49 protein-coding genes and 18 pseudogenes (1 of these 67 running past the window's edge) are annotated in these 56720 nt (G+C 59.4%); 40 read left to right on the top strand and 27 right to left on the bottom strand.

Translation table 11 applies throughout. The annotated features are described in order from the left end of the window. From B0G82_RS39170 to B0G82_RS39145, 6 genes and pseudogenes are all read right to left on the bottom strand, one after another. A pseudogene (locus tag B0G82_RS39170) lies at window positions 1–160 on the bottom strand (DNA polymerase Y family protein) (its annotated part extends 998 nt beyond the left edge of the window); the annotation flags it as partial. Beyond that, window positions 90–796: pseudogene (imuA, locus tag B0G82_RS39165) on the bottom strand (translesion DNA synthesis-associated protein ImuA). The pseudogenes imuA and B0G82_RS39170, both read right to left, overlap by 71 nt. A gap of 470 nt (window positions 797–1266) precedes the next feature. Continuing rightward, complete coding sequence (locus B0G82_RS39160) at window positions 1267–1569, bottom strand: hypothetical protein (RefSeq protein WP_147439665.1); 303 nt, start codon at window positions 1567–1569, stop codon at window positions 1267–1269. 92 nt (window positions 1570–1661) lie between these two features. Next, window positions 1662–1937, bottom strand: a complete 276-nt coding sequence (locus B0G82_RS39645; RefSeq protein WP_206751633.1) for a hypothetical protein — start codon at window positions 1935–1937, stop codon at window positions 1662–1664. Window positions 1938–1999: 62 nt separating this feature from the next. Further along, the gene (locus tag B0G82_RS39150) at window positions 2000–2455 is read right to left on the bottom strand and encodes a hypothetical protein (protein ID WP_121311507.1); all 456 of its coding nucleotides are present in this window, start codon (window positions 2453–2455) and stop codon (window positions 2000–2002) included. Window positions 2456–2554: 99 nt separating this feature from the next. After that, on the bottom strand, window positions 2555–3346 hold the full coding sequence (locus tag B0G82_RS39145) for a site-specific integrase (RefSeq protein WP_347237592.1): 792 nt from the start codon (window positions 3344–3346) through the stop codon (window positions 2555–2557). Between the two features lie 389 nt (window positions 3347–3735). Here B0G82_RS39145 and B0G82_RS39140 point away from each other — a divergent pair, with 389 nt between their 5' ends. Further along, entirely contained in the window at window positions 3736–4137 is a 402-nt protein-coding gene (locus B0G82_RS39140) for a hypothetical protein (RefSeq protein WP_241975145.1), read from the top strand. A 15-nt stretch (window positions 4138–4152) separates the two neighbouring features. Here B0G82_RS39140 and B0G82_RS39135 read toward each other — a convergent pair whose 3' ends face one another. From B0G82_RS39135 to B0G82_RS39125, 3 genes are read right to left on the bottom strand one after another with little or no spacing between them, the layout of a single operon-like run. Continuing rightward, window positions 4153–4404, bottom strand: coding sequence for a hypothetical protein (locus B0G82_RS39135; RefSeq protein WP_121311505.1), 252 nt, complete (start codon window positions 4402–4404; stop codon window positions 4153–4155). A 43-nt stretch (window positions 4405–4447) separates the two neighbouring features. Continuing rightward, window positions 4448–5053 (bottom strand): hypothetical protein, encoded by a 606-nt coding sequence (locus B0G82_RS39130; protein ID WP_121311504.1) that lies wholly within the window; start codon window positions 5051–5053, stop codon window positions 4448–4450. 51 nt (window positions 5054–5104) lie between these two features. Continuing rightward, window positions 5105–5653, bottom strand: coding sequence for a hypothetical protein (locus tag B0G82_RS39125; RefSeq protein ID WP_147439661.1), 549 nt, complete (start codon window positions 5651–5653; stop codon window positions 5105–5107). Window positions 5654–5731: 78 nt separating this feature from the next. Here B0G82_RS39125 and B0G82_RS41005 point away from each other — a divergent pair. The 19 genes and pseudogenes from B0G82_RS41005 to B0G82_RS39640 form a co-directional block, all read left to right on the top strand. Beyond that, a pseudogene (locus B0G82_RS41005) lies at window positions 5732–5989 on the top strand (tyrosine-type recombinase/integrase); the annotation flags it as partial. A gap of 188 nt (window positions 5990–6177) precedes the next feature. Beyond that, entirely contained in the window at window positions 6178–6402 is a 225-nt protein-coding gene (locus B0G82_RS41000; protein WP_241975144.1) for a tyrosine-type recombinase/integrase, read from the top strand. Window positions 6403–6457: 55 nt separating this feature from the next. After that, a complete protein-coding gene (locus B0G82_RS39115; RefSeq protein ID WP_121311502.1) occupies window positions 6458–6661 on the top strand; it encodes a helix-turn-helix transcriptional regulator in 204 nt (67 codons plus the stop codon). A gap of 81 nt (window positions 6662–6742) precedes the next feature. After that, window positions 6743–7081, top strand: a complete 339-nt coding sequence (locus B0G82_RS39110; RefSeq protein WP_121311501.1) for a hypothetical protein — start codon at window positions 6743–6745, stop codon at window positions 7079–7081. Then, complete coding sequence (locus tag B0G82_RS39105; protein WP_121311500.1) at window positions 7078–7290, top strand: hypothetical protein; 213 nt, start codon at window positions 7078–7080, stop codon at window positions 7288–7290. Before B0G82_RS39110 ends, B0G82_RS39105 begins: the two co-directional genes overlap by 4 nt. A 181-nt stretch (window positions 7291–7471) precedes the next feature. Then, the gene (locus tag B0G82_RS39930; protein WP_158608241.1) at window positions 7472–7609 is read left to right on the top strand and encodes a hypothetical protein; all 138 of its coding nucleotides are present in this window, start codon (window positions 7472–7474) and stop codon (window positions 7607–7609) included. 27 nt (window positions 7610–7636) lie between these two features. After that, the gene (locus B0G82_RS39100) at window positions 7637–8149 is read left to right on the top strand and encodes a hypothetical protein (RefSeq protein WP_121311499.1); all 513 of its coding nucleotides are present in this window, start codon (window positions 7637–7639) and stop codon (window positions 8147–8149) included. 49 nt (window positions 8150–8198) lie between these two features. Beyond that, window positions 8199–8672, top strand: a complete 474-nt coding sequence (locus tag B0G82_RS39095) for a hypothetical protein (RefSeq protein WP_121311498.1) — start codon at window positions 8199–8201, stop codon at window positions 8670–8672. A gap of 31 nt (window positions 8673–8703) precedes the next feature. Next, a complete protein-coding gene (locus tag B0G82_RS39090; protein WP_121311497.1) occupies window positions 8704–9012 on the top strand; it encodes a hypothetical protein in 309 nt (102 codons plus the stop codon). After that, on the top strand, window positions 9005–10177 hold the full coding sequence (locus tag B0G82_RS39085; protein WP_121311496.1) for an ATP-binding protein: 1173 nt from the start codon (window positions 9005–9007) through the stop codon (window positions 10175–10177). Before B0G82_RS39090 ends, B0G82_RS39085 begins: the two co-directional genes overlap by 8 nt. A gap of 268 nt (window positions 10178–10445) precedes the next feature. Continuing rightward, a complete protein-coding gene (locus B0G82_RS39075; RefSeq protein ID WP_121311494.1) occupies window positions 10446–10829 on the top strand; it encodes a hypothetical protein in 384 nt (127 codons plus the stop codon). A 227-nt stretch (window positions 10830–11056) separates the two neighbouring features. Beyond that, complete coding sequence (locus B0G82_RS39925) at window positions 11057–11224, top strand: hypothetical protein (RefSeq protein WP_158608240.1); 168 nt, start codon at window positions 11057–11059, stop codon at window positions 11222–11224. Between the two features lie 67 nt (window positions 11225–11291). Beyond that, on the top strand, window positions 11292–11717 hold the full coding sequence (locus tag B0G82_RS39070; protein WP_121311493.1) for a hypothetical protein: 426 nt from the start codon (window positions 11292–11294) through the stop codon (window positions 11715–11717). 30 nt (window positions 11718–11747) lie between these two features. Then, entirely contained in the window at window positions 11748–12446 is a 699-nt protein-coding gene (locus B0G82_RS39065) for a competence protein CoiA family protein (RefSeq protein ID WP_121311492.1), read from the top strand. A gap of 105 nt (window positions 12447–12551) precedes the next feature. After that, on the top strand, window positions 12552–12896 hold the full coding sequence (locus tag B0G82_RS39060) for a hypothetical protein (protein WP_121311491.1): 345 nt from the start codon (window positions 12552–12554) through the stop codon (window positions 12894–12896). Window positions 12897–12924: 28 nt separating this feature from the next. Further along, window positions 12925–13155 carry a hypothetical protein gene (locus B0G82_RS39055; RefSeq protein WP_121311490.1) on the top strand — a complete coding sequence of 77 codons (231 nt, stop codon included), beginning with the start codon at window positions 12925–12927 and terminating at the stop codon, window positions 13153–13155. A 261-nt stretch (window positions 13156–13416) separates the two neighbouring features. Next, window positions 13417–14175, top strand: a complete 759-nt coding sequence (locus B0G82_RS39050) for an Abi-alpha family protein (protein ID WP_121311489.1) — start codon at window positions 13417–13419, stop codon at window positions 14173–14175. A gap of 9 nt (window positions 14176–14184) precedes the next feature. Continuing rightward, a complete protein-coding gene (locus B0G82_RS39045) occupies window positions 14185–14418 on the top strand; it encodes a hypothetical protein (RefSeq protein WP_121311488.1) in 234 nt (77 codons plus the stop codon). A gap of 33 nt (window positions 14419–14451) precedes the next feature. Next, on the top strand, window positions 14452–14994 hold the full coding sequence (locus B0G82_RS39640) for a hypothetical protein (RefSeq protein WP_147439659.1): 543 nt from the start codon (window positions 14452–14454) through the stop codon (window positions 14992–14994). 346 nt (window positions 14995–15340) lie between these two features. Here the strand turns inward: B0G82_RS39640 and B0G82_RS39040 are convergent. Then, window positions 15341–15745: pseudogene (locus B0G82_RS39040) on the bottom strand (ATP-binding protein); the annotation flags it as partial. 82 nt (window positions 15746–15827) lie between these two features. Here B0G82_RS39040 and B0G82_RS41300 point away from each other — a divergent pair. From B0G82_RS41300 to B0G82_RS39025, 3 genes and pseudogenes are all read left to right on the top strand, one after another. Further along, a pseudogene (locus tag B0G82_RS41300) lies at window positions 15828–16004 on the top strand (transposase); the annotation flags it as partial. 230 nt (window positions 16005–16234) lie between these two features. Then, window positions 16235–16588, top strand: coding sequence for an IS66 family insertion sequence element accessory protein TnpB (gene tnpB, locus B0G82_RS39030; RefSeq protein WP_347237591.1), 354 nt, complete (start codon window positions 16235–16237; stop codon window positions 16586–16588). Between the two features lie 78 nt (window positions 16589–16666). Next, a complete protein-coding gene (locus tag B0G82_RS39025) occupies window positions 16667–18205 on the top strand; it encodes an IS66 family transposase (protein WP_121311485.1) in 1539 nt (512 codons plus the stop codon). A 148-nt stretch (window positions 18206–18353) separates the two neighbouring features. Here B0G82_RS39025 and B0G82_RS39020 read toward each other — a convergent pair. From B0G82_RS39020 to B0G82_RS39010, 3 genes and pseudogenes are all read right to left on the bottom strand, one after another. After that, window positions 18354–18758, bottom strand: a pseudogene (locus B0G82_RS39020) (ATP-binding protein); the annotation flags it as partial. Further along, window positions 18751–20274 (bottom strand): IS21 family transposase, encoded by a 1524-nt coding sequence (istA, locus tag B0G82_RS39015; RefSeq protein ID WP_121311567.1) that lies wholly within the window; start codon window positions 20272–20274, stop codon window positions 18751–18753. The pseudogene B0G82_RS39020 and the gene istA, both read right to left, overlap by 8 nt. A gap of 307 nt (window positions 20275–20581) precedes the next feature. Continuing rightward, a pseudogene (locus tag B0G82_RS39010) lies at window positions 20582–22514 on the bottom strand (SMP-30/gluconolaconase/LRE-like region family protein). Between the two features lie 414 nt (window positions 22515–22928). Here B0G82_RS39010 and B0G82_RS39005 point away from each other — a divergent pair. Beyond that, window positions 22929–24089: pseudogene (locus tag B0G82_RS39005) on the top strand (IS30 family transposase). 10 nt (window positions 24090–24099) lie between these two features. Here B0G82_RS39005 and B0G82_RS39000 read toward each other — a convergent pair. Continuing rightward, window positions 24100–24708: a hypothetical protein gene (locus tag B0G82_RS39000; RefSeq protein ID WP_121311484.1), complete on the bottom strand. Its 609-nt coding sequence runs from the start codon at window positions 24706–24708 to the stop codon at window positions 24100–24102. A 603-nt stretch (window positions 24709–25311) separates the two neighbouring features. Here B0G82_RS39000 and B0G82_RS38995 point away from each other — a divergent pair. Further along, on the top strand, window positions 25312–25767 hold the full coding sequence (locus B0G82_RS38995) for a hypothetical protein (RefSeq protein WP_121311483.1): 456 nt from the start codon (window positions 25312–25314) through the stop codon (window positions 25765–25767). Between the two features lie 209 nt (window positions 25768–25976). After that, window positions 25977–26591 (top strand): tyrosine-type recombinase/integrase, encoded by a 615-nt coding sequence (locus B0G82_RS38990; RefSeq protein ID WP_121311482.1) that lies wholly within the window; start codon window positions 25977–25979, stop codon window positions 26589–26591. A 463-nt stretch (window positions 26592–27054) separates the two neighbouring features. Here the strand turns inward: B0G82_RS38990 and B0G82_RS38985 are convergent, their stop codons facing one another. The 3 genes and pseudogenes from B0G82_RS38985 to B0G82_RS38975 form a co-directional block, all read right to left on the bottom strand. Next, window positions 27055–27927, bottom strand: a complete 873-nt coding sequence (locus tag B0G82_RS38985) for a hypothetical protein (protein WP_121311481.1) — start codon at window positions 27925–27927, stop codon at window positions 27055–27057. A gap of 201 nt (window positions 27928–28128) precedes the next feature. Continuing rightward, window positions 28129–28485: an STAS/SEC14 domain-containing protein gene (locus B0G82_RS38980; RefSeq protein ID WP_121311480.1), complete on the bottom strand. Its 357-nt coding sequence runs from the start codon at window positions 28483–28485 to the stop codon at window positions 28129–28131. A gap of 585 nt (window positions 28486–29070) precedes the next feature. Beyond that, window positions 29071–30075: pseudogene (locus tag B0G82_RS38975) on the bottom strand (IS91 family transposase); the annotation flags it as partial. 182 nt (window positions 30076–30257) lie between these two features. Here B0G82_RS38975 and B0G82_RS38970 point away from each other — a divergent pair. The 4 genes and pseudogenes from B0G82_RS38970 to B0G82_RS38955 form a co-directional block, all read left to right on the top strand. Beyond that, the gene (locus B0G82_RS38970) at window positions 30258–31505 is read left to right on the top strand and encodes a tyrosine-type recombinase/integrase (RefSeq protein ID WP_199730276.1); all 1248 of its coding nucleotides are present in this window, start codon (window positions 30258–30260) and stop codon (window positions 31503–31505) included. Next, a complete protein-coding gene (locus tag B0G82_RS38965) occupies window positions 31502–32410 on the top strand; it encodes a tyrosine-type recombinase/integrase (RefSeq protein WP_116120079.1) in 909 nt (302 codons plus the stop codon). Before B0G82_RS38970 ends, B0G82_RS38965 begins: the two co-directional genes overlap by 4 nt. After that, complete coding sequence (locus B0G82_RS38960; protein WP_121311479.1) at window positions 32407–33396, top strand: tyrosine-type recombinase/integrase; 990 nt, start codon at window positions 32407–32409, stop codon at window positions 33394–33396. Before B0G82_RS38965 ends, B0G82_RS38960 begins: the two co-directional genes overlap by 4 nt. Window positions 33397–33489: 93 nt before the next feature. Continuing rightward, window positions 33490–34494: pseudogene (locus B0G82_RS38955) on the top strand (IS91 family transposase); the annotation flags it as partial. A 929-nt stretch (window positions 34495–35423) separates the two neighbouring features. On the opposite strand, the pseudogene B0G82_RS38945 reads toward B0G82_RS38955, so the two are convergent. From B0G82_RS38945 to B0G82_RS40275, 3 genes and pseudogenes are all read right to left on the bottom strand, one after another. Continuing rightward, window positions 35424–35867 (bottom strand): annotated as a pseudogene (locus tag B0G82_RS38945) (IS6 family transposase); the annotation flags it as partial. 62 nt (window positions 35868–35929) lie between these two features. Then, complete coding sequence (gene ltrA, locus B0G82_RS38940) at window positions 35930–37513, bottom strand: group II intron reverse transcriptase/maturase (RefSeq protein ID WP_347237590.1); 1584 nt, start codon at window positions 37511–37513, stop codon at window positions 35930–35932. Between the two features lie 665 nt (window positions 37514–38178). Next, window positions 38179–38342, bottom strand: a pseudogene (locus tag B0G82_RS40275) (IS6 family transposase); the annotation flags it as partial. Between B0G82_RS40275 and B0G82_RS38930 the strand changes: the two are divergent. Then, a complete protein-coding gene (locus B0G82_RS38930; RefSeq protein ID WP_121311477.1) occupies window positions 38305–38601 on the top strand; it encodes a helix-turn-helix domain-containing protein in 297 nt (98 codons plus the stop codon). The pseudogene B0G82_RS40275 and the gene B0G82_RS38930 overlap by 38 nt on opposite strands. 22 nt (window positions 38602–38623) lie before the next feature. Here B0G82_RS38930 and B0G82_RS38925 read toward each other — a convergent pair whose 3' ends face one another. Together B0G82_RS38925 and B0G82_RS41295 are read right to left on the bottom strand one after the other, a co-directional pair. Next, complete coding sequence (locus tag B0G82_RS38925; protein WP_121311476.1) at window positions 38624–39931, bottom strand: MFS transporter; 1308 nt, start codon at window positions 39929–39931, stop codon at window positions 38624–38626. Window positions 39932–40414: 483 nt separating this feature from the next. Continuing rightward, window positions 40415–40628, bottom strand: a pseudogene (locus B0G82_RS41295) (alanine racemase); the annotation flags it as partial. A 545-nt stretch (window positions 40629–41173) separates the two neighbouring features. Here B0G82_RS41295 and B0G82_RS40985 point away from each other — a divergent pair. After that, entirely contained in the window at window positions 41174–41353 is a 180-nt protein-coding gene (locus tag B0G82_RS40985; RefSeq protein ID WP_241975143.1) for a hypothetical protein, read from the top strand. 203 nt (window positions 41354–41556) lie between these two features. Here B0G82_RS40985 and B0G82_RS38915 read toward each other — a convergent pair whose 3' ends face one another. Next, window positions 41557–41835: a hypothetical protein gene (locus B0G82_RS38915; RefSeq protein WP_241975142.1), complete on the bottom strand. Its 279-nt coding sequence runs from the start codon at window positions 41833–41835 to the stop codon at window positions 41557–41559. A 128-nt stretch (window positions 41836–41963) separates the two neighbouring features. On the opposite strand from B0G82_RS38915, the pseudogene B0G82_RS40980 reads away from it, so the two are divergent. From B0G82_RS40980 to B0G82_RS38905, 3 pseudogenes are all read left to right on the top strand, one after another. Next, a pseudogene (locus B0G82_RS40980) lies at window positions 41964–42050 on the top strand (hypothetical protein); the annotation flags it as partial. 182 nt (window positions 42051–42232) lie between these two features. Then, window positions 42233–42436: pseudogene (locus B0G82_RS40975) on the top strand (IS30 family transposase); the annotation flags it as partial. Window positions 42437–42453: 17 nt separating this feature from the next. Continuing rightward, window positions 42454–43555: pseudogene (locus B0G82_RS38905) on the top strand (IS110 family transposase). 321 nt (window positions 43556–43876) lie between these two features. Here the strand turns inward: B0G82_RS38905 and B0G82_RS40970 are convergent. Then, window positions 43877–44093: pseudogene (locus tag B0G82_RS40970) on the bottom strand (IS3 family transposase); the annotation flags it as partial. A gap of 410 nt (window positions 44094–44503) precedes the next feature. Here B0G82_RS40970 and B0G82_RS38900 point away from each other — a divergent pair. From B0G82_RS38900 to B0G82_RS40270, 3 genes and pseudogenes are all read left to right on the top strand, one after another. Then, window positions 44504–45487: a helix-turn-helix domain-containing protein gene (locus B0G82_RS38900; protein WP_121311475.1), complete on the top strand. Its 984-nt coding sequence runs from the start codon at window positions 44504–44506 to the stop codon at window positions 45485–45487. 97 nt (window positions 45488–45584) lie between these two features. Continuing rightward, the gene (locus B0G82_RS38895) at window positions 45585–45773 is read left to right on the top strand and encodes a hypothetical protein (protein WP_158608239.1); all 189 of its coding nucleotides are present in this window, start codon (window positions 45585–45587) and stop codon (window positions 45771–45773) included. 762 nt (window positions 45774–46535) lie between these two features. Then, window positions 46536–46783: pseudogene (locus B0G82_RS40270) on the top strand (DDE-type integrase/transposase/recombinase); the annotation flags it as partial. A 449-nt stretch (window positions 46784–47232) separates the two neighbouring features. Here the strand turns inward: B0G82_RS40270 and B0G82_RS38880 are convergent. After that, window positions 47233–48057 (bottom strand): alpha/beta hydrolase, encoded by an 825-nt coding sequence (locus B0G82_RS38880; protein ID WP_121311473.1) that lies wholly within the window; start codon window positions 48055–48057, stop codon window positions 47233–47235. 875 nt (window positions 48058–48932) lie between these two features. Continuing rightward, complete coding sequence (locus B0G82_RS38875; RefSeq protein ID WP_347237589.1) at window positions 48933–49247, bottom strand: tyrosine-type recombinase/integrase; 315 nt, start codon at window positions 49245–49247, stop codon at window positions 48933–48935. Between the two features lie 1159 nt (window positions 49248–50406). On the opposite strand from B0G82_RS38875, the gene B0G82_RS38870 reads away from it, so the two are divergent. Together B0G82_RS38870 and B0G82_RS38860 are read left to right on the top strand one after the other, a co-directional pair. Further along, window positions 50407–50817, top strand: a complete 411-nt coding sequence (locus B0G82_RS38870; protein WP_241975141.1) for a hypothetical protein — start codon at window positions 50407–50409, stop codon at window positions 50815–50817. 2300 nt (window positions 50818–53117) lie between these two features. Beyond that, entirely contained in the window at window positions 53118–55259 is a 2142-nt protein-coding gene (locus B0G82_RS38860; RefSeq protein ID WP_158608237.1) for a TonB-dependent receptor, read from the top strand. Window positions 55260–55350: 91 nt separating this feature from the next. Here B0G82_RS38860 and B0G82_RS38855 read toward each other — a convergent pair whose 3' ends face one another. Further along, entirely contained in the window at window positions 55351–56391 is a 1041-nt protein-coding gene (locus B0G82_RS38855; protein ID WP_121311469.1) for a helix-turn-helix domain-containing protein, read from the bottom strand. Window positions 56392–56720: the final 329 nt, after the last annotated feature.

Genomic DNA, 56720 nt, shown 5'->3' with positions numbered 1-56720 from the left:
TGCAGACACCTGCTGCGCGCGCAGTCGTATCCGAGGCAATGACGCGCTCCTTCTCGAGCACGGCAAGGCCTTCGACTGCGTCGAGCGCCTTATGCGACCACTTCGGCCGGAACACTTCGAGGCACAACAACGGGAGATGGACGCCTATCCACAGTTGCATTGCGTTTTACGTTCAGGATCGGGGAGGGCGTCAATGCGACGAACAGTGGCTCGTCCCGCGCGGGGCCGGACGCTTAAGGAACTGGATATCGACCCCGTCCTTCGCGGCGCGAATGGCAAGCCTCAGTGGTGCGGGTGATGCATCACGCGTTGTCGCGAGCGGCCGCACCATGAAAAAGAGTGACTCGGACGCCTGAGCGGCCAGATGCAGTCGGCGCAACGACTCCGGACGTACATGGTTCTGCCAGAAAAGCAGGGCGCCGCAGGTCCCGGCCCGCAGAATCTGCTCCGCAGCCCATAGCGCGTCGGCCGTTCTCGGCGCTTTCACCGTCATCAGGTTCGCCGCATCAAGCCCCCACCAGGCGAAAGCGGTCGGCTGAACGTCGTGAGGCGGCTGAAGCATAACCACGGGTTTCGATGCGAGTTGCTCGAACGCGGGACGGAGAAGGCGCAGTTCACCGCACCCTGTCTGCTGGACGAGCAGATCGGTCAGTGCGCCGCGTGGCCAGCCGCCGCCCGGGAGTTGCTCGGCGAGACCCGCGTCGCCACACTCAACGACCCGCGACCGGGCGCGCGCCAACTGGTTGCCTCGCCATAGGTCCGGATGTATCGCTTCGGGCAGCATAACCGCGCTCATGACTCCCCCGGAAATACTGTATAAAAACACAGTATAGCCTGGAAGCGCGGGGAATCGGGGCGGCCCGCAGACGCCGTTCCCACTTGATGGTCGCGGAAAGTCGGGCACGCTGAATGCTGGTCCCCGCACTTATTCAAAAAGCATATTGCAACCCGGGGCCTCAAAAATGCATCACCACAAGCTGGAAAACGAACTGAAGCACCTTGAAATGGTCTTGCCGCATGTCGGCAGAGGGCCTTTCCCGCCCTCCTACTGGCAGGACCGGATAGCCGCGCTCCCCCAGGTCGATACAAATCGGACCTATCGCTCCCGCGTCGAGCGGCTGAAAGACATCCTGTCGCGCATTGAAACAACTACACGTACGCGACCGACGTCAGCGTCGACGGCGTCGCGAGTCAACTGCATGCCGGCGCGCTCCTGTTACTAGGACCTGGCCTCGCCGACCGGATTGCGGGCGAGCGCTAGGCCAGCTACGCGTCCGGCCTGGCTTTCTCGATCTGGCGATGCAGACAGGCGCGCATGTCGTACGCCGCCTCTGCGGCCGTGCTGGCGTAGCCCTCGCTGATAACCACCGTCTCGGCCTTTACCTCCAGCAGCTCGCCGGCGCCATCACGCACACGGTTGATGACGGTCTTCGAGAGCCGCCATACCCATTCATCAAGCCCGATCTTGTCGTGCGATGGGTACATGGTGCCGAAGATCTCGCCGTGTTCGAAGGTGAAGAGGTCGTCCCGGGTCACGACAAATTGCAGTGGGGTATCGCTGGTTGTCAATTCATGCCTCATTAAGCGTTCGCCGCGCCCTTCGCGGCGGCTGATTTTCGCGCAGCTTGAGCTGGTCCGTCCCCTCCAGTTGCTGCGCTGGATTATTCGTCGCCCTCATCCTGAGCATCTTTTTCGTCGTCGGTCAGCGCCGGAACGCGTGGCCACGGCCACGGACAGACGGCCCAGTACGGCGGCTCGTCGGTTAAATTGAAGTCGTAGTCCTGCGGCTCGTCGAAGATGTCGTCGAAGGTCTCGTTCAGTATTTGCTGCATGTACTCAAGGTCGGGCAGGCTCATGTAGTGCCATTCCTTGTAGTAGCGGTGTTCACCGGCGATGACTTTCCGGGCTGGGAGGTCGATCAGTATCCGGTGCGACATGTACGGGTGGCTCGCCCACAGGGACTCCCATCGACCGACGGCGTAGCGAGGGCGCGGCGCACTCACCTGAGCATCCCCGCAACCCCCGGGCTGACGGGTTTTCCGCCTTCCCGATCAACATAAAACGCGACGGACCCGCCGACGACGTCGAGCGAGCGGATGTGTATGGGCTGATCTGACGTAGTGGCTGGCCGGCTAGCCACATTGCCGGGGCGCGCGACATCCAGCGCGTTGAAGGTGACCGGGTACTCCGTGAACTGCGCATCGGCCTGAACGATCAGCCGGACGCAGTCGTGGCGCACGCCAATTAGTTCCGCACCAATGATCCGGTTAAGAATGACGTCGAGCGCGGTGTCGAGTTCGATGGGCTGCGGTTGCGGTGGTTGGTTGGCGACGAGATGAACGATCGCACGAACCAGCCTGGAGTTTTTCATGAGCACGATGCGGTATTGGGTGACGCGAGGCTCCCGGTTTTGTGCCGGGTAGATGATGTCCTTGAATGCGCTTTTATAGATCATGGCTGTGGCCCGGATGTGTGGCCGTACCCCGTGTACGGTTCACACACCAGGCTACGCGGCGGTGGGCAAAGTCAAGGCAGGCGCCGCGGACGCAGGGGCCTATCCGGCGCTTGCCGCGTCGTCGCGCCTCTGCTCATCGTCCGTCCCGTCAGTGTCAGGGATGGTTTCGCGCAGCCGCGTGGCCGTCCGGTGGCTGGACAGGCCCAGGAGGTTACTGACCTGTTCGTTGGTCTTGCCTTCCAGAAGGTGTCTGCGACCATACGTGTTGCGCAACAACCGCGGACTTTCGTCGGCGGCCGCCGCGCCGGCAGCGCGTAACGCACTCCGTACGCACTGCCCCAGTGTTGCAGGCTTCATCGGCTTGCCGCCCGTCGTCGCCATGAATAGCAGGCGGTCTGACACCGGCAATGCCGCGCGCGCCTTCGCGTACTCGCGCACGAGCTCAAGCGCGAACCCGTCGACGGGCACGCGACGCGCAATGCGCGGCCCGTGTTTTTTCACGTACACGGTGACTCTCGACCCTGCTGTGTCCAGATCGTCCACGCTCAGTGCGCTGAGTTCGGCCGCCGTAATGCCGGTGGCAAGAAACAGGGCAACGATCGCCCGGTTACGCAGTTCCTTGAACGACTCGAAGGTCGCTGTGCGGCAGACGTCCTGCAGCCGGGCATCTTCGTCTGGCCACAGGAAGACCGGCATCGGCTCGTCGTCGGGCCAATGCTCGGACGGCAGAAGAGCGGCGGCCGGATTGTCAGTGCGCAAGCCGAGCAGGGAAAGATGGCGCGAGAGCCGGTCCATCAGTTTCAGATAGCGCAGGCGAGTCGACGTACCCGGCTCGCAGTCGCGGTCGAGGTCGGCAAAGAAACCGTCGATGTGGTCAGTGCCGAAGTCCATCAGCGTAATGCCGCGGCTGCCGAGATAGCGATGGAAGCGCGCAAACATCGATCGATGCTGAACGATGGAGCGCTCGGCAAAGGTACACCTGTCCGCGCCGGTCGCGTCGGCGCGTTGCCATTCGGCATAAGCCGCTTCAGGGTCCGACAGCCAGAGTTCGGAATCCATAAATGTATATACTGAAATTGTGCCTTCCCTAATCATAACGAAGCTCGCGCTTCGCCGAAAACCCGGCCACCAAACGGAAGGGGGGGCTTCGGGTCAAAAAGGGGGTGGATTGCCGGGTCATCAGTAGGGCAATGTGTGCGGCGGAAGGTCTGTCGCCCATCGTACCGATCGCTGACCGATGTCAAGGCGCGGTGCGGAAGATCAACAAGATGGAGAATCGGATGACCGAGCTATCGCAACAGTGTCGAACGCTGCTTTACCGGATGATGTGGCAGACGCCCGACGGCGTCGTTGACGCGTTTGCGCTTTGCGCCACCCGCGATGAGGCGAGGCGTCTGTTCTACTCCGCGATATCGCTCCTGTCAGGCATCCACGAGGACGAGCTCGAACTGTTTAACCTCGAGTCGTTCGACGATCTGGTGAGCGCCGGCGTCAGCAATGACGAGGATGTGCGCATATTCGAGACAAAGTGGAACGGCGCCCGTGTTGTCGGGTGGACGACGAGGCCACTCTTTCTGACGCCTGATCCGACGCTGATCGCCAGGTGGGCGAACCTGCGCGCAGATGTCGCTGCAGCGCAGGCAAACTCGGTAATCTCGCGCATCGGCGGGCGTGGATATTGAGACGGTGAGCGAGAGTCATTCGCCAAAAAGATCGGGCGTCGACCCGGGCTGCTGCAGTTCAGGAAAATCCCCGCGACGGATTTTCGCGAGCGTCGCCGGAGGCAGCCACGTTTCTTCCATCGCGTCGATGCCACCCTCGATGATCTGCTGCAGGAAAAACGACTGATTGCGTCCCGTCGCCTCGGCGAGCAGCCGCAACCTGTGCTCGACTTGTGGATTGACGCGCACCGCTACCACCTTGAGCTTGTTGTCCGCACTTCTCTTCATTTCCGGTTCCGAGTCGCAAAGCATGCTGGTGCTGCGTGAGTTGCTATAGCAGCGAAGGATTCACGACCCAGCCGCCACTGGTCAGTTCCAGAAAATACTCGCCGTGGTACTGGTCGTTTTCCGTTGAAAGCACCTCGACGTGCACGGGTCGCAGGACGGCCTCGTCGTCCCAACGGGGACGGTCAACAAGCTTCGCCTCGAATCTGACAAGGACCCTGTCGCCAACGTTCGGCTTGTCGGAGGCCGACGTCGCTTGGGCGATTGCGAGTAGCTTCGCTTTGCCCCCGCAGATCTTCGATTCCTTTGCAGGATTTGCGGGGCGGTATGACTTCTTGCCCTCGTCAGTCAGCGCATAGTGAAAGCCGGGCACCATTCTGTGCGCCGAGCCGTCGTCCTGAACGCTAGTCGGCTCCTTGGTCAGAAGGCCCAGTTTCACAAGAGGTTCCGCGGAACGTTCCTCGAAAGAGTAACGCGCGGCATCGAACGGCACAGCGCCGGTGAATATACAAACCGCGTCTTTGCTGTCGAAATATGTCTGCACAGCCTTTGCGAAGTTCTCTTTCGTTGGCGACGATTTGCCGTCGCAGGCGGCAAGGGCAATGCTCAAAAGCAGGGCGGCAACAGGCCGCGGGATTGTCGGCAACTTCATAGTTAGTTTTGTAGACGGCAAATTCGAAAGATTAGGTTGGTAGGTTTGCGCTCAGTCCGCGTCGGGCAGCATGCTGCGATGTTCCCGCGCGGCGCGCGAGGCTTTGCCGGGACGATGCGACGAGTGTTGGGCCATTCGCGCAATGCCAATCGTACGCACGTCGAAGCCAATCTCGCCAGCGGCGCTGATCGCGGCGTCCAGCGTCTTGAAACGACGCACCTTTCGAGGGTCAAGCTCGCGAGCCGTGCGCAACTGGACCTGCATCTGGCGACCCTGCCGACCAACTACGAGCAACGTAAGCACCCATTGGTCGTCACCTACGTTGGTCGCAAAGAAATCATCGACCATCCCGGCGCGAAAAAACGTTTTAGCCTGAGCCGGCGTCCACGTCTCGAACTCCTGTTCAAACAGTTCACCCGACATTCCCATGCACTTGCCTCCGCTCGGTCGCACCGCAGTGTACCAAGACGTTTCCAGAAAATGTCGTGACGGAAACAGAAAACCGGCTGCGACCGACGCGGTTACTTCTAACGACGGGAAGACAGCAATTTCCTTCCGGCTTTTCCTGCCGTCAGCTTTTCCGAGGAATCGAATAAACAAGCCGTGATACGCTTGAAAAAGTCCCTCATCAAATCTCTCTCTGAATATATCTTTAACCGATCCTATTCAGAGGGGCGCATGACCCAAGCTGCAACACTCCGACCGGCTCAAATCCGGCATCTACTCGCCGTCACGTCTGCAACATCGCGCCATCCCGAGCGCGATTGTCTCGTTCTCCTGCTAGGCATTACGTGCGGAATGCGCGTCAGCGAAATAGCTCAGATCGAGGTTCAAGACGTGCTGTTTCCATCGGGCGCGGTCCGTTCAGAAGTCAGTCTCCGGGCCGCAATCACAAAGGGTTGTCGGCAGCGATGTGTCTACCTCACGCATCCGAAAACGCTTTCGGCTCTGGAGTGCTATCTGAACCATCGCATTGCACGCGGCATGGGAACCGAGCTAACCGCAGAGCGCTATCGAGGACTCGCGCCGTCAACTTGCCTGGTCCTTGCTGGCAAGGGCCGCAAGTTTGCGATGAGCACCAAACGGCGCATCAACGAGGCCGGGGAGCCGGTTGATTACTCGGCGTGTGCAGCCTCCAAGCCTACGTCACTAAGCTCTACAGGGATGCGGGGATACGCGGTGGATCGTCTCATTCGGGACGGCGCTCATTTGCCAGTAACCTCGTTGAGCAAGGGCACGATATTGAGACGGCGCAGCAGCTTCTAGGTCATGCGGAAGTGGACCACGTCTTGCCCTATCTGGCCGTGTCCGATAGAAGGCTCAGGCAAATGTTCTGCGACGTGCTATGAGGCCAGCGCGTGAGGTATGATCATGGAACACCAATGTTCCATTTGATAAACACCCATGAGGGATACCGACGTGCTTTACGGCGAAGACGCGCAGGCTCTGCGCAAGAAGGCCGGATTGACCCAAACGCAGCTTGCGGAGCGTTGGGGCTTGACTCGCCAACAAATCGGCCGCTACGAAAAAACCGGGCAGGAAGTGCCTGTGAAGGAGGCGGATGCATATCGCGGACTAGTACTTACGCTCAAATCAAATGCAACATAGGTGTTACATTTGCATGTGCGGCGAGGTATGATTTCCTCATGGTCGGTGCACATGTGCCGATAACACGGACAGGAAAGAGACATGGCGAACACGACGGTGGAATTGAAGACGACCCAGGACGGTGAAGCATACGAAGGTAGCGGGACCGCCGAATTTGTTATTGGCGGGTTGCTCACGCTCGCAGGTCTCGGCCTGTTCGTGTACGCGTTTCAATCGGCCGTGTCCGACCTTCCCTATACGGCTTCGGCATGGCTGTTCGGTCTCGCGCTTGGCGCACCTGGGGTGTTCGTCTTGTCCAATGGCATGCGAAAGCATCGGATCGCTTGCGAGCTTGAGCAGCAGAAGGCGAACGAGCAAAAGGCGCAAACAGACGCGCAGGCCGTCGCGAACGTAGCAATCGAGCGGGCGCGGAAGAAATGAGCAAGAAAGTAACGACGCTTTGGACGGTCATCCACGCGGAAACCGGTGAGACGCTTCTGGCCGATGCCGCCGACGAAGAGTTTGACCGCTGGCACGACGAGCATGCTGACTACCGGAAGGTGATCGGTATAAATGAAGTCGGCTCGGAGCTTCGGGAGCGTTACGCGCGCCGCGCGTCTCGCGAAGTGTTCGTGATGCAAGAGAACTGAACGGAAAACACGAAATGCCGAACACCAATGAAATGATCGGGAAGCTGATCGAGTCCATTCGGTCTGCGCCTGACAGGCCAGAGGCCAATGCTGCACTACAGTTGCGTCAGGCTATATCCGCGCGCTGGACGACTTCAAGCTCATCACGCCAGAGGAAAGTCGTGAAGCAAGGGCCGCAATCATGAACGCCCGTAGCGCGGGGGAATATGACGCACTGCGGCCCGACAACACTATGCTTCTGGTTGTCGATGAGTTCCATGACCCGGCGTTCGATCCGAAGCTCGCAGAAATGCGTGACGGCTTCAACGGCTCGCGCTAACACATCGGAAAATTCGGGGATACAAAAATGGGTAACGTAACCCTCACGACGAATCCAATCCGACGGACATTGGCTCGGGTGATTGGCCTAGCATCGCCGTTCTGCGGTCTGTACGTGCTCTGGCAGATCGTGCCGTTTTTTCGCGGCCAAATCACTTCCCCGCTGATTGTGATGTTGAATCGCGCAGCCCCGCTTGGTGTAAAGCTGATTGGTTCGTGGGATGCGGCCTTTAGTGACGCGAATGCTGGTTTTGCCGGGTTCTTTGGTTACTACCTTGTGGGTTGTGTCAGTTTCGTTGTCGCCTCTTGCTTGGTGATGCTCGCGGGCGCGGCCATTGCGCGCGTTCTCCTGGTGGGCTGGCAGCAATTCAAGCATGAGCAAATTGAAGGCTGGAAGGCCGAACAGAAAGAGGCTCGCATCGAAGCTGCACGCGAGCGCCGCAGGGAGCGACGGCTTGCAGCACTTCGCGCGACTCGCAAATCGGGGGACTGTGGCTGGCTTCTGATCGCCGGGGCTATTGTCTTTGCGCGGTTCCTCTAACCGACCATCGGAAAACGGTTATAACGGCAATACAGTTGTGAGGAAATGCATGTTAGCTTTTAACGCCCCGCGTTGGATCAGGACCGTATTTGCGGTGATGGCACTCGCTCCGATAGTGGCACAGGCCGAACAATGGGAGCCAGATGTTATGGTTGGAGCCGCTCCAGTCTCGGTTATCGTGCAGCACCAAACCGATGGCGTTGAAGTTACCGGCCCTACGGGACTTCGCGCTATCGTATTTACGGTGAACGGTTATGCGCGGTTCAAAGACAAGGCGAAAATCACCGTTACTACGACGACTCCGCAAGGAAAGATCGTCAGTCGAACGTACCTGTTCGACAGCATGGAACCCGGGCCGCTGAATGTTTCTTTCCGTATCGGTGACGACAATCTTCAGTTTGACGCCCTTTTTGCCCAATTGAAGAATGCGACAGCGATCCACGCTGTGGTCAATGACACGAACCTCCGGTTTGATGCGAGTGGACTGCGGCCGAACTTCGACGTATATACGCACCAGAACTGAACAACTCGGAAAACACGAGGAGGGCACGGACATGGCAAGAATTCACGTTCGGGGCGGCAGGCCGTTGGCTGGGTACGCTCATGCGGGGATGCGGATAGTCGTGGTGCGTGGAGACTATGACGCGCACTTGGTCGAACACTTGTTTCGGCAAGGTGTTGTGCCTGAAACGGCGTTGGAAATAGCCAATGCACACGGCGCAAACCCTCTCTTCGTGAAGTGTGCCGAGTACGTCAACGAAGTTGAGTGGGCCGAGTTCCCGAACGGCGGCCACCCGTATTTCGTCCCAGCTTTACACATTTATCAGTTGGACGGAAATCGGCTGCGAGGCACGCATGATTAATTCCCCCCTTGCGTCTTTGGTTGAAGGTGATCTTCAGCGGCTGTGCGAAGATCGCGCGGTTGAGTCGCAGACTCTGGACTTCAAGCGAACGATACCTGGCAAAGACGATCGAAGCAAAAATGAGTTTTTGAAAGACGTTTGCGCGTTCGCGAACGGAAATGGCGGCGATTTGCTTTACGGCATAGACGAGTGTGACGGAGTAGCCTCCAGCATAGTTCCAGTCACGACTGAATCGCTGGATGATCTACAACGCAGGCTTTCGCAGATGCTAGACGCCGGTATCGAGCCTCGCCTAGTTGGCGTCCAAACGCATGGTATCGCTGTGGACGGTGGTTACGTACTTTCGATTCGCGTGCCAGCATCGTTCAATGGTCCGCACCGATACATCCTCAATGGACATAGCAAATTTGTCATGCGAACAGGTACGCACACGTCGGAACTTTCGTACGATCAACTGAGAGGCGCATTCGACAAGAACGCGTCGCTGGCGGGCCAAGCCAAGCTATTTGTGGCAGAACGGATCGAGGCGATCCAAAAGGGGCACGCAATTCGGCCACTGATATCCGGGCCGCAGAGCGTACTTCATGTGATCCCGGTGGGGATGGGCATTGACGCTTCTGCGGTGGACGTGGCGAGTTTGCACGATGGAAAGTTCACCGAGTACGTCCTTCCGGGCTGGCCTGGTGCATCGCGCTCATTGAACCTTGAAGGGCTTGTTGTCCATCCTCCCGCCGACGCTGATGGCCATTATGCGTATCTGCAAGTGTTCCGATCTGGCGCAATCGAGGCGGTGACGTTCACTGGACACTCATTCGCCGACCGCAAAATCATCCCGTCAACCACGGCGTCGAAGTTCTTCCGCGACACCTTGCAAATCGCATTTAGGAGCTTTCGAACTCAGGGAATCTCCGGTCCTGCTGTAATCGGTGGAGCAATCTTAGGCGTCGATGGATATGAGCTGGGCGTCGATTCGCGGTCGTTCTCGTTCAACCGCTTCGCGTCAGACCGGGACAACATGTTCTTGCCGCGCCTTTGGGTTGATGACGTCGGCTCTGCGGAGGTCGATGCGTACGCAAGACCGTTGCTCGATGTGATGTGGCAGGCGTTCGGGGCGAGCAGGTGTATTGAGTATTCGGAGGATGGGCGCTGGCAACCGAGAGCCTAACCTCCAACCACGGAAAATTTGAATGGGAAGCAACAGAATGTTAAGTCCGCAGCCTGGCCGTACCTACATCATGGAGACGTCCGATGGACGCACGATAATTTTCACGTTCGTGAACGTCGGTCACTACCGTGTGGCCGGAGAAGACAAGTTCGTGCAGTCATTTAGTGACCTAGCGGCGCCATACGCCATCAAAACGTGGCCGGTCGAGTATCACGGGTAGGAAAGTCAACCGCCACGCGCGGCATTGGAAAACGGAGAAATAACAAGAATGGAATCTATTAATGTAGCGGGGAAGATCCTCTCTCAGTCGCACGACGCATGCAACGCGACTATCGGGCCAGTCGAGGCGTCGATGAGCCGCGCAACGTTGCAAGAGATGGTGTGTGCGGTGGAAGAGATCGAAGGCAAGATAGGTTCTTCCCCTCTTGCAGTCGTCGGCTCGAGTTTCGAGCTTCGTAACGGGTGGCGTTTTCTTTTCTGGGATAGAGATCGAAAGTGCTACGTGTTCAATCTACGTGGAGTGGCGTGGGACGTGTCGCGTAATGACGTTGCTTCGTTCGTTCATGATGCCGCGATCCCGTTTCTCGCACGTGGAACGACCAGCAAGCTGCTCCAAGGCGTCGAAGGCTCAGTCGACACGGGGAACGACTGAAGTATCCGCGGCCGGGGGAAGGCGAGGCGACCGGTCACGCGGGATCGCATAGGAAAAACATGAGCGACGTTGCGAAATCGACAGGTCGAAGAACTTTTTGAGATCGCGAGCGACGCTGCGCGCGTTGAGTTTCGCCGCGCACTTCGCGACCCGCGCTGTGGGGAGCGCAACTGGTCGAGTGCATCGCTGCGGCGGTGAAGCTGCAATGTCTCGGACTGGTTCTAGGCTTGGCATCGATGTATTTCTTGCGGCTTGAGAAGCAAGCCGCGCTGGAACTGGCGGCTATTCCCGCACTCGTGGCGTTCGCGTGGAACCCTCGCCGCTTTTTCTGGAAAACCCATTTTACGATGCGTGCGGATGCTGCGTTTGAACAGGCACTGAAACTCGCGCGATAGGCAACGGAAAAGCGTGCCACGGCACAGGTCAACACTGACATTGCGGGTATTACGACAAGGAAGTGTGATGAGCTGTTACTACGAGCAAATCGAATTCAAAACCACTTTGCTGGCCCAATGGGCTGCGTTCTTCGATCTTGCCGGGTGGACATGGCAAACCAACCCGGCTCCGGTGGGTGACTGGGTGCCTGACTTTTATGTTGAGTTTCCGTGTGGTCACTCCGAATGCCCGGACGGGCATTCTCTATTGGTGAATGTGTTGCCTATCCTCGATGTTGCTGACGTGCCTAAACACCCGGCTTTAGAGCATCGATATTCAGTTCCCGGCCCAAATGGAACCTCGCGGGCAAATGCTGGGGCGGTCCTTGGATCTAACCCGGCTGTGTCAAGCTGGGAAATGGCTCACGGCGCTGGCGGCGGCATAGACGACGTGCCAGTTTGGGTGAACGACTGGCGAAAGCTTTGGCATCAAGCCGGCGAGATCGTGAAATGACGGGCACGAACGATTGATCGGAAAAGTGCTATGACGCAATCAGCTTGGACCCGCGACGGCAGGCCGATGGATGCCACCATGATCGCCAGCGCCGAATGGGAGAAGTTAAAGCGGACGGCGCAGCTCGGCGATTTCATGATGCCCTGCTGTGTGGCGCCGGCGGTGCTCAAGACCAGCATCAACGGTCTGCCTTTTTTTGCCCACCTGTCCGACGAGTGCGCCACTGCGCCCGAGACGAAATGGCACAAGGCGGGCAAGGCGGCTGTGCTCGCCGCGTTGAACCGTATGGGAATCGAGGGCTATGAGGAGGCACCAGGAAGCTCACCGAGCGGCGACAAGTGGGAGGCTGATATTCTCTTTTCGGTCCCCGGCCGTACCATCGCGGTCGAGCTGCAGCGCTCCTACCAGCACCTGCGTGACTTCACGCGCAGGCAGGAGCGGTACACGGCCTCGGCCGTCGAGTGCTATTGGCTGGTGCGGACGGAGACCTTCCGCACCTTGGCCAAGGCCACCTCTCGCCTGCTCTTGAAGCGCGACTTCGGCAGCGTGTTCCCACATGACGGTATTGGCACCGGCATGCTTCCGGAGCTGCCCGTGGCAATGCTGGACACTGAGGGTGCGCAGATGGTCCTATTCGGAGGCTTCAAGACCGCGACGGTGCCGGAGTGGCTGGCCGGTGTCCTCAACGGCACCTTTCAATACCGATCCGGTTCATGGAACCTCAATTGACCGCGTTGGCACCCGCCCGCATCCGTAAAACCGCTGCAATAACGGAAAATCATCCGGCGCGCGAGCGCCCCGCACGCTGGCCGGCAGCCAGCAGGGTTGATCAAAATGGACGCAGGTAATGTAATCGAAGCGCTGCGGCGCATGCGGAACTACGGATTCGAGCTTCGCGTCGCTGCTTCGGTGGCGGCCGCACCACCAAGCAAACGGAACCTCTTCGCAATCGAGGCTGCGGCGTCTGTACTCTACAACGTCGACGTCGATGCCTTCGGCGAGGGGGGCAACTGGGAGCCAGTCGGTCGCCACGTGCAGAGGATCGGGTTGCGGGAAATGTCCAAGGTCGACGCAGCTGAACTCGCCCTCAACGTCAACGAGGTGGCGGTGGCCGCTGTCAACGCGGCCATAGCGTTTGCGGCCGAGATCCTTGAGCTCGCCGAAGCCCAGCCGTCTTAAGGTTGGAAAATCGCAACGGAAAATCGAAATGAACAATGAGGCGTTGAAACACAAACAAGCATGCGCGGATCGGGCGCAGGCGATCGTTCAGCAACAGGTAAATGTCATGCGCGAGATTCAGCGGTTGAACTACGACCCGACCGCCGAACTTAAGACACGGCTAGATGATCTGGTTGCCAAGTACGACCGGGCTGTCGCGGAATACACAGCAGCAAGTGCGGATTGCGACATCCCTGTCTACGTAACGCCGACCCGATAACCCGGAAAATAGCATGGGATCGAGAGAGCATTACAGCGTCAAAGTCACGTGTCCCTCTTGCGGTCGCAGTGGCACTGCGGGCTGGTCGGAATGGGACCGTCCGACCGCTTACAGCGGCACAGGCCGCCGACTTGAATCAGTGCCGCCTGGCTTCATCGTTCGCTCTGAGAAAGATAAAGATGGCGACCCGTCGTTGGTCTGCGAGGCGTGCGGCATTGCCGCGTAACGGAACGGAAAACAACAGCAAGAACGATAGGTGCAATGATGGATGATCTAGATCTGATGAAAGCCCTCCCGTCCGAGATAGTAAAGGGCGCCTATGACGATGCTATCTCGCCAGCGTTGAAGGAAGCCGGAAAGTTCGGTCAAGACGTCGCGAAAACATTGCGATTGGTGCTTTTTCCTTTGCAATACGCTGCGGCACTTCAGGAGAGGCTGGCCCAGCATCTCGAAAGATCAATCGCGCGCGTGCCGGAAGATCGCCGGGTCGCGCCGGTCGAGTCGCTGGCGTTACCCATTGCGGAACATCTCAAATTTCACGACGAGCAAAGCGTTGTCGGAGCGATGTTCGAGCGTTTGTTGGCTCGCGCAATGGATCGGGAGCGAGTCGCTGAGGCTCATCCAGCGTTCGTGCAGATCGTTGGCCAGCTCGCGCCGGACGAAGCTATCCTCATACGGCAAATCGCTGGTGCCCATCCTGCGGCCTACATGCGACCGCCAAAGAAAGGTGCAGCCGCACTGCTCAATAGCGAGAGAGTAGCGTTGATTAACGCGTCCGGGCTGTCTGAAAACTTGAAGCAACGCCTCGCGGCCGTTGTCGTGCGTCCAGAGGAACTGGCCCAGCCAGAGTTGATGTACACCTACATAGAACATCTGGTGTCGCTGGGCATTGCTTCATACACCAATGATCCGTGGCAGGCGGAGTTTCAAGGGGTGCAGTATGCAGGTTTCGATTTCTGGTTTATCGAACTCAACGGGCTGGGCCAATTGTTCCATCGAGCTTGTTTGGTAGACGACTAGGAAAACATCGTGACGCCTTTCGAGACAGCGCAGCTATGGCGGCAAGCGAACGGATACATTGGTCGCGGCGGTGTGGCCGTGCTGTTCAACGGCGAAGTGCAAAGTTGGGTGAACACGCTGCGCAATCCCGAGCACTGGCAACCAGGATGCATCGCGGTCGACGAGGAAGGGCATACCTGGACCGCAATTGCGGGAAACGAGCGTGACGGCGCGCTGATGTGGCTCGCCAACGACGAATTGTAGGAAAACGCATGAAAGTGCGTCGGGAGCGACGACATGAGAGAAATTCTGAAGCTGCTGAGGCTGCTCACCATCGTCTGCGGCGCTGTAGCAACGGCGTACTCCGGCTGGATTGCCGCTAAAGCTGCATTCGATGAGTTCGCTCCCAACGCGAATAGGGAATTGCTGGGCGAATGGATTTGTGTTGCGGCCTGCCAGCCGAACCCGCCCGCAAGAATTGAACAAGACCCTTCTGCCCCATCGGCGCTGCGATTTTATGCAGAGAATAAGCCTGCATCGGCGAACAGCGGCAGCTATGAGCCTGATGCTAAGCTAGTTCGCAATGGCGATATCTATGGGATGCTGGTCCACAACAACAACGTCATCAATTGGATGCGCCTTGGTCAAGCACCGACTGGATCTCGGTGGGACGAAAAAGCGTCAAATACAACTGCTTGGGTCCGCTGGCCGGTCCAGTGGAGATTAATCGGCGCTGCTTTGTTTGGCGGAATAGTAGCCGGCGTCGTAGCTCATGCACTATTGTTTCGTCACAAGTCAAACTCCCGATCGCTTACGGGTGCGAGAGAGAATTCACGGTGAACGGAACGGAAAACAGGCTGCTAATCAGGAAAAACGCGCCTCCGCACCGACAGCGATAAAAAAAGGGCCTGATGGCCCTTTTTACTTGCTTGTCGGTGTCTTCCATTCCGGCAACTCGGGATACGTCCGCCGATCTGTCCTTCGCGCTGTCCGCGCCGAATGAATTCTGAGCCACCGCGCCGATCGAGCTTTGAGCCGGGGTGGAGACCGGCCTGAAGAAGGGCCGGTTGTGGATAAGTGTATGGGTTTCCGGAGTAGTTGTCCTCCTTCGTATGAGGATGCATTGCGCAGTGGAAGCTGCGAAGGGCGTAGCCCGTAGCGGCTTCCACTGCGCGGCAAGCGACGATCAAGCCGATTCGTTCTCGCTCGCACCGTCGGCTCTGCGCGCTGCTTCACGCGAACGGATACGCTTCTTTGCACTGGCGCTGCTATGGCGGAAACGGTAGCTTTCGTTGCCGGTTTCCACGATGTGGCAGTGGTGCGTCAGCCGGTCCAGCAATGCCGTGGTCATCTTCGCGTCGCCGAACACACTGGACCATTCGGCGAAGTCCAGATTCGTTGTCACCGCAACGCTTGTATGCTCGTACAGGCGACTCAGCAGGTGGAATAGCAACGCCCCGCCGGCCTGGCTGAAGGGCAGATATCCGAGTTCGTCCAGTATGACCAGGTCGAGGCGCAGCAGGCTCGCCGCGATCCTCCCGGCGCGTCCCTGCGCCTTCTCCTGCTCCAGTGCGTTGGCCAGATCCACGGTAAGCGGCTCGGCACGGCCGTTCCCCAATGCTGATTTAGCCGAAGCATGATGGTCGCGTTCAGATTGATGGAGACAGTCAGCCATGTCGAACGCAGCGGGCCGTGCGCATTCCCATCGCACGTATGCGCAAGAATTCAAGCAGCAGGTGATCAGGGAGACATTGGAGCCCGGTATGTCGGTCTCGATTGTTGCGCGACGGCACGACATCAACGCCAATGTGGTGTTCGGATGGCGCAAGCAACATCGTGAAGGCAAGCTTCTCGTCCCTGCACTCGAAGCTGCACCGAGCGTGCCCAGCACGAATCTGCTGAGCGTCGACGTGATCGACTCGGCCTTGGTACTGCGATCGCCGGAGCCGGCAGTGTCGTCGCAAGCGACGAGCGGCGTACCGATGCCGACACCCGTGTGCGAAATCGAGGTGGAGATCGGCAAACGGCGCGTGAGGATTCGCGGCCTATCTGTCGAGCGTGCTGAAGCGTTCCTGCAGGAATGCCTGAAGTGATCGCGCTGCCGGCAGGTACGCGCGTTTGGCTCGTGGCCGGCGTGACCGATATGCGCTCCGGGTTCCCGGGGCTGGCCGCGAAAGTGCAGACAGCGCTCGAAGAGAATCCGCTGGGCGGCAATGTATTCATCTTCCGAGGTCGCCGCGGCGATCTCGTGAAGCTGCTTTGGGCGACCGACGACGGACTCTGGCTGCTCGCAAAACGATTGGAGCGAGGCCGGTTTATTTGGCCTCAAGCCGACGGCGGAAAGATCCATCTGACGAGCGCCCAGCTGTCGATGTTGCTCGAGGGCATCGACTGGCGACAGCCGCGGCGCACCGCTGCTCTGTCGATGTTGTAAACCACATCGAAGACTCGTAAACTGCGACGCATGTCCCAATATGCGCCGCTTCCCACCACCATCGCTGAGCTCCAGGCCATGGTGCTTGAACAGCAAGCATCGCTGCTTGAGCAGCAGGCGTCGATCGCGAACATGGTGCGGGAGATCGCTGCCCGTGACGACGAAATCGAACGCCTGAAGGCCCAGATCGACAAGCTCAGGCGGATGTACTTCGGGAGCAAGTCCGAGAAACTGGCACAGCAGATCGATAAACTCGAGGCGCAGCTGGAAGACCTGACGGCCGGCCAAGGGGCTGCAGAAACGCGAGGGCACCGAGACAAGACGTCGACGGCGCCCCCCGGCCGAGCGCCCACGCGAGAGCCGCTGCCACCGCACTTGCCGCGCAACGAAGTCGTACTTACGCCAGATCCGGCTTGCCCCAGGTGCGCGACGACGATGCAGCGGCTCGGCGAGGATGTATCCGAGCAGCTCGCCCGCGTAGCGGCCGCGTTCAAAGTGATCCGTACGATCCGCTACAAGCTGTGCTGTCCTGATTGTGGTCATATCGAACAGCCCGCGATGCCCAGTCTGCCGATCGAGCACAGCATCGCGCATCCAAGCCTGCTGGCCGATATTGCGGTATCGAAGTACGCCGATCACCAACCGCTGTATCGCCAATCGGAGATTGCGGCACGCGACGGCGTAACGCTGGATCGCGCCAGCACGGGCCGCTGGATCGGGCAGATCGCGGAGCTCTGCGGGCCGCTGGTTGAAGCGATCCAGCGCTACGCACTGGTCCCCGGCAAGGTGCACGTCGACGACACACCGGTCGCGATGCTCGCGCCAGGCAACGGCAAGACGGCGACCGGCCGCTTCTGGGTCTACGTGCGTGACGATCGCCGCTCGGGCTCGACTGATCCGGCCGCAGTATGGTTCGACTTCTCCTCGGATCGCAAAGGCGTCCACCCTCAAACCCGTCTCGCCGCATTCCACGGCATCCTGCAGGCCGATGCTTACGCCGGGTTCGATCAACTGTATGCGAGCGGCGAGATCCACGAAGCAGCATGCTGGGATCACGCGAGGCGGTACATATACGATGTTCACGTGCGCACGCCGACACGGGATACCCAGCAACTGCTCGAGATGATCGGCGAGCTCTACAGCATCGAAGCCGACATCCGCGGCAAGGCGCCTGACGAGCGTCTGCGCGTGAGGCAGGAAAAGACCAAACTGTTGCTCGCGAAGTTTGAAGCGACGATCAGGGCGAAACTCGCGACGCTGTCGACGAAGTCCGCACTCGCCAAAGCGATCAACTACTCGCTGAACCACTGGGCGGCGCTCGTGTTCTACTGCGAGGACGGTCGAGCTGAGATCAGTAACGTGCTTGCCGAGAACGCGCTGCGCTGTGTCGCGCTCGGACGCAAAAACTATCTGTTCGTCGGCTCCGACAGCGGGGGCGAGCGGGCCGCCGCAATGTATAGCTTGATCGGGACGTGCAAGCTCAACGGGATCAACCCGCGCGCCTACCTGGAATACGTCCTGACCCGTATCGCTGATCACAAGATCACTCGCATCGATGAATTGCTGCCCTGGAACGTGTCCGACAAACTGAAGCTGCTACCCCGCCTACACCCTTAACTGGGTAGATCTGGATAGATTGGATGGATCGTGTCCATGATCGATCATGGACACGATCTCCCGTGATCTACACGGATTCCACCACGCCACCACCATCATGCCCCACGCGCGCGTGAATGAGGGGACTGGCCCAACTGAGCCGCTTACGATCCACGGTCGAGTAGAAGCGCACCCGCTTGCCGTGGTGCATGATTCCGGACACGCCGATGGCGGTCGCAAGATGCGTCTTGCCCGAGCCTGGGCCGCCAACCAGAACCAGGTTGTGCGCGCCCTCCGTGAACGTCATGCCGGCCAGTTGCGTGACCAGCTGGCGGTCGACCGGCGAGCCATCGAAGTCGAAGCCGGCGATGTCGCGATGCACCGGGAACTTCGCCGCGTTCATCTGGTGGCTGACCGAACGCACGCCCCGATCCGCGACCTCGGCCTGCAACAGCCGTTCGAGCAGCCATTGCGAAGACGCCGCCTCGACATTCACCTGTTCAAGCAGTTCGGCCCAGCCGGCAGCCATGCCGTGCAGCCGCAAGTGTTTGAGTTCGACGATCAGATCACGCATGACCGGCCTCCGGCTGTTGCAGCGCCGGGCGCAGCCCGTCGTAGCGCGATGTGTCGGCCAGCGGCGGTGTTGTCAGTTGTAGCGCAGTATCGATCTTCGGCGGCATCTGCACGCTGCGCATGCGCGACAGCACGTTCACCACATGCTCGACGCTCACGCGCCCGGAGGGCGGCGCCTGCTCCAATGCGAGTTCGACTGCAACCACTATGGCATCCAGACCGCTTTCCGGGACCAGCGCCAGAACCTTCGCCATTACCCGGTCACCACCTGGCTCGCGTAGTAACGCCCGACGCAGGCGTTGCAGCGGCTCGGGCATATCCTGGAACGGCGCACCGTTGCGCAGCGCGCCAGGCTTGCGCTGGATCAGCGGGATATAGTGCTGCCACTCGTATCGCACCAGTCCTTCGTCGGCCAGTCGATCGTGTTCGGCCACCACGGCGTCGTCGCCCACCACCACAACATGGCCAGGATAGAGCCGCGTGCTGAGCATCTGGCCTGCGAATTCGCATGGCACCGAGTAGCGATTGCGGCCAATCACCACCAGGCAGGTCGACGAAACGCGTGCCGCACGCTCAACATAACCGTCGAACGGTGTCGGCATCGGCATCAGATGGGCGCGCTCCTGCTCGAACACGTCGGCGACGCTCAGGTCACGATAGTCCGGATGCTTCACCTGATCCCACAACGACCGGCACCGGGTCGCCAGCCAAGCATTCAGATCAGCGAAACTGCCGAAGCGTTGCGCACGCGCCTCAATCCAGATGCGCAGACGGCTGTCCTGCACGTTCTTCTCGACGACGCCTTTCTCCCAGCCACTGGCGACGTTGCAGAAGTCCGGATCGAACAGGTAGTGCGAGCACATCACTGCGAAACGCGGATTGACCGTGCGGCCCTTGCCTTTGTGAACCTTGTCTACGGCCGTTTTCATATTGTCGTAGATGCCCCGGCGGGCCACTCCGCCGAAAGCGGCGAACGAGCGCGTATGGGCATCGAACAGCATCTCGTGCCCCTGGCTCGGATAGGCAACCAGCCAGAACGCCCGCGACGCACACAGCTTCATGTGCGACACCTGCAACTTGCGGTAAATGCCGCCGACAACCAGTCCTTCCTCGGACCAGTCAAACTGGAATGCCTCGCCCAGCTCGAATCGCAACGGCACAAACGCCGATTTCAAAACCGCCTTGCCTTCGCTTTGCCGCCAGGCCCGGATGAAATCGGTGACCCGCGAGTAACAGCCGTCGTAGCCGCCGCCCTTGATCTCCTGGAACAGCATCCAGGCGGTGCGCCGCTCCTTCTTCGGTCGCCGCGCGTCGACACTGAGCGCCTGCACCAGCACCTCATGAAACGGCGTTAGCCGGGTCGGCTGCGAGCGCCGCTGATACTTCGGTTCCTCCTGAACATCCATGTTCAGATATTTGCTAATCGTGTTGCGTGACAGGCTTGTGAGACGCGCTATCTCGCGTACCGACTTGTTCTGGCGGTGGAACATCCGCCGCACCTTGCCAATCATCGTCATCGGGATCATCCCCAAACACCCTGCCAGAAAAAGTAGCAGGATAGGTTGATTGCCCGGCTCAGTTTTCAGTCGGCGCGATCCCTACATGTGGCTGAATTTTCGGTCGGCGTAAACAGGCCAGGTTCTTCCGCTCGAAAAAAATGTCGCAACGGTCGGCTTGCAACCTGCGATGTGACGGACGCGATTCACTGCGAGTTTCACCGTTCATCGGTCGACGATCCATTGGCGGCGCCCCGTTGTCAGTGCGCTGCGGTTTGCCAGATTGCTGGTGTGAGGGCTGGGGAGTGGGCGCGACGAGCACGGGTGATCAGGGAGTCCAACGATAAACAACGATGCTGGAGCCGTTGTAGTTGTCCTTAGTTACGACGTACTCGCCGGTCGATCGAAGGTACGATGTAAGACCGTACATCGAATCTACGTCATTGCCGACGTACACGTTGCTGGAGTTGCTGTCGATGAACGTATTGTCCAGCCTGCCCGTTGTCAGGTTGATGGCATCGATGTTGGGTACGGTGTGGACGTAGCCAACGAAAAGATAGTTGCCAGCAGCAGTGAGGGACTTCGGATTGGCATTGGTGAGCGTGATAACCGGGTTCGGGTTGGTCGTGTTGCCGGCGAGCCACCCGTGATAGACCTCTACGCGGGTTCCGATCGCGGTCCAGTCCGTGCTGCCCGTGATCCTCTGCCCGAGGATCATCGTGTCGCTTTCGGGCACGTAGCTGATGCGGCTCAGGTCACCGATCGATGCAGGGACCGGCACGGTTACGGGCGCTCCCCATGACGGCTTGCCGTTCGCATCGAACCCCGTCAGCGGCCAATGCCAGATTCGGTTCGTCTTGTCGAGCCCGGCCCACACGTCGCCCCTGCTGTCGAGGCAGAAGCCGTTGCGAACCCGCGCAGTGGCATTGAATAATGTGCCCGGCAATGCCCCATCTGGGACGGCAGTGTAGCCCTGGGCGGGGTCAAAGTGGAAGAAGTAGAAGCCATCGGGGTTCTGGTCAGTGGCGACCAGCACCCTGTTCGTTCCTGCGCTCGCAACCATGCCGAAGTGCAGGCCGCGACCTGGGTAAGTCACGTCGAGGCGGGGGTCGGACGGATAGCTGAACGGGTCAACGGTGTTGGCGACAAACTTCCAGTCCGCACTGCCTATGCCTGAATAGATGTTCTCGCCGGAATAGAACACGGTCGCGTCAGTCGCCGGATCGGGGGCGGCTATCGCCTCGAAATTCAGTGCGCGCAGGTTGTAGAGGAGCTGGCCGGTCGGGCTGTATGCGTAGAGATCTGTGCCTCCCGTACGGCCATGGTCCCATGAACCTCCCCACGGCTGGGAGAGGATATAGAGGTTGCCGCCCGAGTCTTTGCCGATGCCGTCGATGCGCGCGAAGCGCAGGCTGCCCACTTTCCCTTTCGTGCCGGTCGTTGTATCCAGATAGCCACCCTTCACCCCGAACGTGCGGTTCAGTGTCCAAGTGCGAGTGTCATAGATCTTCGCGTTTTGGTCAGGTCCTGCGTCGCCGATCCACAGATACTGCGTGGTAGGGTCGAAGTAGAGGGCATGCGGGACTTCGACAGTTGGCAGGGTGAGCGTATGCAGGATCGTGCCAGTCTGGCTGACCTGAAGGACGGTGCCTTCTGCCTTCTGCCTCCTGGGCGACGAGGATGTTGCCATTGCGGTCGAACGCTAGTGCGCCGGGGTCAGTCACGGTGATGTCACGCAGCCAGGCGCCGTTGGTGTCGTAAAGCCGAATGCGCGCGCACGGGTTGTCGCTCGCCACCCAGAAGTGGGACCAGGTGGCGATACCGGTGATCACATCGGCGCGCCGTTCGGTGGTGTTGCACGAGACCTGGATCTCCTGGTCAATCGCCCCCGTCACCCGGTCGTACCGGATCACCAATCCGCTCGAGTAGACGCCATTCACGCGCCCCCACTGGCGCGGTGCCCAGAGCTTGGTGGCGTTGCCGGTGATGGCACTGCCTTGCGGTTCGCCGTGCGCGCCAATGCTGCCGGCGTTCAAGCCATTCTTGTAGATCGCAATGCCGCCCTCGTTCTCGTCCCACATGGAAGCGGTGTAGATGGTGCCTTCCGGCGCAACCCATATTGAGCGCGCGGCGTTACCTACGTGAGTGGCGTTGGTCCCAAACGTATTTGCTATCCAGTCAGTCGTGTACTGCCCCTGACATACCGACGCAATCGTAGCGCTCAGCGCTGTCACAAGGAATGCGGCACGGATTCGTTTCATGACGTCCCCCAAATTGCAGTGCGTGCGACGGCCGCCATCAGGAGACCGGATGGCTTTTTCACTGAGGCGGCTGTCGAGTAAGGATAAAGTCCGGAGCAATCAGATCGGGGGGCCGTACAGGCCGGCACGTTGCGCGCCGGTTTTGTCAGTCGAGGGACGTGCTTCTGAAAGATAGTGCTTCTGGCACGAAGCACGAAGACGAGACGCAGCAGAAGTGTGCGATGGCATACATTGGCATTTTCATGACGCCGTCACATTGGCAGGCTGTGCTGCACCTGGCCATGCGTGCCAACGAACGGACGATCCACCTTTGGACGCCGTTGAGATCAGTTGGACTGACGGGCCGAAGTGGGTGGCGGATTCAACCGGTCGATGCAACACAGTAGAGTCTGCGTAGGCAGTGGAGGTGTTGCAATGAAACAGAGGCCGAGGATCTACTATTCTGAGAGTCAGAGGGCACTGATGTGGGACCGCTGGCGCAAAGGCGAAACAATTCATCAGATTGCCAGACTGTTCGATCGGGGCCACTCTTCAATACAGCGGATACTCGAGGAGGCCGGCGGCATCGAGCCACCGCAAAGGCATCGCGCACTGAAGGCATTGACGCTGGCGGAACGCGAGGAAATTTCTCGCTGCCTGGTAGCCCGATTGTCGATTTGGCCTATTGCAGCCAGGCTGGGACGAGCTCCTTCCACGATCAGCCGTGAGCTGCGGCGCAACTGAGGCATGCAAGGTTATCGAGCGAGTCAGGCGGACGCGCTCGCCTGGGATCGGGCACGTCGCCCGAAGGTTTGCAAATTGGTGAGAAACCAGACGCTGGCGCGAGTCGTCGCTGCGAAGCTGAAGCTGCAGTGGTCTCCTGAGCAGATTTCTGGTTGGCTCAGGCATGTATATGCCGTCAACAAGGACCATTTGGTGTCACACGAGACGATTTATCGGAGCCTTTATATTCAAGCTCGCGGCGCCCTGAAAAAGGAATTGCTTGAACACTTACGACGTACTCGAGTCATGCGCCGTTCCCGGCATCACACATTGAAGACCGAAGACCGCACGAATATTCGCGACGCTGTATCGATCAGCGAACGTCCCGCTACAGCGGAGGATCGTGCAATACCCGGACACTGGGAGGGCGACTTGCTGTTTGGCAACGCTACCAGCCAGATTGCAACTCTCGTCGAACGTCAAAGTCGATTCGTGATGCTGGTGAAAGTACCCAGCAAGGATTCTGAGGCTGTAGTCAACGCGCTGATACGACACGCCAGCAAGTTACCCCGGGAACTATATAAATCGCTGACGTGGGACAGGGGCTCGGAAATGGCCGATCACAACCGCTTTACCGTGGCTACCGACATCAAGGTCTATTTCTGCAATCCACAGCAGCCCTGGCAACGCGGCTCGAACGAAAACACAAATGGGCTGCTGAGACAGTACTTCCCTAAAGGCACTGATCTCTCCATCTATTCACAAACCAGACTTAATGTCGTAGCCAGGCGGCTCAACGAACGTCCCCGAAAAACACTAAACTTCGACACGCCGGCTGAGCGATTTCATCAAACCGTCGCATCGACCGGTTGAATCCGCCCATCTAGGGTGACAGTGGGAACGGGAACTTCACCGGAAGGGGTTCCGTGTCCGCCTCGCGTTCAATCCCTCTCTTCAGATAGACACGGTCATTGTCGTCCAGTGCCAATACCGGTACCGACAGGAACGCCGTTCCAGAGAAGCCGGCGACGGGTGGGTGTTTGAGGGCTCCGCGGGTAAGTATGAGCATGTAAGCGAGGTATTTCAGCCCTCCGTAGCCCGCAAGGTATTCAACTGGAGGCTCGCCATACTTGTTGATGTAATCGGCGGGAATATAAATCTGGTCAATGTCCGTGGATGGACGATCCATAAACGAAACCCGATGCAAAAAGGGATTGATCGTGACCAGTTCAGATAAACCACCTGCCTGGGACGCACCGATTGCTGGCTCCAGTCGATACAGGGAGAGCTCTTCCAGCTTTGGTGGCGGCGACAGCGCCGTGCCGTCCGCGCGCAGCACGCTGAAGTACACATAGCCCTCGATGAGGCCTTCATTGTGGATATTGAAGAAGCTGTTATCGGTGGTTGAAAAGGTCGCGTTCACGGTGAGCGGGCCGCTTGCGATGACCTCTTTTGGCCTGTCAGGGAGTGATGGCGTAGCGATACCGGTCATGTTCGTCTCCAGACGTAAGTTTGTTCTCCTGCAGTGTCTTGCACAATAGGCAAATTGCGGAACATTGCAAGGAGAACCTCGTCCGTCAGGGCAACAGGCGAACGACGCTTTGTGGCCGAGGTCTTGTGAAAACGCAGGCTAAACGCGAGGTTCGAGAAAGGCGAACCTAGGAAAAGGTAAAGCGACCGAAAACCGAGTACTTTTGCGTTTTCACACGACCCGGGCCGATCAGTGCCTCATGCGAGATGCATACGAACGCCGAGCCAACGCGATGCACTTGATCAGCAGTAGGCGACCCTTTGGAGACACTGGGTCACCAATCCGCGGATGACTGGTCGAATTTCCTCAGTCGACTTTCGTTGACAACATGCGCAATTGAGCTTGCTTTTGGTCAGCGAACTGTCGCGACCCGAACCGGTTCGTTCGGTAGCGCACATATGGCGAATCTGTCGTCATTGGGAGGCGAAAGTTTCGTCTATTTTCATCATGAGAACATTGGTGAGACTGACCATCGCCTCGACAGATGGCTATAGGTAACGCGCTGATCGAGATGAGACACAAGGCAATCGCATAGATGCCAACTCCGCCCCGAACGAGGGACCAATGGCCGAGCCAAAGACGGTGTTCGATAATATTGCCAGTACCGTTCAGGTAGTCAGCGTCGTGATCGGTGTGTACTTGAGCGTGCTTTCTTTTAATCAAACCAAGGACAAAGAGGCCGACGCCCGTCGCGTCGAAGCAGAAACACGTCGCGTCGAAGCCGAAAGGCCCTTTCAGGAATTGCGGCGGACAGTTTTCTTAGAGACGGTGAAGACTGCGGCGATCATCGCAAACCCTGAGGGCCGGTCCGCAAACGAGTTGAACAAGGCAAAGCGCCGTTTCAGGGAGCTGTATGTTGCAGAACTGTCCATGGTCGAGCCGCGTGACGTCGAGAGCGGCATGGTCCATCTTGCGGAAGCTGTTGATCCGGAGTTGGTGCATCTCAAGCCTGCACAGCAGGCAGCTCTCGATCTCGCTCACGCCCTCGGGCAGTCCTATGTGGCCCGGCCCTCTCGATAGAGATCCAACTTCACTGTGCCCACGTGACTGTGGAGACCTGCATCACGCTCGTCGTCAGGAACGGCGGTTGACAGTGCGACAAGAGACACACTGGAAACACCAAGCTATGTCTCTTCGTGGCCGGGTGCACGCATCCGATCTGCAGAGACGGAAAGGGACCCTCGCGCGGGGCACAAAATCAGACTCCAATCAACCAATTGGAGTCTGACATGGAAACCAAGCAAACGCGGGTTCCCTGGAACAAAGGCAAGCTAATCGGGCAAAAGCCGCCGCTCAAACTGAAGGACATCTGGGCGATACGGATTCATCTCCAGAATGCGCATTCGGTTCGCGACCTGGCACTGTTCAATATCGCCATCGACAGCAAACTTCGAGGCTGCGATCTGGTCAATCTTCGTGTTCGCGACGTCATGCACGGTAGTCAAGTATTGCCGCGAACGATGATCGTGCAGCGGAAAACGCAGCGGCCGGTGCAATTCGAGTTGACCGAACCAACCCGGTCCGCTGTGTCTGCGTGGATTGACAAAGCTCAGCTGAAGTCGGAGCAGTATCTTTTCCCCAGCCGTCTCCTCAACTCGCCACACGTCTCGACTCGTCAATATGCTCGGATCGTGCATCGGTGGGTCGCTGACATTGGACTCGATCCGACGATTTACGGCACCCATACGATGCGCCGAACCAAGGTCACGCTGATATACAAACGTACGAAAAATCTCCGGGCTGTTCAACTCCTGCTCGGTCATTCCAAGTTGGAAAGTACCGTCCGGTACCTTGGAATCGAGGTCGACGATGCACTGGAGATCTCTGAGCAGACTGAGATCTAAGGCGGTCGTTCTCGGCCGCACGCGGCATCCGTTCGAGAACGCGCGTGCGGCCGCTATCTGGCGAGATGCCGTGCGAGTACTACCGGCCAGCTGCAGCCGTTGGTCGGCGTTGTCGTATGGACATCCGAAGTTCACCTTCGCTAAGCAAACAGATCTTCGCGGATTCGCTACAACGGTCGCCCTATAAGCCGTCGTCGGAGCCACTGATGCGGACGCAAGGCTCTCCCCGACCACCCGCAATCGTGGCATTCACGCAGCGCTGGTATCTGACTCAGGTCGCTGCCAGACCCATTGACGTCGACCATTTTCGGCCGCCACGCCTTACATCGACTACGCTTTGCTATAAGCGCGTTGGCTTTACCGGAGGAGGTACATCACGGCACGGTCGCCTGCATGCGTGTTCTTCGGATCGAGCTTTCGAAAAAGTCGCGAAACGACCCAGTTCTATTGTGAGAAAAATGCTTCAGATCACTCCAGCTAGCCACAGTGCGACGTTGACAGAGTAGCGGTGGGCGTCCCGCAGGGCTTGCTGCTCGGTCTGCATCCCGTTTCCCGGAGGTTCAGTCACAAAGCTCGGGCAGCCAAGTCGCGTGTCCCAGTTGTAGTCGGCAAAATGGTGAAAGGTGCTTTGTGCGACTGCGGGACCTCCTCGGTTCGAGGGTTCGAAAGCGACTGCAAGATTGAAACTCTTTCCTGTTACTTTGCTTTTACCTCGTGCGATCACTCGAGCCGGTTCATCGTCAGGAGCGTCAACGGCGCCCTCGTGCGGGTGTGCTGGCAGGAACCGTATCGCGCCGGTGGGAGAGTCAGGGTCCGCCAATACTGGATGTGTGGGTGCGACGATCGCGACTTCCTGAAAGTCTCCGTTTGCGCCCGAGTGAAAATTAGGCCAAGAGATGCCGGGTGAGAACGGGTCGTCGGTCACTCGTCTGGATTGGTCGGGATCTAAATTGCGCGTGTGAAAGTGGTGTGCCTTGCCCACCCCGCCCAAGCTGCATATCGAACTGCCCAGATCCATGTGATCCCTGGTGACGAATAGGCCGCGACCTGCCTGTCGAAATCGGGAGATTCCCCCGCAGTCCTCGGGGGTCAGTCCGTCCCCTTCGTCAACGGCAAACAGCCACAACTCGTCGAACTCGGTTTCATCGAGACGAGAAAGAATCGAGTCTGGCTGCCCGAACTGCTCACGATCCCGAGCAACGACATTGAACGTTACGCGCCCGTCCAAATCTCGACGTGTCCGCAGCACTTCTGTCAAGCGGCTGAACCGCGCAATCGACCAGTTGTCGCCGCTAGGCGGGATGGTCGTTTGAAGCAGGATCTGGATGGTATGCACGATGGTCGGTTAGTCGCGTCAATCAATCACTGAGCGGAAGGAGCCGTCGGGTGGACGTTTCCAAGATAGCTAAAGGCATGAAATTGTCGAATTCGGCGTACGGTATGGGCAGTGTCATAAGCGTACGGCCGCAGTGGGTCGGGTAGAGGCGCACGGGCTCGGACGGGCAGCCGGACTGCCACCAGATTCGCCAGACGAGGCTCAGGTGTTGATCCAGATGCGCGCCTGCTCCAACTCGTTGACGTGGAACGCCTTGACTTCGGCCTTCGTAAAGAATCGCGCCAGATGCATCGAGGCGCGGATCCAACCGGCATCGGCCACCACGGCGGCGCGCGTGACCTTGCGGGCCACGGAAACGCCGAGCGTTATATCGGTCCACAGCGCCTTCGGGTCGATACCGGTGAAATGCTCGATCCGTTCGAGCACGCGGGTCTTGCCGTTCAGTTCGAGATCGCCACGCATACGCTCAATGGCTTCGCGCAGATCGTGGTCGGTGATCTTACCTTCGACGGAAATTTCGATGACCGGGGAGCCGGGCTCGGCGTGATACAGGATCATGGCAAGACCACCTTACCAAAGAGACATTACATGCTCAGGCGCGAATGAGCCTAGCATTCGACAACGCCCTAATGCTACCCCTTTTCAGACGGCTCGGTTAGCTGGTAGAACGCCGTTCAGAGTAGCCGACGGGCCCGCCCCGTTATCATTATCATCGCTTCCGTGCGACAGGTGTCTCCGCCTGGTCAGCCGTTCGGTTGGGGCAGGAGCAGAGACGGGCGGCGCCTCGCGTTAAGGGTTATTGGACGTCTGCCCTCATTCACATGGCCGCGAGTCTGCCGCGGCGCGTGTGGGCAGACGTCGGATAAGCCTCGAGGGAGGAAACCGCGGAGTGGTCCGGGACGCTCGGGATTCCGGGCGGCTATGGCGATTGATGGTCCGGCATCCTCAGCATTGCTGGAGGAAGGCGGCTCGAACAGGATGCTGGAAGAGCCCAGACGTCGTGACGATGCGATGCACTGGTGCGAGGGTGAGGAGGAAGTGGACGTGCGGGAGGCTGCGTGACGCGCCAGGCACAAATGTCCGCTTGTGGGCCGCGTTGCCGCAAAGCCGACGTTGGGTTGGCAGATCGAGGAAACGCCGCGTTCATGGGCGGCCCTGCATCGGTGGCGCGCGAATCGGTGCGGTGCGTTGGAGGATGTCGATGACGATCATCGGGGCTCCGCAGTGCCGGCAGATGAAGGCGGGCCGGGGCGCGACGACGGGCTGCCCAGATGGCGGGCCGGGTTCGGGCGTGACATGCAGCAGCTCACGCACCTTCGCGAGACTGGCGCGGCGCACCGGGTTGGCGAGCAGCCCGTAGTAACGGATGCGATGGAATCCGTCGGGCAACACATGAAGCAGGAAGCGACGCATGAACTCAGCGGCCTCCAGCGTCATGGTCTTGTAGCGGGTGCGCCCCTTCTCGCGATAGTCCTTCCAGCGGAACGTCACGCCGTGCTCATCGAAGGCCAGCAGACGCTGGTTGGAGATCGCTACGCGGTGCGTATAGCGCGAGAGGTACGCGAGCACGGCTTCGGGTCCCGCAAAGGGGCGCTTGGCGTACACAAACCATTCGCAGGCACGCAGGGGTGCGAGCCACTGAGCGAAGACGGTCGCATCGGCAAGCGCCGCATACTCGCCGAAGAACTGCAACTGGCCGCGCCGGTGAGAATCAGCGAGGGCTTCGAGGAAGCGGCGCCGGAACAGGCGCGAGAGCACGCGCACCGGCAGGAAGAAGCCGGGCCGGCAGCCGATCCAGCGTTCTGCGTCGGACGACAGCCCCCCGCCGGGGACGATGCCGTGCACGTGCGGATGATGCGTGAGCGCCGAGCCCCAGGTGTGCAGGACGAGCGTGGCGCCGATCTGCGCGCCGAGATGCCGGGGATCGGCGGCGATCGTGCGCAGCGTGTCGGCGGCGATGTCGAACAGCAGCCCGTAGATGACCCGCTTGTTGTACCAGGCGATTGCGCTGATGGTAGCGGGCAGCGTGAAGACGATGTGGTAGTACTCGACCGGCAGCAGGTCGGCCTGACGCGCTTCGAGCCAGCGTCGTGCGGCATTGCCCTGGCATTTAGGGCAATGCCGGTTGCGGCAGGTAATGGAGTGAACTCCATTACCTGCCTTATGGGAAGTTCTGTCTAACGGGGAGTTGCAGATCAGGTTCGGCGCGAAACCTACCGGGCGTATCTGGTTTTGTATCTGGCCGGTCGCCATTTAACACCCCATAAAATCGCGGTCCTCCTTTGCTATGGTGGTTTGGCCTTCCCAGGCAACCCTCATAGGAGGATGTGATGCTGGACACCTACCTGGTAGCACCCAAAACCTTGAAACGCCTGCGCTCGGGGCCCAGCGGAGTCTTCATTGACGACTTTGCTGACGCGCTTGAACGAGACGGATATTCCGCGGCCAGTGCCATACGTTACCTGCGAGCTGCCGACCATCTTGGTCGCTTCATGCTGGCACACGGCGGTACCCTGGCCGATACTGGTCCACAAACCCCGGAAACCTTCTTTCGTCATCTGCCAACTTGCACTTGCCCGGAAGTAAAAGGTGGCAGGACCGGCCACCACGTCTATTTCGGCGCCAAACGCTTTCGCGAATACCTGATCGAGATCGGCGTCTGCCCGGACGACAAGCCTTCGATTGCAGAGATTCGGGAGCCGGCAATCGTAGGTGGTTTCCGGCGATGGTTGCAAAAGCACCGGGGTGCGAAGGATCCAACCATTCGGCTCTACTGTCGTGATGCCGCAGTGATGCTGAAAGTGCTTGGCGATGACGCCAGCCAGTGGGATCCGAAGCAGATACGTACGTTCCTGCTGAACAGTGCTTGCAGTTGTGGTGCTGGTACCGCTGAAAAGCGGGTCACTAGCGCGCGAGCCTTCTTACGCTACCTCGGGGTTCACGATCTGTGTCGGCCGGGTCTCGATCAGGCGGTTCCGTCGTTGGCGCATTGGCGCCTGGCGTCACTGCCAAGGTGTCTGAGCGCTGACGAAGTTGACCGCCTGATCGCCGCATGCGATGACGATTCACGCAGGCGTCTTCGCGATCGTGCGATCGTCCTCCTGCTTGTGCGACTTGGGGTTCGCGCAGGTGACCTGGCGAACCTTCGCTTGAGCGATATCGAGTGGGACTCCGGGACGCTACGTGTCTTGGGAAAGGGGCGCTATGAAGTTCGCCTTCCGCTGCCGCAGGATGCTGGCGAGGCACTTCTGCGGTATCTCGAATCGCGACCTCGGGTTGCCGGCAGCGACCATGTCTTTGTTAGAAACATCGCACCCGTCAAGCCGCATATCTCAGGCGACGGCATATCTTCGATAGTGAAGCGCGCACTAAAACGGGCCGGGGTGAGTTCGCCCGCCAAAGGTGCACATCTGCTGCGCCACACGGCGGCGACTGAGATGTTGCGCCACGGGCTTCCCCTCGACCAGGTTGGCCTGATCCTGAGGCATCGCGGCATTGATACCACGGCGTATTACGCCAAGGTCGACGTAGCGCTGCTCAGCCAAATCGCTCGGCCATGGCCGGAGGTGGCGAAATGATGCCGGCCGTGGAGTCCTATCTTGCCGCGCGGCGTGCCGCCGGATTCAAACTGCTGAACGCAGACTACCTGTTGCGCAGTTTCGCGTGCTTTGCTGTCAAACGCGGTGAAATGCACGTTTGCACGCAGACAGCAATCGACTGGGCCGGCGAGGCTGCGTCGGTGGCCCAGCGTGACGCAAGGCTAAAGACCGTGTGTCGGTTCGCCCGGTACATGCGTATGGAGGATCAAAACCATGAACTACCACCCGCCCGCCACTTTGGTTACCGAAAGACGCGTCGCGTTCCGTTCATCTACACCTGCGCTGACATTGAGCGCTTGATAAACACAGCCTTGCAATCGGGCCCTCGGGGCACGTTGCAACCACAAACGTATGCGACATTAATTGCCCTGCTGCTAGCCACGGGCATGCGGATCTCGGAGGCCCTGAACCTGCGCCTTGCCGACATGACTTCCGAAGGACTGCTGATTCGAAAGAGCAAATTCCAGAAGACCCGTCTAGTTCCACTGCACGAGACAGCGGTGGCGGGTTTGCAGAGGTATTTAGCACTGCGGCGACGAGCCTGCCCGGGTGACGACCATGTGTTCGTTGATGACGACGGTCACGCGCTCAGATACACGGTTACTTACTGGATGTTCCAGAAACTGCTGAAGTTTGCCGGCATCGGCACCACCCACAACGGCCACCGTCCCCGCTTGCATGAGCTCAGACACACGTTCGCCGTCAGGGCACTGGAGGCAAGCCCGGAAGGCCGAGACCGGGTCGGGCGGCACATGTTGGCCCTTGCGACCTACATGGGACACGTCAACATCAACGCCACCTATTGGTATCTCGAGGCCACGCCCGCGCTCCTGCGCGACATTGCTGTCGCCGCAGAGGGGTTTCTCACCGGAGAACAGAAATGATGCCGATCGCACCGCACATTGTTGCATTCCTTCGTCAAAACCTTGCCCATGAGAGAGGCGCCAGCCAACACACCTGCGACTCCTATGCTTGCACCTTCCAGCTTCTGTTCGAGTTCGCCGCCAGGCGACTCAAGGTTACGCCCTCGTCGCTAGCACTGGAGCAGCTCGATGCGAGGCTGATCAGCGACTTCCTGGAATATCTCGAAGACGCGCGCCACAATTCGCCTGAGACGCGTAATGTCCGGCTGGCTGCAATCAGGTCATTCTTCCACTTCCTTGAGTATCGCGAGCCCGCGATTCTTGAGCAAGCGCGACGAATCCTGGGCATTCCCTATAAGAAAACCGATTCCCGTCTGGTGCCATATCTGCTCGAGGATGAGGTTCGGGCTTTGCTCGATGCGCCAGATCCGTCAACGCGCGAGGGTATTCGGGACCGGGCGATGCTGCATCTGGCCATCTGCGGCGGCCTGCGTGTATCGGAGCTGACGGGATTGCATACCGCCGATGTTGTGCTCCCGTCGTTGAGCATCCGTGTTCACGGCAAGGGCCGGCAGGAGCGCGCGTTGCCCCTGTGGAAAACGACCGCTAACGCGTTGCGTGCCTGGATGGTGATACGGGGAAGTGTCGCAGTACCGGAATTGTTCGTTAATGCACGGGGCGAAGCGATGAGCCGTTGGGGTTTCGCGTATGTCCTTAAATGCTACACTGCGACGGCTAGTCATAAGTGCCCCTCGCTGTCGAAGAAGCAGGTATCACCGCACGTCTTGAGGCATACCTGTGCAATGATAGTACTGCGAAGCACTCAGGACATCCGAAAGGTTTCTCTGTGGCTCGGGCACAGCGATCTGGCGACCACTGAAATCTACACTCGCGCTGATCCAACTGAGAAGCTCGAAGCCCTCAACGCGATCGTCCCACCGCATTTGCGCAGGGGTTCGTTCCGGCCGTCCGATAAGGTAATCGCCATGCTCAGGGCCAAGCTTTAATGGAGAGCTGAACGGGCGCGGAGTTCACTCCGTGCTCGCTCAGGGGGTGCCTTCTCCCCATAGGAAAACACTTCCCATAAGGCAGGTAATGGAGTTCACTCCATTACCTGCCGCAACCGGCATTGCCCTAAATGCCAGGGCAATGCCGCACGACGCTGGCTCGAAGCGCGTCAGGCCGACCTGCTGCCGGTCGAGTACTACCACATCGTCTTCACGCTGCCCGCTACCATCAGCGCAATCGCCTGGTACAACAAGCGGGTCATCTACGGGCTGCTGTTCGACATCGCCGCCGACACGCTGCGCACGATCGCCGCCGATCCCCGGCATCTCGGCGCGCAGATCGGCGCCACGCTCGTCCTGCACACCTGGGGCTCGGCGCTCACGCATCATCCGCACGTGCACGGCATCGTCCCCGGCGGGGGGCTGTCGTCCGACGCAGAACGCTGGATCGGCTGCCGGCCCGGCTTCTTCCTGCCGGTGCGCGTGCTCTCGCGCCTGTTCCGGCGCCGCTTCCTCGAAGCCCTCGCTGATTCTCACCGGCGCGGCCAGTTGCAGTTCTTCGGCGAGTATGCGGCGCTTGCCGATGCGACCGTCTTCGCTCAGTGGCTCGCACCCCTGCGTGCCTGCGAATGGTTTGTGTACGCCAAGCGCCCCTTTGCGGGACCCGAAGCCGTGCTCGCGTACCTCTCGCGCTATACGCACCGCGTAGCGATCTCCAACCAGCGTCTGCTGGCCTTCGATGAGCACGGCGTGACGTTCCGCTGGAAGGACTATCGCGAGAAGGGGCGCACCCGCTACAAGACCATGACGCTGGAGGCCGCTGAGTTCATGCGTCGCTTCCTGCTTCATGTGTTGCCCGACGGATTCCATCGCATCCGTTACTACGGGCTGCTCGCCAACCCGGTGCGCCGCGCCAGTCTCGCGAAGGTGCGTGAGCTGCTGCATGTCACGCCCGAACCCGGCCCGCCATCTGGGCAGCCCGTCGTCGCGCCCCGGCCCGCCTTCATCTGCCGGCACTGCGGAGCCCCGATGATCGTCATCGACATCCTCCAACGCACCGCACCGATTCGCGCGCCACCGATGCAGGGCCGCCCATGAACGCGGCGTTTCCTCGATCTGCCAACCCAACGTCGGCTTTGCGGCAACGCGGCCCACAAGCGGACATTTGTGCCTGGCGCGTCACGCAGCCTCCCGCACGTCCACTTCCTCCTCACCCTCGCACCAGTGCATCGCATCGTCACGACGTCTGGGCTCTTCCAGCATCCTGTTCGAGCCGCCTTCCTCCAGCAATGCTGAGGATGCCGGACCATCAATCGCCATAGCCGCCCGGAATCCCGAGCGTCCCGGACCACTCCGCGGTTTCCTCCCTCGAGGCTTATCCGACGTCTGCCCACACGCGCCGCGGCAGACTCGCGGCCATGTGAATGAGGGCAGACGTCCAATAACCCTTAACGTGAACACCCATTCGACGACGGTGCGAGCTGTCATTCGTCGCCGCCAGTTTGCGAATGTCTGCGACGGAATGTGCAGTAGCCGCACGCCGCCCATCACCGACCGTCAGCTATGGCCGATCAATTGTCCTTGAGCGGCGTTACCAAGCGTCTGCTCGACTCTGATACCCGCCTGCGCCTCAGCAGGAACCGGCAGGGTGGACCGCACCACCTAGGCAGCGTATTTGACCGAAGTATTCGTTATCGCGCAGGCACGGACTGCCGGTTGCGTCCTCGCAGAACGCAGCGAGACCGACGCGAACGCCCTGGACACGAAAGATTCTCCGCACGGAGGTTCGTCGCTACCGGTTACCTACGCGGGCGGCGATGCCGACCGGTCACGCTACGCTGCAATCTGCGAGTCGGATCGCAGACCTTGCGGTTCGTCAGGTCTCGACGTGTTTCAACGTCTCCGGTATCGGGCGTTGGTCGGGCAATTTCGGTCAATCATGTTTGAGCGCCGAAGCCCTGCGCAACTATCGGCTCTGTCGCGATAAGGATGGCAGGATGAGAAAGTACCGATATGATAAGGATGACTTAGATGACCAGCGAATAGAATTGCTCTGCAGCAGTCAACTGGATCCCAGCGGGTTTCATCTGCCCCGTCCTGATCATATGCATCACTTCGGTGCCCGACAGGATGATCCGGGCGCAACGAAAATCCTTGAAGCCCATCATCGCTTTGACAATCCGTTTGATGGAGCGATGGTCCTGTTCGACAACGTTGTTCAGGTATTTGACCTGGCGGATCTTGATGGGCATTTCCCGTTCGGCGTTGATGGCTTGCAGGCCGGCCAGACTGGCGCCGCTTTTATCCATTGTGATGGTCTCCGGCTCGCCGTTGTGCTCGATGGCTTTCTCGAAATAGCGACGGGCGGCAGCCATGTCACGATTGGCTCGAAGCAGGAAATCCACCGTCTTTCCGGCCCTGTCGACAGCGCGATAAAGGTATTTCCACTGGCCACGCACCTTGAGTGGAGTAAGAAACAGGGCGTAGTCGAACTATTTCCCTGTTTCTCCTCCCCGAACCGGACTTGCACCTCTCAGCGCATCCGGCTCTCCATTGAGGTGTCGCTCATAGCAAAGGCAACATCAGCGTAGCGCGACTCGATGGTGCGGCGTGTCTCATCGCGCAATATGTACGGATTTTCAATGGGGGTTCGCCAAGTGAATCGCCCCTTGCGGCTGGTGACGAGGCGCCGAAGCGCCACTTCACCGTACCGACCCCGACTATCCAGGCCTTGCAGCACCCATGTCGTGGCCCTCCCCGGTTCAGGGGCCCGGATATGATCGCGCATTAGCGACCGGAAGCCACGCCGGTACTTGTGCGCAAGCCAATATCCCAGCTTCCAGAAGACGGTTCGGTCCAACCTGCTAAACAGGGTCGCCGTGTAGTCGGTGTACTGGTAGAAGGTTGCCCATCCCATCAGTTGCCGATTCAGGCTTTCCACCATATCCATCCGGTTCATGCTGTAATTGCTTGACAGCTGTTTGACCAGCCGCTCGGCAAAGCCCCGATACTTCTCCCACGGAATTGTCGTCACCGGTCGCATGCTGCCGCGTGGTCCGCGCTTGCGAATAATGCGGTGGCCGAGGAAGACGAACCCGTCATTCACATGCGTGATATGGGTCTTCTCCATATTCAGCGTGAGCTTCAGCTTGCCTTCGAGGAACTCCCGACACGCTTCGCGTATTGCTTCGGCGTGCGCGCGGGTTCCTTTGACGACCACCACAAAGTCATCCGCATAACGACAGTAGGATACTGCTGGTTTCCACTGCCGATCTTCTCGCACAGCAATGGGCCGCTGTTTGAGAACAGCGAAGTTCCACGCCCACCGGTCCTTGCGTACCTTCTTGTTCAGGAAGTTCGTTTCCATCCACGCATCAAACTCATGCAACATGATGTTGGACAGCAGAGGCGAGATAACTCCGCCTTGAGGAACACCTTCACTCGCGGCACGGAACAGACCGTGATCAACGCAGCCCGCCTTGATGAACTTCCAGAGCAGGGCAAGAAAGCGCTGATCGGCGATGCGCTTGCGGATCCCCTTCAGTAGCAGGCGGTGATGAACGGTGTCGAAGTAGCTGGCGAGGTCGCCCTCGATGACCCAACGTCCCGCAGCACTCTGCTCATCTGCAGCCGTTAACTGAAGTCTCACCATGCGCACAGCGTGGTGTACGCTGCGGGCCGGTCTGAAGCCATGTGAAGCCATGTGAAGCCATGTGAAGCCGTGTGAAGCCGGGTGGAAATCACTCTCCCAGATCGGCTCCATCGCCATCAGCATGGCCCGTTGAACAATTCGATCCCGCAGACTCGGGATGCCGAGTGGCCTGAGCTTGCCGTTCGCTTTCGGGATGTACACGCGGCGCGCCGGTAGCGGACTATACGAGCCCGCCAACAGTTCGTCGCGTATCGTCGCCAGTTCATGCTGGAGATTCTCCTCCATCATGCGCTTGCTGACACCGTCCACACCCGGCGTGCGAGCTCCGCTGGAGGCCAGCGTAATGCGAGCCGCTTCGCTCAGCCAAATCCTGTCGGCAATCAGTCTCAGAAGTCGATCGAACTTGCGTTCTTTGTCCTCCGTCGACCATGTCGCCAGTTTGCTTTGCATTTCACTGATTATCAAAGGTCTTCACCTCACTATGGTCAGTTAATCAACCCAGCAAACCACTTCAACTGCCTCCCTTCGCCATGTAACCGGCTTTCCCGGCCTCGGACTACTACAGAGGCTCCGCCAGCCTGCATATCATCGGGGGCACACTCCCTTGTCATTTATGCAAGCCTTCCCCAGTTCACATGCTGGACTCAACGCATGGGCGAGGTTGCCTATCGCAGTCTTTATCCTTGCTTGCCGCAAGTCGTCGCAGACACCACGGTCTAGCTGCGCGCTCTCCGTGGTTCCAGTTGGCCGGCATACATCTCCAGCCAGCGTTCGCGGCATCAGTCCATACGTGTGACCGGCGCCGATCCGCGTCCTGCCTCTTAAGCGGTGTAGGCAGGGGTGACGATTCAACCCTCAGATGCGTTTCAATAGGTTCGTGTCCCTCAACCGTCCCATGCTCAGCCTAGAAGCTCATCTTGGCGTAACCGCTTCGCCGCAAGCTCCGTTTCCCACGGACTTCGTCACCTTGCCAGTGTCCAGCAAGTCACCGCCGCTTCGGCTCACTTTCTCTCGCAGCAGAGAAAGGGCATGTCCCGGTACTGCGACTTCAACTCCACCGGGTCCTGCATTCCAAACATGCTCAAGCAACTTCACCCCCATGTGGGCGGGCTACGTTGGCTGGGCGTACCGTACGTCTCGTCCATGCGCCAGCTCTTGCCAACCGCGCGCTTTGGACGGCGAAACGCAGGCTCAGCGGATAAGTCACGTACCAACGCACGCACGTCAGCATCACATCAAGCGGGTAATGGAGGCGTTTGAGCACTCGGGCCACCGCCAGATTCAACGTCGTCATCAAGCTTTCCGTCGTCTATATAGTTCCGCACATCATAGCGGACCGGCCTATTGCAACAAAACCTTATATCCGCCACCTGAGGCTACGCCGTGCGGCCAATGAGTTGATTCGGTATCCACACTTGGCGGTCACAGCGATTGCCTATGGACTCGGCTTCAAAAGCGCGTCTGATTTCACGCGCGCCTTCGGACGGGCCTACGACATCGCGCCGCAGGATTTTCGGGCTTTGGCCGGCAAGGTGGTTCAGACGCGGCGATAGGTGTCCGTGCGTGCCCGTCGGTTCAAGTTTCGAAGCGCTGCTCCTTGAACAGTATCAGCGCACAAAAGCTCACCGCACATGCTGGCATCACATACCAAGCTGCAGACATCGGATCGCCGGTCCATCTGATCAATCCCGTGACGATGAACTGAGCGGTACCGCCGAATAAGGCGACGTGCAGGGCATGCGAGACGGCCATGCCGCTGGCGCGCACCCGCGCAGGGAGCGCTTCAAGCACAAGCAGGGCGACCGCGCCGGCGCCGAGCGCCACCATTGTGCTAATGAGCGCGACGCCAAACAAGACAGGCAGCGCGCTGGTCGCACGGGTAATCATCAGAAAGACCGGATAGACCAGAGACGCCGTGCATCCGGAGGCAATAAGGGCCAGTGGCTTGCGGCGAGGCAGACGGTCGATGAGACGGCCGGACAGCGGCGGAATGACGACAAGCAGCAGCGCAGACAACGCGGAGGACAAATATCCGATGACGGCGGGCAGGTGCATCACGCGAGTCGCATAGCTCGGCATGTAGTAGACGATCGCGTAGACCGGTATGGTTTGCCCCATCATCATCAGCATCGCCAGCAGGATCGTCGTCCCATGTTCGCGACGCAGTTCTGCGAGCGGTGTGCGGGCATGTCTGGCGGTGTTGGTGGGAATCGCATCATCGCGAAGGCGGTAGCGGACGTAGAGAACAACTGGCGCAATCAGCAGACCGATCAGGAACGGGATCCGCCAGCCCCACGAAGCAAGAGCAGCCCGTGACATGGTGCTGGTGAGTAGCACGCCCAAGCTCGCGCCCAACAACGCGGCCGCCCCCTGGCTAACGAGTTGCCAGCTGACCAGATAGCCGCGACGCGACGCAGGCCCTGCCTCCATCACAAAAGTCGCGGCAACACCGATGTCGCCGCCGACGGCAAAACCCTGCAACGACCGACCGGCGATGACAACGAGCGGCGCAATCACGCCTATGCTGGCAAACGACGGACAGAAGGCAAGCGCCGCCGTTCCTAGAGCCATCATCCAGCTGGTCCTCGTCATCGCTGCGCGGCGGCCCACGCGGTCCGCGTAAGCGCCGATGACCATCGCGCCAACAGGTCGCATGAAAAAGCCGACGCCGAATGTGCCGACTGCCCACAGTAACGAAGTCATCGGATCTTTCGCTGGGAAGACATGGTCTCCGATCATCACCGCGAAGAATCCGAAAACGGTGAAATCGAACATTTCGAGGCCAGTCACAAGCGATGCTGCGACAACAGCTCTGAAAAGCTCTGCGGGATTTTCTTGATTGCCGGGCGGTTGATCGCCTGTGGCGACGCGAAGCGTGAACATTCTGTTGTAGGGTCGTCTATAACGGCGTGCGTTTATCGTTGAAAACGCATTCGGACTGCGCGACGCGTTGCACGATACCACGTGCGCTCGTTCGCTGATCGATTGCGCACAAATCGATGAGCAAAAAACTGCTCCCGCGGTATGTGGCTCCGTCCTTCGTCTGGCAGGGAATGACAGGTCAGTGGCGCCGGCGGTCACGGCTACAACGTTCAGAATGCCATTGATGCCACGTCGCATCTAATCGGGCACACGAGGTCACCAATCTTGGCAATGATTGTAACCAGTTGACGAACATGACCGGGCAGGCGCGAGCCGCTATCGTGGGATACGATGGGGCAGGTATTGATCAAACACCGGCCGACCCCGCCGTACTTCCGGGCTCCGGCGCGGACAAACACGCCGAAATTAAATCATAACGACCGCTGTCCCCCAGAGCGACGGAGATCCCGCCACGCCGATCACTTCGCTGATGAGCGTCATCTAGGTGCGCAAGCCGACGTCGTTAATGTGACGCGACTGACCTGTGTGCGAGCCGCCGTACAGCGCGACACCCGGGCGCACTCAGTCACGAGAGCCGGGGATGCCATAGGACGGCCGCTGAATTCGCGAGACTTCGTTGACCCGGTATCCCGTCAGTCACAGAAACGGAGCGATTCATCTGCCATGCCACGTCGCCATCGTCAGCATTCGCGATGTGGCTCGTCAAGGCGACTGACTGCGGCGGCATCAATCTCTGAACGATCGGACGTGGCAGGGGAGGTGTTGAGGACTTGTTCGAAAAAGGAATGAATGCCCGCTGTTAAAGACCAATATTGTGGCCAATAGGCAGTGGTTTCACTATCATATCTATCTGCGCCCGTTTTTTTTGAATGTGTTCTTGTTGATTTACTAGGTTGAATTCTTGGCCGTTTGTCTGCCCCGCCAGCAGGCGAACACGCGGATTACGTGAGTGGCCCGAGTAGCCTGATTGAGCGCCGGCGCGCGGTCGCGGCGGATTACGACGTCATGTTTACCCGAATGTTTTAACCGGTTCTGGGGATGAATCCAATCCTTCTTATGTCGTGTTCGGTCAAGAATGTGATCGCATCCGCCGGGCGGGTCCGCCGCCTGCTTTGAGCGACTAAACTGGCTTCGGTCTTTCGAGGGGCGCTTCTCTCGAGCGAACCCCACCCCTCGATCTTTCAGCCCCCGCCCCCACGGGCGGCAGGTTCTTTTTCGTGGACTTCTTCACTGCCAGGCGGTATGGATGACGTTGAGAACAACTCGCGCGGAAAATCGCATGACGCTGTCGGGGAAAACATGCAGCTGCCGAACGTAGATAATTTCATCAAAAACCGGCAGCACGGCGTCACCTACAACATCTGCGCCTATCGCAGACTTTCAGGTCAGGAGATGACGCGCGCGATGCAAGTCTTCATTTAGCAACAGGGTGAGCGTCAACCGAAGCCAGGATCAGTCGTCAAGATCTTTTCGCTGGTCGGGCTGGATGACCGATAGTGGTGGTGATGCATCAGACGCCAATTGACGGACGTCGGGCACGGCTGCGATAACGCGCCGGACAGCACGCTGCGCCGTGACTTCGAAGCAGGTTTGGGCGGGAAGATACGCCGCGTCGTCGACGCAGTCTAATCCAACATATACAGCAGATCGGCGATGTTCGTGTTAGGCAATCGCTTCGCAACCATGTCCCAGAAGATCACGTCGTGCATCGCGCTGGCGTCTTCTGCCGTCTTCCACGCCCGCGCGCCGACGATCGAATCGGCCGTTTCGTGAGCTGCGGAAACAATTTTTTGAATGTCTTGTTTGTGCATGGACCCTGTTAACGGTCGTGCGCAAAGCTTTTTTAGCCCCTTGCCCAACCGTTTGCTAAATATTTTTATCCACCTCGCCTTCGCCTGCAACAATGCCTGTGCGGTGACCGAGTTGAACGGAGCGCGTTACATGATACCAGGGCTCTTCGTGCGCAAGGGAGGCAGGAAACCCTGGGCGGCCTCAAATCTGAAGTGCACACCGTCTCGTATAAGGTGTTGCGATGCACGAAAGAACTCAGTACCAGCAACTTCAACCGGAAGAGCGCCTCATCATTGCGAGCCTGCATCTGCAGGGTTCGAGTATCCGGGCCATGGCCCGGATACTCGGGCGCTCGCCGGCCACCGTTAGCCGTGAACTGACGCGAAACGGCTCTCCCGCAGGTTACGCATCGGTGCCGGCTGAAGCGCTTGGCGCCGCACGCCGCAGCGCGGGTCGCCGCCCCACAAAGCTTTGCCTCAGAGCGTCTGCTGGCGTATCGTTCTTACCCTGCTCGAGTGGAAATGGTCACCCCAGCAGATATCGGGCACACTCAGGCGTATGTATCCGACTGACCCGACCCAGCAGGTTTCGCACGAAACCATCTACACGGCCATTTACGCCCAGCCGCGCGGCGAACTGCGCCGACAACTCATTGCCTGCCTGCGCCATGGTCACGGCACGCGCAAGCCGCGTACGCGGCGCAAAGACCGGCGCCGAAATTACGGGCGACATTGACAGTTCACAAGGATTCGCTCACGGTTGCCTATGCGCTGGGCACAGGCGAGGTCGAACTGCTCGGCAAGATTGGCACAACGAAGACGGATACTGATCGGCTGTGTACGTGCCTGCAACCGAAGGCGCGGCACATCCGCATCGTCTACGAGGCGGGCCCGTGCGGCTATGGACTTTACCGTCAGCTAGTGCAGAAGGGATTCGACTGCTTGGTGTGCGCGCCGTCGCTGATTCCGAAAAAGCCGGGCGAGCGCGTCAAGACTGACCGGCGTGATGCGGTCAAGCTGGTGCGGTCGCTGCGCGCCGGCGACCTGTCAGCGGTGTACCTGCCAAGCGTGGAAGATGAAGCATTCCGCGATCTGGCTCGCGCGTGGGTAAGCGGCAAGGACGATCTTAAGTGTGCGCGGCAACAGCTGAAGGCCTTTCTGCTCCTGCATGGCGTGCGCTATGCAGGCCGCGCCGACTGGGGACCTGCGGATCGTCGCTGGCTCAGCGCCTACGCTTTCGACAGCGTCTGGCAGCAACTCGCGTTCGAGGAGTATCGGCGCACGATCGAGGATCGCCTGGCGCAATGCGACCGGCTGGAGGCCGCGTTGCGCCAGGCCGTCCTCCACTGGCGATTTTATCCTGCCGCGCTGGGCCTGCAGACGATGCGCGGCGTGCGGTTCACCACGGCAGTGGGCATGCTCGCCGAGCTCGGGGATCTGTCACGCTTAGCCCACCCGCGCCAGTGATGGCCTGGCTGGGGGTGACGCCATCCGAACACTCGTCAGGCGACAAGCGCCGTCAGGGCAGCATCTCACCGAGAATGGCAACAGCTATGCAAGAAAGTTGCTGTTGGAAGCGGCCTGGAGCTACCAGCATCCGGCCCGCGTGAGTCCCGAAATCCAGCGCCGCCACGAAGGCATCCCCAAGCGCATCGTTGACCGCGCCTGGGACGCGCAGATGCGCCTGTGCCGGCGCTACCGGAAGCTCGTCGCGCGCGGCAAGCAGAAGAATATTGCGGTGGTCGCGGTCCCTCGCGAACTCGCCGGTTTCATCTGGGACATCAGCCAGCTCGCCATGTCGCTCTCCGTACGGCCCGGGGTGTGCATGGCGTGACCCAACCCTTAAGCAACACGTAGATGAACCTCACCGCCCGAGCAAGAGTTTCCTGAAAGTGGCGTAGCCCGGCGCCCGAGCAACCCGCGAGACGGTTAGGCAACGGATTTGATTCGACTTGCGGCACTGATAGCGGCAGGCTCGCTGGGCGGACTTCTGTAATGCGGTAACCAACCCGCGGATATCAGATGATCCACCGTCGAGATTTACTGCTACGTCGCCCTCAGGAAATTCAGATGCAGCTCAAAACCGAAAACCGATCCCCTCTTGACAAGCGGAGTCATATCAACCGTTGGAACGGCACAATACGATCGTGCCACCCTCATCCATCGCAGCGGTCGTCAGCACGGCGTCGAAATCGGGCCGACTCTGTCCAGGCCCGCTCGCGAGCGGGCCTGGACAGCGCATCACTGCGCCAGCGTTGCAGCGTCCCCACTTCCCCGCCAACCTCACGTGCAAAGTTTTCTAGCGCCGCGCGCTCCGGTGGCGGCGATCGCGCAACCGCTCTGTCCTTGAATCCTTGTCCGTACTTTGCCAATTCGTTCTCTCATCATCGCCCCCGGCTCATCGATTTCTATGGGCGCGACAAGTATTCTGATGCGGGGAAGGGCAACACCTCGCTTAGAAGCTCTTTGACCCTTAAGTTTCGAGCAAGCGCGTGTATGGGCCAGCCCTCGCATATAAATGAATAATTATTCCCCGCTATACATTCCATCTCATTTTGGTCACGATTCTCATTTCCAAATATTATGGGATTCGCGGGCGCTATAATCAGAAGTCCAGCACCGCTATTGGCCGGCCCCCACTCAGTGCCCTAACGGCCAATGTGATGGCTAATTCGGCCATGTAATACTGACAAAAGAGTCAGACCTATAGCATGGACGAATAAGAAAAAATCAGAGTCTTGGGGACAAGACTTTGCAGACCACACATTTCTGGGGAAAGTAAATGGACTTGGTAGATACTCTACCGCGTGGCTCGCGGCAGAGTGCCGTGCCGATGCAAACGACCGCGCTGACTCGCGTCGACATCGCACTGTTCAATGGGTTTGCACTGCCTACGGTCGCAGCAATCATCGAGATCTTCCAGAAGGCAAATTCGCTCACCGCCGCGCAGCGATCGGGCCGCGCCTGCTACGACGTCTCGCTGCTTTCCGCCGCGGGCGGGCGCATCGCCAGTTCGTCATCTGTATTTGTCTGGACCGACGACGTCCAGTCGCACCGAGGCACGAACGAGACGCACCTGTTGTTCATTGCCGGCGGCGAGGGCGTACAGCAAGCATGCCGCGACGAGCGATTGAGCAACTGGCTGCGCCGCCGGCATCCGGTCAGCGAGATCGTGCATCCAATCGCGGAGGGCCAACTGCTGCTGCAAGCTGCCGGGTTGCCCAGTCGCTACTGCCCGCTTTTCTATGGCGGTAGCGAAGTGCAAGGCCTGCCTCCGGCGAGGTCGCTGACAGAATTGCCTGGTGCCGTATCCACGGCGTTACGCATTGTCGAAGAGGATCTCGGTGCCGATCTGGCACAGCAGGTCGCCGAATCGATCGCCCCGCAACCCACGACACCTTTCCGCTCGGCAGCCACGTTTGGCCTTGCGTCACAGGCCAGTGGCAAGATCTTGGCGTCGGCACGCTGGTTGGACGCGAACGTCGATCGTCCCATCTCAATCGACGATGCGGCGCAAGTCGCGGCGATGAGCGAGCGCAACTTCCTGCGCCGGTTCAAAAGCGAGATCGGCATGACGCCATCCGATTATCTGCTTCGCGCACGTTTGAACATGAGTTGCCGGATGCTCGTCGAATCGAGCCTGCCAGTCGACAAGGTCGCGCGCCGCTGCGGTATTGGAAGCGGCGGGCAGTTGTCGAAGCTGTTCAGAAAATATCTGGCGACGACGCCGACGGACTATCGGACGCGCAACCAGGTGGCACCGTAGAAGGCTTTCGGCAAAGGTGCCTGATCAGCGGCAGAAGCTGGATCCGGGGAGCACGGCCGCCATACCTGGCAGCGACATCGAACAGGCGGCGCCGGACGTGCTCAACATCGATGCGGGTGGCGGCGAAGCCGCGCCAATTCCCGGCACCATAAGGCAGGAGCGCAGCGCTGCGCGCTTTATCCATTCCAGGCTGACTCATCAACGCACGAGCCTGCATCGACGTCGCGCTGCCGAGCGCACCTACGGCGCCCGCAACGGCCAGCTGACTGGACAGCATCATCCGTGAAGGCGTGATCTGCGCTGTCGGCGACAGTGGGTCGACGGTCGACATGAGCTCACGCAAACGCCGGTCCGGATCGCTCGGGGCAATGAGCGCCATGTACGGATCGTTCGATTCCCGCCGACAATGCTTTTGTTGGTCGTTTGCAGAAGCGACGACGTCAATGCCGATCGCCGTGGAACGAAGGCAAACTGTCTCCGTCCTACCAGGAAATGCGTCAACGGATCGTTGAAGTCCATCGGATCGCAAAAATGTCTATATTTTCCAATCGTTAGCACCGAAGGGAATGTGTCACTAACGACAGGCTTTGCGATGCTTCCGTGGGCCGAGTGGTGTCCGTGTGCCCGCACATATGGCGATCGATCAACCGAGACGGGAGACGCAAAGCCTGCGGGCGTCACGCTCACTCAAGGCAACACTCAACATAGCGGCGTGTGAAAGCGCTGCGATGCGTTGGTTTCATTGGTACAGCGTTGCTCGGGGTCCATGTCCCACCATGACTCGCGCGGCAATATCCACAAAGAAAACGCGCCTCCGGCAGTTGAGCCTTGACAAAGATAAGCTGCCTCGCGACCGCAGCGCCGACATGATGATGCCAGCGTGCAATGATAGGCGGGACACAGACGCAAGCTCTCCAGTTGATGCACACCGCTGTGATAGCCATGTGCGAGATAGCAGTGACAGTAGCGAAACGTATCGCTATAACGTCGCCGGTTTTGTTGCAATAGGCCGGTCCCCTATGATGTACGGAATAATATAGACGACGGAAAGGCCATCAACGCCGAACGGGAAATGCCCATCAAGATCCGCCAGGTCAAATACCTGAACAACGTTGTCGAACAGGGCCATCGCTCCATCAAACGGATTGTCAAAGCGATGATGGCTTCAAGGATTTTCGTTGCGCCCGGATCATCCTGTCGGGCACCGAAGTGATGCATATGAGCAGGACGGGGCAGATGAAACCCGCTGGGATCCAGTTGACTGCTGCAGAGCAATTCTATTCGCTGGTCATCTAAGTCATCCTTATCATATCGGTACTTTCTCATCCTGCCATCCTTATCGCGACAAAGCCCGTTTTACCGAGCGTCTGCTCGACTCTGATACCCGCCTGCGCCTCAGCAGGAACCGGCAGGGTGGACCGCACCACCTAGGCAGCGTATTTGACCGAAGTATTCGTTATCGCGCAGGCACGGACTGCCGGTTGCGTCCTCGCAGAGCGCAGCGAGACCAACGCGAACGCCCTGGACACGAAAGATTCTCCGCACGGAGGTTCGTCGCTAACGCTTACCTACGCGGGCGGCGATGCCGACCGGTCACGCTACGCTGCAATCTGCGAGTCGGATCGCAGACCTTGCGGTTCGTCAAGTCTCGACGTGTTTTAACGTCTCCGGTATCGGGCGGGTCGGGCAATTGCGGTCAATCATGTTTGAGTGCCGAAACTCTGCGCAACTATCGATTGGCCTCTTCAGTGCGCGTCGGTGAACGTTATGACGTCGGCCAGAACCGGCGAGACCGTATTCTGCGCCGCCGAGAACGACTCGACGATCGTATCGTGACCGTAGCCCTGATATTTTTTCAGTTCGACGACGTCGTGATGCGCGCGCAGCGCGCCTGCGAAGCGATCACTGTTATGGGGATCGACATCGGTATCCGCCGTGCCGGTGGCGAGCAGCATCGGCGGCTCGTTTCCGGTGACGAATGCGATCGGCAGCGCGCGCTGGCGTAATGCTGCCGGAAAGATCTCGTCCATGTGAGGGTCGCTCGTCGGGATCGCGGCGTACGGACCCGCGAGTCCGATCATCCCGGACAGCGATGAATTCGACATGCCCTGCGCGGCCAGATAGCGCGGATCGGTCGCAAGCATCGCGGCGATATGCGCGCCGGAGGAATGTCCCATCACGAAAATGCGTCCGGAATCGCCCCCAAACTCGCGCACGTGGTCGTGCGTCCAGCGCACGGCGGCAGCAGGATCGTCGAGAAAGCGGGGGAAGACGGTCTCCGGATAGCTGCGGTAGTCCGCTGCGATCGTAACGATGCCTCGCGCGGCAAGCGCTTGCGCCACTCCGCGTGAATCCGAGCGGTCGCCACTCTGCCAGGCTCCGCCGTAGAAATAGACGACCACGGGGTGGTGGGTGCGGCTGCCGGGCTCGGGCATATATACGTCGAGCCGCTGGCAGGGTGCATTGCCGTAGGCGATACCGCCCGGCTCGTCGTGTTTGCGCGCCCGACAAGCGATCACGCCGGCCGCGCATGCGGTCAGTGACAGTGAAATGAAGCTTCGTCGCGCCATTACATGCATGTTGCAATCTGCGGTCGTTATCGAAAATCAAGGCTGCGGCGCGCTCTTCGCAGCGACAGTCCTGCGGTTGCGGATCAACGCGGCATAGGTCTTCGCGCGTGCCCGTGAGTGACGCATCGTCGAGCGGATGGAGCACGGCGTGCGATCTGACCTCAGGACCCGCGCCTGAGCGACGCCAATCGGCAAACGACGCGCCCTGTTCATTATTATCGCGCCAGGCACGTAAGACACGCGATTCGACAGGTGAGGGCAAGCCGTGGGCCGACCCGATCAGGACGCGGTCGATCTGCTTACCCGTTATTGAACAACACCTGCAACTTGCAGTACGTGCGGAAGACATCGTTCGCAACAGTGAGGTCCAGTGGACCAATAGGTCAAAGGCGGCCTCTCTTTATCCGGAATCGAACGCGCGCGTCTGTGAAGAAATCCACGGGCCTGACAACCGATTGCCTTCAGAAGGCGGTTGCTCTCCCGTAAAGGCTCACCTTGCGGTCCCACTTGAACGAACTAATGCAACTAACGGTCTGTCGCCGTCGCGTGCCCGCCACACCGCAAACACGGTCTTCCATGAGGCTCGCACTGGGCTACACGGCAGGTCGCCTGTGCGACCACGTGGGAAGCGCTCGAAGCGCAATTCTGGTTCCCCGCCGGTGCTGACCAGGTCCGCATGCTTAAGGCTTTTGCTGACGGACGGCGCAGTTTTATCGCGGTCGCCGAAGGAAAAGTCCGTTCGCGTCCGGGCCAAGTGGTCAGACTCACGGCCAACGATTTCCTGATCAAACCTTGCGTTGCCGCCGGGCGGGGGGGAATAGTGGCGCCGGTCGACCTCTCGCCGTCACCGTCCGGGTCGCGTCGAGCGTTACCGGTCAATCCGGTGTTTTCTCGTCGGTCTCGCGATGCTGGAGATGGTCGCGGAGGTGCAGATACTGACTGGTTGTCGTCAGTGACGCATGCCCGAGATTATCGCGCACGAGTCGCAGATCGAGTTGCTGATCCGCCATATGTGACCCTGCCCTATGACGTAGCCAGTGCACCGATCCCTGCTCGAGGCGGTCTGCGCGCTGCGCATGGTCGTCGCCACGCGAACGCGACGAGTCTGCGGCGCCGCTGAAGACGTGCTTCACGATCCGGTGAAACGCGGCGCGCGCGTGTGGTTTGAATGACTGGCCGACCGGCAGCACGAGCGGGGTGTCTCTCCCGGCGGCACCTCGAGGGCGAAGTGGCACTCGCCGCCTTGCAGGTGCGGCCCCTCACACTTGGCTCGCACCGTGCTGGCGATCGCCCGCTCAGCAGACCGGAACCCTCACATTCCGCAGTGTTGATGCCGACTGTCACGCCGCGCCACTGCGGCTGGGGGGCCGTCTGGGTATTCGCCAGCGAAACGGTCGCGGCCCTTTGAGTCCTGGTGGCGCGTTCCGGCACCGCTCGCGCCGATGACCGAGGCGCGCTACAGGACGGGTGGACTGGATGCCGCGTGGCAGCTGCTCGCGGAACCGGCGAGTAAATCGCGATCTCGGACGTGCCCGGGGGCGCTCCATTGCAGTGCTTTCTGGTCGCACGAACCGGGCTGAGCATTCGCAATATTTGCTGCCGCGGGGAGTCACGCGGGGTCGTAGGGTTAGTCTGAACAAAGATCCCCACGGCGCACAGTTTGGGAATGAGTATAGGCCTGAATCTGAACGACGTTGGCAAACGCTTCTGCAACATCCTCAATGCTTGACGCAAATCGACTCGCGAAATTCAGTCTTGAATCGGGCGATATAGAGAGAGTGCCTTTCGCGTAAGGTCGAGATTTGCTGCGCGTTGAATCCCACCAGAGAGAACATTCCGTGATGGCGCGCGATAAAGGCACATCGGTTGGAATTCAGTCGGTCACGAAGCAGTTCAGCCAGATCTTTTCAGGTTGCCGACGATGCGTTGGCGCTTTGCTCCAGTTCGCTCGACCATGACGACTTCCTCGCAAAGCCTCAGGCTGCGAACGCGCTCTGCCAGCCGGTATTTCGGCGGCACATTGTGAGAAATGCCGCATGCGAATCAAACGGCAGGACTGCCCAGCGAATCGCGCCCGGTCGCTGCCCACTTCGTCGCGACTTTGTGGGTGCGATCGACACGTCGCGCCGGGTGCGCTGCGGGCCGAGGTCGAAGGGGAAAGCCATTGCGAGTATGGCCGCAAGGCGAACGCCGCGCTCTCGCTATCTCGCACTGAAGTCATCGGGGCGGCTGTTGAACATCTCGCGAGTTATCCAGCTATAATTCGTCCGTTCACCAAACGCTCCTTGTAACCTCGAATCTGTGTCTTCCAGACGAAACAAAACCCGCAGTGCCCGCGGCCATAGACCGTTGACCAAGGCGCTTTTGTTGCCAATGGATCGCGCGTCGGCGAGCGAGCAGTCGCTTGCCATTCATCTTGCTCTCGTTGCGTGTCGGAGCGGTCACGGAAATGGACACCTGATCAATGAATTGATGCGCGCGGTGTATCTGGGCTGGTTCCTGCAGCGTGCTGGATTTGGAAGTCGCCCCGTGGAGCAGTTCAGGATCGCCGAGTACGCCGTTGAAGCGACTTTGGCACGTGCTCACGAGTGTGGCGAGTGGCATTTGCCCGGCGAGACGATTGATGACTTCGAAGCGCTTGTTGCCCTTTATGATTCGCAACTGGCCAGTGTACCGCTGCACGAAGTACTTGCGGCAGAGCGGAAGCTGAGAGCGTTCCTCGCGGGGAACGCCAGTTCGCCAATCTCCATGAACGCCTGATCTGACATAGACGCCGGGGTCGTTGGACATTTTTCAAGGCGGCCTGTGGCTCAATGCGACCGCCGGGGCTGCGCTCCGTGACTCCGGCTTCAATGGTTAAGCTCCCTGGAATCGCTTTCTGGGAGGAAACTGCGCTTCCCAGTTCACCCTATGTTGGTTCACGGTTTCACGATGATGCCTGTCCTTGTCCTCATACAGGGTCCCTCTCAATTATGGGAGACTTTCCTGCGGCCCTGACCCGGTTTTACCGGTAAGCCGGAATATGGTTGCATCAGCCTCCAGCGCCCGGTGCGTTTCGACGACTCAGGTGACATTGCACTGCCTGCCGAGTGGTTGGCGCCTTACATTCCACGCCAAACCGCACACCGATTGCGCAGGCTGAGAGCCGCACATTACCGGGCCAGACGAAAACGTCGAGCTGCCGCGGCCCGTCGTTTTTTGAACCCACTGCGACCGCATTTTCATTTGCGCCGCGGCCGGCGAATTGCTGTTCAAAATGCCGAAATCCTCCAATGGCGGCGCACCCGGCAAATGAGAGGGTCGTGCCTCACAGTCGACTATCTTTCTTCTGTTTTGAGCAGCGGGTCGGGCAGAAAAAAGCCCGTGCGTTCCCAGGCTGACTCCATATCAGGAGGGGACACGGAAGAGGTGGAATTCAGTTTAAAGCCATGCCCGGCAGCATTAGAGTCCGTCGGCGACGTAATTGATCGCGGCGAGCTTTATACGCTGTAGCTGTCGTTGTTTGTCGCGCCGGTCAATGCAAACTGCCCGAAGCCGTCGTCATCGGTTAGCGAGACGCCTGACGCACGACTGCGGTCAAACGCGGCGGAGAAGGTATCTTCGGCGCTACGCAACTGTGCGAAGGCGGCGACGTCGCCGCACGCACCGGCCACCAGCCCGCTCAGGATCATCGCCTGGCAAAGTGTCGACTGCGTTTAGCTTGCCTTGCCGCGCTGCATGGCATCGAGCGCGACATGAACTGGCACGCAAAGACGGTTCACATCGGTACGCCGCATCGGTAACAGAATGTCTCGCTCTGGCGTGCACGTGCGGACGCGGGCGGCCTTGTAATCGGGATTATCCTGACCACAGGAAAGGTGAGGGTTTGCGGGAGTGGGAAGGCCTGTGCATAAAGGTGCAGCCGCGAATGTTTCAAGCGCACGTAGCGTTGGCCAAGTTGTACGCACTGGTCCGAACTAACCGAAAAAACGAAAAAAACGCGCAACGGGCTATATGTTTGGCAGTATTGCGCAACGGGATCCGGGGATCTGCCGAGGAGTGCGGAATTTAACTTCGAGAGTTCAAAATGATGTCGATTGCTATTATCCGCAACGCCAACTTATGCGCGATAGACCATCCGCTGGGAGACGAATGGGTGCGTTCCAAGAAGAACCTGCCGTGAGCGGATATGCCCGGCGTCAAGCGGGGGCGGGGGATTGCCTCAAAGAAGTGCTCCTCGAAAGGCCCAAGGCGAGCCTATGCGATTGGAATATGCGACCGACGCAAGCGGCGCAGGGTCAAAATGTCGACTGAGCAGGACATGAAGACATGGTCATCCTGGCGATTCTGGTGCGATAAGCGATGTCGAATCGGCCGAATATAGGTCTGAACGACTTGAGGTCGTTAATGCGCGTGGAAGGAGTTAGACAAGCTATTTGCATGCCGCCGCCCCGGCCGCAGAGTGATTCTCTGAGTTCGTACATGTGCGCGTGTAGTCCGTTATCCGCGGAGTGAAGTGAAGCGCTATTCTGTTGATTAATATAGATTTATCAATAGATGCGCACGCCGGTCAACTCATATTCGGATAAGCTTTGCCGTATTCTCAATGTGCTTTTCGCGCGGCGTCGCCCTGAGCTGACGCCTGCGGCCTCAATGTCGCGCTTGTTAAACATGTCGGCGTCCCGGTATCGAATGGCAATCCCGTGAGACAATCCGCGGCCCAGACGGGCAGGTCAGCCGGAGTTCTTTATCGTTACTGTGCGAACACCGTACTGATCCTTCCACTACCCTTGTGCACCTCCCGCTTTGCCGCGTGCCGAATGTGCCCGCATTGCCTCCAATAACTGTGAATGATGAAGCTTGTATGTGGTCCTGTGACGAAAGTATTCATATTTTCAGAAAATCTGCGACCACCACTGGTTCATCCAACGAGTGAGCATCGCCGCTTACCGCGCCTGCTTTGCGGTACGACAAGTGTCATCGCCTTTTGCCTGGGCGGGCAGTCATGGGCGTCGGGGGCAGAGGCCGCCACCGCTCCGCCGTCACCCGAGGCCCACGTTGACCACAAGAATGGGCCTGCCATGGACCAACTTCCGCCGGTCGTCGTGACGGCAGAAAAGAAGCCTGAATTGGAGCAGAAGACGCCGGTGGCCATGAGCGTATATGGCGGAGTCAGGCTCGAGGGTCTCGGTGTGAGCGACCTCAAATCCCTGAGTACAATTGCGCCGGACGTGAACTTCGCACAGGTGCAGACGGTGGTGCCGGTCATCACGATCCGTGGCATTTCGAGCCGCGACGTGACCGAGGTCGGCGATCCCGCGGTGGTGGTAGAGACCGACGGCAGTTCAGTCAACCGTCCGTACGCGCTAAGCGGAACACTCTACGACCTCGAAGGCATCGAGGTGTTGCGCGGACCGCAGAACACGCTTTATGGGCGCAACGCCAACGGCGGGCTGATTAACATCGTCACGGCTAAGCCTGCGAAGGACGTGGAAGGTAGCGCGTCGGTTGACCTCGGCAATTACAACGCCCGCAATCTCGCGGCAATGTTGAATGTTCCTGTGAACGATGCCGTGCAGTTTCGAATCGCAGCGGTTTCGCGTCGACACGACGGGTATCTGAACAACGCGCCGCAGTCCGATGGCGACGACGAAAACACGCGTTCTGGCCGCCTCTCCGTTGCCGTGGAACCGTCCCGGGATTTCCACGTGCTGTTCACCGTGCAGCAGACCACGATGAGGGGCGTGGGTCCGGTGTCGCTCGACATCCCGTACGTCTATAACGCCGATGGGAGCATGTCGCACGAGAAACCACAGTTTCCTGATGATCCGCGCACGTTTACATACGCTACGCCGCAGTCGTTAAATATCTCGGACACGCTCGCACGGTGGAGCTTCACCTACGACCTTCCCGCAGTTGAGCTAAGTTACACAGGAGGGTACGACAGCCTGACGTACCACCACGATGGTGACAGCAGCGCGAGCCCTGGGACACCGGTGTCGTATCAGCAGAACGAATATCCGAAAACGCAGAATCACGAATTGCGGGTGGCATCCCGCGGCGACACGCGCTGGTCGTGGCAGGCAGGTGCGTCGTACTTCGAGGAGTCGTCGTCCCTCTACAGCGCGAACGTGGCACCATTCGCGGGCGGCATGTATCTGCCAACACTCGCATTCGCCTACGACCTGCATGCAGCGTCAACAGCCGCATTCGGACAGACATCGTTTGAGCTCACGGATAAGGTCAAGCTGACGGCCGGCCTTCGAATGACCCGGGACGAAAAGAGCCGCGTTGGCGAGTATTTTTTTGCGGATTCAAACGCGCAGCCGCTGACCTACACCCATGTGCCGCAGGACAACTCCGGTTCGTGGTCGAAGCCGACGGTGCATCTTGCGGCACAATGGTCGCCGAGTGCCGTGGCGATGACCTATATGCGATTCGACACCGGCTACAAGGCGGGCGGGTTTTCATCGGCGGGACCGTACGCACCCGAAACGGTCAAGGGCGTTGAGCTGGGCGCAAAGACGCGCTGGCTCAGCGGGCGGCTGCAAATCAATGCCAGCGCGTTCGATTACGACTACACCGGCCAACAGATCTCGCAGTTGGTGCCGTTTGCGAACGGGCAAGTCGGCACGAAGATCGTCAATGCCGGACGCACGCAAATTTATGGCGCGGATACCGACGTGCTGGCGTTGATTGAGCCGATCGGCAAGATCAATCTTTCCGTGGCCTGGCTGCACGCCCGCTTCACAGATTTTCTTGTGGAAGGTGATGGAGGGCAGAACGTGCAGCTGGCCGGCAACTCGCCGCCACAAAGTCCAACATGGTCAGTCGGTCTCGGTATCGAGCACGCTTGGCCAGTGCCCTCCGGCCGCCTGATCGGACGGGTGGATGCAAAATTTCAGAGCAGCCAGCATTTCACGGTATTCAACTACAGCGACGACTACGAGAAACCCCACCTGACCGCAGACCTCTCGGCGACCTATATCCCGAACGGCAAGGACTTCGAGGTGCTTGCCTACGTGCGCAACGTCACAAATACCCTCGCGTATACTGCGGCCGAAGAGTACTCATTCGATAGCTCCTATCGATATGCGTTCGCCGCGCCGCGGACGTTCGGCGTGAAGGCTACTACTATTGGTGAGCGGACATTGCCGGCGACTGCGGTCAAGCTCCTACCGGCATTCGATTCATTGCAAGCGTGGTTTTGTCACATTGAATAGGCGAAGCTACAAAGACGCCGTGTCAGTTTGCTGGTCCTGAATCAAAATGCAAATCCTTTCTGGCAACGCGTGAACACTTGAGGCGACAGTGTCATGTGCGGTTACCCGCCGATGGGACGGACCGAGTCGTGCGTGCTGGGACAGGCGGCCCGTAGGCGCGCGCCTGCAAATTCCGATAGTCGGTGGGTGTCGTCGCCAGATACTTCCTGAACAGTTTGGCCAGCCGGCCGCCGCCGCTGATACCGCAGCGTCGCGCGATCTTATCGATCGGCAGACTCGAGTCGAGGAGCATCCGGCAGCTCATATTCAGACGCGCTCGAAGGAGATAGTCGGAGGGTGTCATGCCGATTTCACTCTTGAAGCGGCGCAGGAAGTTGCGCTCGCTCATCGCCGCGACCTGTGCCGCATCATCAATTGAAACGGGAAGATCGACGTTCGCCTCCAGCCAGCGTGCAGATGCCATGATCTTCTCACTGATCTGTGCTGCCACGCTGTGCGTGCCAGGCGAAGTGAACGGCGAGTGATGCTGGGGCACGATGGACGCCGCAACCTCCCGCGCCAGATCGGACCCGAGATTTTCTTCCACGATGCGCAGCGCCGTTGGTACGGCGCCCGGCGCTTCTGTCAACGACTGCGCCGGATGCGGGCTGTATGGCTCGTGACCGCCGTACTGTATCTGACAGTAGCGACCGGGAAGGCCGGCCGCCTCCAGAATCAGCCGGCCTTCCGCAATGGGATGCACGATCTCGCTGAACGGATGCCTGCGACGTAGCCAGTTGCTTAGGCGTTCGTCACGTGATGCCTGCTGTACTTCAGCCCCGCCGGCAATGAACAACAGGTGCGTGTCGTTCGTACCGCGGTGCGACTGGACATCGTCGGTCCAGACAAATACTGATGATGAACTGGCGATGCGCCCACCCGCGGCCGAAAGCAGCGAGACGTCGTAGCGTGCACGACCCGGCCGCTGCGCGGCAACAAGCGAGTTTGCCTTCTGGAAGATCTCGATGACTGCTGCGACCTCTGGCAGTGCAAATCCATTGAACAGCGCGATGTCGACGCGAGTCATCGCTCTAACTTGCGTCGGCGCGGTACTTTGCCGCGAGTATGGCGGCAGTGTGCGTGCCAGCTCCATTTATCTTTCCCCAGAATGTTTTGGTCCGCAAAGCCTGTTTCGAGGCTCTTTCGCTTTGTTATGGATGTGCGTTACACAAATGACGGTGACGTCACTATCACGCGATCGAATACGCTAACGCCTGGAAGGGCGATTTCGAGCTCGATGGACGTTGCTAGCGATCTATGAATGATCGTTCGGCTGTAGGCGTAGTTGGCAGGATTAACCGGCGACGTTCCGACTTTTAAGTGTGCCGCCGTTGCAAACGGCATTTGAATTCATGCAACTACGCTTCATGAAGGAATGGAACAGAGACGTTCCTGGAAACTTTTCCAGTCGATAGCAAGCAG

Source organism: Paraburkholderia sp. BL17N1 (genome assembly GCF_003634175.1).
In the GTDB taxonomy this organism is placed as follows: Bacteria; Pseudomonadota; Gammaproteobacteria; order Burkholderiales; family Burkholderiaceae; genus Paraburkholderia.
This window is presented reverse-complemented; position numbering and strand designations above follow the sequence as displayed.

Excerpts from the sequence above, each read along its gene's own strand:
- B0G82_RS39645 (WP_206751633.1), bottom strand. The coding sequence starts at position 1,937 with ATGTCGCACCGGATACTGATCGACCTCCCAGCCCGGAAAGTCATCGCC.
- B0G82_RS39150 (WP_121311507.1), bottom strand. The coding sequence starts at position 2,455 with ATGATCTATAAAAGCGCATTCAAGGACATCATCTACCCGGCACAAAAC.
- B0G82_RS39145 (WP_347237592.1), bottom strand. The coding sequence starts at position 3,346 with ATGGACTTCGGCACTGACCACATCGACGGTTTCTTTGCCGACCTCGAC.
- B0G82_RS39140 (WP_241975145.1), top strand. The coding sequence starts at position 3,736 with ATGACCGAGCTATCGCAACAGTGTCGAACGCTGCTTTACCGGATGATG.
- B0G82_RS39135 (WP_121311505.1), bottom strand. The coding sequence starts at position 4,404 with ATGAAGAGAAGTGCGGACAACAAGCTCAAGGTGGTAGCGGTGCGCGTC.
- B0G82_RS39130 (WP_121311504.1), bottom strand. The coding sequence starts at position 5,053 with ATGAAGTTGCCGACAATCCCGCGGCCTGTTGCCGCCCTGCTTTTGAGC.
- B0G82_RS39115 (WP_121311502.1), top strand. The coding sequence starts at position 6,458 with ATGAGGGATACCGACGTGCTTTACGGCGAAGACGCGCAGGCTCTGCGC.
- B0G82_RS39110 (WP_121311501.1), top strand. The coding sequence starts at position 6,743 with ATGGCGAACACGACGGTGGAATTGAAGACGACCCAGGACGGTGAAGCA.
- B0G82_RS39105 (WP_121311500.1), top strand. The coding sequence starts at position 7,078 with ATGAGCAAGAAAGTAACGACGCTTTGGACGGTCATCCACGCGGAAACC.
- B0G82_RS39930 (WP_158608241.1), top strand. The coding sequence starts at position 7,472 with ATGAACGCCCGTAGCGCGGGGGAATATGACGCACTGCGGCCCGACAAC.
- B0G82_RS39100 (WP_121311499.1), top strand. The coding sequence starts at position 7,637 with ATGGGTAACGTAACCCTCACGACGAATCCAATCCGACGGACATTGGCT.
- B0G82_RS39095 (WP_121311498.1), top strand. The coding sequence starts at position 8,199 with ATGTTAGCTTTTAACGCCCCGCGTTGGATCAGGACCGTATTTGCGGTG.
- B0G82_RS39090 (WP_121311497.1), top strand. The coding sequence starts at position 8,704 with ATGGCAAGAATTCACGTTCGGGGCGGCAGGCCGTTGGCTGGGTACGCT.
- B0G82_RS39085 (WP_121311496.1), top strand. The coding sequence starts at position 9,005 with ATGATTAATTCCCCCCTTGCGTCTTTGGTTGAAGGTGATCTTCAGCGG.
- B0G82_RS39075 (WP_121311494.1), top strand. The coding sequence starts at position 10,446 with ATGGAATCTATTAATGTAGCGGGGAAGATCCTCTCTCAGTCGCACGAC.
- B0G82_RS39070 (WP_121311493.1), top strand. The coding sequence starts at position 11,292 with ATGAGCTGTTACTACGAGCAAATCGAATTCAAAACCACTTTGCTGGCC.
- B0G82_RS39065 (WP_121311492.1), top strand. The coding sequence starts at position 11,748 with ATGACGCAATCAGCTTGGACCCGCGACGGCAGGCCGATGGATGCCACC.
- B0G82_RS39060 (WP_121311491.1), top strand. The coding sequence starts at position 12,552 with ATGGACGCAGGTAATGTAATCGAAGCGCTGCGGCGCATGCGGAACTAC.
- B0G82_RS39055 (WP_121311490.1), top strand. The coding sequence starts at position 12,925 with ATGAACAATGAGGCGTTGAAACACAAACAAGCATGCGCGGATCGGGCG.
- B0G82_RS39050 (WP_121311489.1), top strand. The coding sequence starts at position 13,417 with ATGATGGATGATCTAGATCTGATGAAAGCCCTCCCGTCCGAGATAGTA.
- B0G82_RS39640 (WP_147439659.1), top strand. The coding sequence starts at position 14,452 with ATGAGAGAAATTCTGAAGCTGCTGAGGCTGCTCACCATCGTCTGCGGC.
- tnpB (WP_347237591.1), top strand. The coding sequence starts at position 16,235 with ATGCCTGAAGTGATCGCGCTGCCGGCAGGTACGCGCGTTTGGCTCGTG.
- B0G82_RS39025 (WP_121311485.1), top strand. The coding sequence starts at position 16,667 with ATGGTGCTTGAACAGCAAGCATCGCTGCTTGAGCAGCAGGCGTCGATC.
- istA (WP_121311567.1), bottom strand. The coding sequence starts at position 20,274 with ATGACGATGATTGGCAAGGTGCGGCGGATGTTCCACCGCCAGAACAAG.
- B0G82_RS39000 (WP_121311484.1), bottom strand. The coding sequence starts at position 24,708 with ATGACCGGTATCGCTACGCCATCACTCCCTGACAGGCCAAAAGAGGTC.
- B0G82_RS38995 (WP_121311483.1), top strand. The coding sequence starts at position 25,312 with ATGGCCGAGCCAAAGACGGTGTTCGATAATATTGCCAGTACCGTTCAG.
- B0G82_RS38990 (WP_121311482.1), top strand. The coding sequence starts at position 25,977 with ATGGAAACCAAGCAAACGCGGGTTCCCTGGAACAAAGGCAAGCTAATC.
- B0G82_RS38980 (WP_121311480.1), bottom strand. The coding sequence starts at position 28,485 with ATGATCCTGTATCACGCCGAGCCCGGCTCCCCGGTCATCGAAATTTCC.
- B0G82_RS38970 (WP_199730276.1), top strand. The coding sequence starts at position 30,258 with ATGCTGGACACCTACCTGGTAGCACCCAAAACCTTGAAACGCCTGCGC.
- B0G82_RS38965 (WP_116120079.1), top strand. The coding sequence starts at position 31,502 with ATGATGCCGGCCGTGGAGTCCTATCTTGCCGCGCGGCGTGCCGCCGGA.
- B0G82_RS38960 (WP_121311479.1), top strand. The coding sequence starts at position 32,407 with ATGATGCCGATCGCACCGCACATTGTTGCATTCCTTCGTCAAAACCTT.
- B0G82_RS38925 (WP_121311476.1), bottom strand. The coding sequence starts at position 39,931 with ATGTTCACGCTTCGCGTCGCCACAGGCGATCAACCGCCCGGCAATCAA.
- B0G82_RS40985 (WP_241975143.1), top strand. The coding sequence starts at position 41,174 with ATGGATGACGTTGAGAACAACTCGCGCGGAAAATCGCATGACGCTGTC.
- B0G82_RS38900 (WP_121311475.1), top strand. The coding sequence starts at position 44,504 with ATGGACTTGGTAGATACTCTACCGCGTGGCTCGCGGCAGAGTGCCGTG.
- B0G82_RS38880 (WP_121311473.1), bottom strand. The coding sequence starts at position 48,057 with ATGGCGCGACGAAGCTTCATTTCACTGTCACTGACCGCATGCGCGGCC.
- B0G82_RS38860 (WP_158608237.1), top strand. The coding sequence starts at position 53,118 with ATGGACCAACTTCCGCCGGTCGTCGTGACGGCAGAAAAGAAGCCTGAA.
- B0G82_RS38855 (WP_121311469.1), bottom strand. The coding sequence starts at position 56,391 with ATGGAGCTGGCACGCACACTGCCGCCATACTCGCGGCAAAGTACCGCG.